The organism is Alphaproteobacteria bacterium LSUCC0719 (assembly GCA_040839025.1).
Classification (GTDB): domain Bacteria; phylum Pseudomonadota; class Alphaproteobacteria; order Puniceispirillales; family Puniceispirillaceae; genus UBA8309.
Map to the genome: position 1 here is coordinate 1 of JBFPJN010000007.1, position 57,342 is coordinate 57,342.

Below are 57,342 nucleotides of genomic sequence, written 5' to 3' on the forward strand. Positions count from 1 at the left end.
TGGTCTTGTCGATGAGATCACCTATGAGAAAGGGCTTTTTGAGATCAATCTGAACCGCTCAGATTTGCCATTTCCACATTTCCTTTACCACCTCTTTAGGAACGACCAACAGCTTTTCGTCGCGTGAACCGTTGAAGCATTCCTTTTCGACCATCCGTTTTACATTCCGAAAACAACCCGCCAGCAATCCCTCTCGGTCGTACCTGCACAAATATGGGGTACCCCGGACGGGCCTTGCGACCCGCGAACGAGCTGTGGCCGAAGGTGGCTATGTTTTACAGCTCATATGATAGCTACTGGAATACGGAACGGTAGGTCACAATCCGCAATTCACATACCGGAAGGACAGTGTGTTTTATGCCTTCTGTCACCATGTAAACCCATATCAACAACGGGGTTGCATGCTATCACGCATCTTGGGAGGTCTGCACCTATGGAATTCGGTGACACCATTCAATGGGCAAATGCGGACAAAAATATCAAGAAACCTAGACCTGATACTATATAAAGCTCATACAATCTGGCTTTGGTGGCTAATGGCTAGCGGTATGGCGTGCGCAAGATCGATGGTCAGACCATTGCAAACCGGGTCTTACAAGTATTTCATGGCGGCGTTGTGGTGGCACTCAGACAACAGGACATCTCGCAGCTTTTAAGCCTGTTTCAACAGGGTAAATACGGGCCAGTAATCAAGAAGGCCCTACCGTTGATCAGGAAACATCGCGGGGTGCCCGGACTACACGAGCTTGCGGGTGCAGCCCTTGCAGCGACAGGCGATTTCGCGCGAGCAGAACGTCACCTCGCCGAGGCTGTGCGACTGGATCCGAAGCGCGACATCGCACTACATAATCTTGCCAATCTCTATTACCAGTCGGGCCAATACGATGAGGCTATCAGGCAATTCAAAGCCTTGCTAAATCTACGGCCAGCTGACATCGACACAATCCGCAAGCTTGGTGAGTCATGTCTTAAAGCAGACATGGCGCAGGAGGCAGTCTCACATTTTCAGTTTTTGGTAGACCGGGACGACAGCAATATAGATTTCTGGTTTCTTCTCGGCAGTGCTTACCGGGCTCTGAAGGAGAATGTCCGCGCCGCTTCCTGCTTTGAAAGAATTCTTAGCCAAAATGCCGATCACTTCGAAGCTATCTATAGCCTTGGAAATATCTGCCGCGACACCAACCTGTCTGACGAAGCCATACAATTTTATGAACGGGCGCTTCATCTACGACCCAATCACATATCCACCATGTGCAATATTGGGCTGTGCCATATCAATCGCCACGCACTGGACATAGCCGCATCTTGGTTTCAAAGCGCAGTCGATCAGGATCCGCAGAACCCTGAGCCTCAATATCTGAAATCGCTTCCACATTTTCTTGATGGTAATGTGAAGGCTGGGTTTGAAGCTGCAGAATGGCGACTGCGGCTAAAGACACAATTCAAAGTCATGTATGATGGGCCGGAACCCGCTTGGGACGGTAAGGCCTCATTGGATGGCAAACGATTAATTGTTCATGCTGAACAGGGATTTGGCGACAGCATTATGATGCTGCGCTTCATAAATCTCCTCGACCCATCAACAACGCGAATTACGGTTCTGGTCCAACGCGGGCTGAAGAATCTGTTCGCTGAGAGCTTTGACTGCATAGAGTTCATCGAATTCACAGATGATCAGGCGATGCGATTGGTCAAACGGGACCGCGGCGACTATCAATGCTCATTGATGAGCCTGGCACATCTGATGGCCCCTTACTGGACTAGCCTGCCGGTTGCAAGAGAATACCTTCGCGCTCCTTCAGCAGTGAGCGCGAAGTGGGCCAAGCAGATTCCTCGCACAGAAACAAAGCGGATCGGTCTGGTATGGCGTGGCAATCCTAAACACGTCAACGATCATAACCGAAGCATTGCTTTGCAAAGCCTGGTGCCTCTTCTCCCCACCGAGCATGATTATGTGGCGTTACAAAAGGATATCAGCATTACAGAAAGGGCGCTTTTCAACGCGCCAACTTCACCAACCATAGAAATGCTGGAATTGGGAGATTTTGCCGATACAGCCGGGCTTTGCAGCACACTTGATGCCGTAGTGAGCGTCGATACGAGTGTCGCCCACTTGGCTGGTGCGTTGGGTCTTCCAACGATGGTTCTGCTGCCTCATGTTCCTGACTGGCGATGGGAGCTTTCCGGATCGACCACACCTTGGTATCCAAACATGACTCTCCATCGGCAACCTGCGGCAGGGGATTGGATGCCGGCTCTGGCTAGCCTGAAAAATCAGCTTGCCCAGTTATAGGCCTAAAGGTCGTTGTCTTGGGTGGATAAGTATCTAAGCCATGCAAAGCAATGCCCGAAACAAAATATTGGTCGCCACTTTCGGCCATGTCAGCTTCGGCGGCCGCCAAGCAAGAGGCCGGTCCTGGGGTGCTGCACCCCGATGACCTCGCCAGACTGGTCATAGATTGGCGTGGCACCGGTACGAAGCGCGCTGATCATGCTGTCCTCGGACAGATTGCTGATTGTCTTCAGCGCAAAGACCACACCGACGCCCGGATAGAATGTTGAGGGATATCGCCTTGCGGATCGGGATTCTTCCAATGCCGTGATCGCCAGATCGGCAACATTGGTTTCCGGAGTGGGATCGGTTCGGGGGACCACCGCGGCGTCCGCCATAAGCCGTCCTGATGCCATCTCTTTTTGCTGCGGCGGCCGCTGGCTGTCATTGCGGAACAGGGTGCGGAATTGATTGATGCGAGACAGATGTTTGGCCAGCTGCGGCTGGCCTTCAAGATGCGACAAAGGCCCGGACTCCGGGCCTGCCGGGGCAACGTTTGCGGGCAGGGTTGCCAGCCGCGTCGCCGAAACTCCGGTCTGGGTCGAAACTCCGGTCTGACCCCAGGCCGATGACGACAGACACAGCGCCATCAAACACCCACCGACAAGGGCGGGCCCGGATAATCTTGAAGTTTGTGATCTATCGCCAAACATACGTTTGGCCAGCAACATTCATGCCAATTCGCGCAGAATGCCGATGTTGGGACAATCCGGCATGATACAGGACCATCAGACGCGGAACAGCGTTTCCGTGACGTCGGTCAGATCTTCGTCCCAGAAGGCATGTTTCTTCATGAAATTGAAATCGATGTCAAAACAGGCGGCCATCGCAGCGCAGTAGATTGACCGCGCATCGACCGTGGCGTTCAGATCCTGGCCCTCGAACAGATCCTTTGATCGCAATCCCGGCCAGTCAGCATGGATATCGGCCTTTTTCACCAGACCGCCGGCCATCAGGATGGCTGTTCCGTACCCATGCTCGGTGCCATAACCACCATTCTGCTCGACCTTGCGCCCAAATTCGGTCAGCGTCAGGATCAGCGTGTTGTTGTAGGAATCGCCAAGATTGGCCTTCAGGACGGACAGTACCCTGTCATAATTGTTCAGCTGCTCGCCATGTTCGCCATCGCTTCCGCCCTGCGCCGCATGGGTGTCAAATCCGTCAAGATCGAACACCGCGATCCGGGGCCCGTCCTCACGCGCCAGCTCGTTTGCCGCCACCTTGGCAAGTTCATGGGCTTTGTTGCCACCACGCTGGACCATCATCGAGCCCGGGCGATGCCGGATTCTGTCCAGAGTCTGGGCCAGATCGGATCCAGGCGTGTAGGATGCCTGAATGTTCTCCAACGCGCTCTGTGACGGCATACGCATATAGGTCGGGAAGTAGTTGTCGAGACCTGTGCTGCCCCGAAGCAGAAGCGGCATCGGCAGCGACACCGCAAGACCGTCGAGTTCAGCGGCATCCATGCCGCGGCCAAGCCAACCCGTTTTTTCGGCATAGGCAATATGCGCGCCTGTTTCCATCAGGTTCTGGCCGTCGAAATGCGACCGCCCGGTATAGGGAATGGAAGTGGCGTGATAGACCGCTGCGGTTCCTTCCTGCCAGCATTCATGGAACGCCTTGAGACGGGGGTGAAGGTTGAAATCCGAGGTCAGCGTCTTTGTACCCTCGACCAGAATGTCGGGACGCGCCTTCTTCATCTGACCGTCGCGCGGCTGTACGGCGGTGAGGCCGTCCATGCCGCCGCGAAGCATGATAATCACCAGATTTCGTTTGGCCAGCGTCGCGGCGCGGGCATTGAACAGCGGTGACCCCACAAGTGTGAGAGAGCCGCATGCGGCGATGAATTCTCGTCTGTTCACTCTCATACCTTCAACATCCACTCGCTGGGAAACAGATAGATGCCATCGGTGCGCGCGGCGACATAGTCGCCCGCCCCATTACCCTTGCATGTGTTCAGATAGTCGATGACATCAGCGGCATTATCGAAATTCTTTGCGATGGAGCTGTCGAAGGCCGGCCGTATTCTGGTGTCGTCGGCAATCCGCTTGGCCAGCGCAAGCCGGCGGATCAGCAATTCAGGAGACAACCATTCGGCCTCGGTGTCAGGCCACCCGTTTGGCTGCGCCGGGCGGTAGGGATGATGCCCGATCTCCCACATCACGGATCGCGGCCTGTTCAGTATTCCCTTTGGTTTACTCTTGAAATCGTACTTCATGTCTTCGGGTTGCGGCGGCCAGGGGGCCTGACCCAGCTTGACGCTCTGCAGCATCCACACTTCCGGGTTCAGGAATTTCCGGTGCGTCCCGGTATGGTCATACACCACCCTGATCAGGGCCTTGTATACCGCCGGCAGGTGACCGTCTGTTTCCCGCCAGGCCTTGATAACCGGCGCCGCCATTTCCGGTGTGACATCGTCAGTCACAAAATGGCGAACAAGCTTTGTTGATACGAACTCCGCACACATCGGATGCGCGCACAGACCCTCGATGGCGTCAATCAGTTTGCTTTTTGGGCTGAGGCCGCGCTGCTTGTACCGCTTGCCAAGGACGATATGGTTGCCGGGCTCGTGCTTCTTGGCGTCAAACTCGACAGGGTTGCATTCCTCACGCGTTTCCGACCAGTCATGACCCCAGCCGGCCATGATATAGGACAGGGCCACCACATCCTGCTGCGAATAGCCGGCGGCAGGTGACACTGTATGCAGCTCCAGCAATTCCCGGGCATGGTTTTCATTCACCGTGGCAGGCTCGCCATTCTGCCTGCGCCACTTGCCTCGCTTCGAATTCGGGCCGACGGATTCGCTGTTGTCAAGATGGTGGATCATCGTCCAGGACATCGTCACCGCCTTTACCAGATCGGTGAAACTGCCACACATATGCGGACGGATCGTTTCGCGCGTATAGGCACCGGTATTCCAGGATGCCAGAAGGTCCTTTTCGGCGATGGCGAAATGATTGTGCCAGAAAAGCCACAGCCGCTCGAACACCGGTGCCTGTGATTTCAGCGCCGTGTTGTGCCGGATGGAAAGATCCAGATTCTCGTAATATTTTTCACCCGTTTCCCACCGAAGCTGGTCTTTGGCCTCGCGATAGGCCTTGCGGTCACCCTTGAACTCCTTGCGGATCACCCTGCGGTCGGTATAGACAAATTTTGCCCGCGCATCGAGAAGCTGATCGGCACTTGGAATATCCCCGTCCCAGACCAATGGGGGCACGGTGTCGACCTGCGCCTCGGCCCAGGCGACAGGGTCCTCTGGCACCGCCTCGTCAGGGCCAAGCCCGAACGCCATCTTTCGGAAAAAATCCTTTTTCATAAATCTAATATAACAGATTTATATGCTCTGTATAGAAAGGGTTGATTACCAGAGGATCGACAGATGATGGGCCGCCGCGCATCGCCCCTGGCTAGACTTCAATCAGCTTTTCAACAGCCAGTGTGATTACATGACCAAGCGCGATATGCGCCTCTTGAATATGCATTGTCACGCTGCTCGGCACCGCCAGAAGAATATCTGCGTGATCCGCCAGTTTGCCGCCCGTCTCGCCGGTCATGGCGATGGTCCTTATGTCCGCCTGGCGCGCCGCGATACAGGCCGCAAGCACATTTGCCGAATTGCCGCTGGTCGAAATGGCAATCAGTACATCTCCCGCATTGCCAAGTGTTTCAACCTGACGGCTGAACACGCCTTCATACCCGAAATCATTGGCATAGGCTGTCAGGAAAGACGTATCGGTCGTCAGCGCCAGCGCAGCAAGGCCAGCGCGCGGCCGACGATGATCCAGTGTGGCGACAAACTCGGCCGCCAGATGCTGGGAATCACCCGCTGACCCGCCATTGCCGCACAGCATCAGCTTGCCACCAGCCTGCAAGGAAGTGGCAATCATGTGTGCCGCCTCCATCGCCGCGGCGCTGCACCGATCCGCCGTCTGGCGTTTGACCTCGGCAGAGGTCAGCAGAAGATCACGAAGCGAGTCTGTTTTGAACTGTGACATGGCCTACCTTCATTGCAGGAACCTGTCCTGCTATCTTGACCGGCAATCCCTGCACGGTTATCCATGCCTACCAACACAGGCCTGCCACTGCAAGGATGACCTGATGATCAAAAAAGCCATCTTTCCAGTTGGTGGACTGGGAACCCGCTTTCTGCCGGCCACCAAGGCATTGCCAAAGGAAATGCTGCCCGTCGTCGACAAGCCGCTGATCCAGTATGCGGTGGAAGAAGCCGCCGCCGCAGGGATCGAGGAATTCATCTTCGTGACCGGGCGCAACAAGGCGGCCATCGAAGACCATTTCGACCATTCATTCGAACTTGAAGCCACCTTGCAGGCCAAGGGAAAGGACGAGGCGCTGCATCTCGTCAAGGCAATGATGCATGGCCCGGGTGCCGTGCAATATGTCAGGCAGCAGGAGCCTGCCGGCCTTGGCCATGCCGTCTGGTGCGCGCGTCACCTGATTGGGGACGGTCCGGTGGTGGTGCTTCTGGCAGACGATCTGATCCTTGGACAAAGCTGCGTCAAGGAAATGGTCGACGCCTATAGTGGCGGCAACATGGTGGCGGTGATGGATGTGCCGCGCGACCAGACCGGCGCCTATGGCATCGTGACGCCGGGTGATGATGATGGCCGGATTGTCGATGTTCGGGGTCTTGTGGAAAAGCCAAAACCCAGCGAGGCCCCATCAACCATCGGTGTTGTTGGCCGCTACATTGTTGCGCCGGAGGTCTTTGCAACATTGGATCGTCAGGAGCGCGGCGCCGGCGGCGAAATCCAGCTGACAGACGCCCTTGCCAAGCAGATCGGTGCCGCACCTTTCAAAGGCCTGCGGTTCTCTGGAGAACGGTTCGACTGTGGATCGAAGCTTGGCTTCCTGCAGGCGAATATCGCCTTCGGCCTTGCCAATGGCGTACTTGCAGATGATCTGCGCGACTGGATGGCGGAGCGGGTGAAATGACCCACCACACTTTCGATCCAACAATTCTGCGTGCCTATGACATTCGCGGCATCTATCAGCAGACGCTGCATGACGACGATGCCTTTGCCATCGGCCTGACATTTGCTGTCATGCAGCAGCAGCGCAATCTGGGATCGCGGATCGCCGTTGGTCGGGATGGCAGGCTGTCATCACCGGCGCTGGCAGCGCGGCTGATTGAAGGATTGCAGGCCGGCGGTGCCGAGGTCATTGATATTGGGTGCGGTCCGACGCCGATGCTGTATTTCGCCGCTGCCGAGCTTGACACAGGCGGTGCCATCCAGGTGACCGGCAGCCATAATCCGCCGACTCACAACGGTTTCAAGATGGTGATGGGTGGCCAGTCGTTTTTCGGTGATGACATCGTGGCGCTTGGCGCGGCAAGCCGTGATGGTGTGACCCGGCGAAGCGGTGGCACAGTCACCCGGCAGGACATCCAGCCTGCCTATATCGATCGCCTTGCCGCCAGCGCCCGGGCAACGGGACTGTCGGTCATATGGGACTGTGGCAATGGCGCCAGCGGCCCGGTGACCGAAGCGCTTGTTGGTCGGCTTGATGGCGTTCACAAGGTGCTGTTTCCCGACATCGACGGCACCTTTCCCAACCACCATCCAAATCCTGTTGATCCGGAAACGCTGGACCTGCTTCGCGCCGAAGTTGCCAGCGCCGGGGCCGACCTTGGAATCGGCTTTGACGGTGATGGGGATCGCATCGGCGTGATTGACGCCACCGGACGTCAGGTGCCGGGGGATTTTCTGACCGCCTATCTGGCACAGGAAATTGCACCCCGGCACAGGGGTGCGCCAATCATTCTGGATGTCAAATCATCGGAGGCGGCACTGCGTTTGATAACCGAGTCCGGCGGTGATGCACAAATCTGGAAGACCGGCCACAGCCATATGAAACAGCGGATGAAGGATATCGGCGCCCCGCTTGCCGGTGAAATGTCGGGCCATATCTTCATCAAGGACGGATATCTCGGATTTGACGATGCCATATATGCGGCCGTGCGCGTGATCACCCAGATGGTGGAAAGCGGCCAGTCGATCACCTCATTCATGGATTCACTGCCAGACCAGCATGCCACACCCGAACTTCGTATCGATTGTCCGGACACCCGGAAATTCGACACCATGCATAATATCCACAGCCACGTGCTGACCCGGCGGGACGAACAGGATGTCAACGCCATTGACGGTGTGCGGGTGCGCACCGCTGATGGCTGGTGGCTGGTCAGGGCGTCAAACACCGAGGCGGCGCTGGTGGCGCGGGCCGAGGCAGACAGCGCTGCCGGACTGGACCGGCTGATCGACGAAATTCAGACAGCGCTGAAGGCTGCCGGGCTTGACTGGCAGTACACATGAAAGGTTATCGCAGGTTAAGATCCTGTCATTACCCGTCCTGTTCAAATATCCCCGATGCAAAAATCAATTGCCGATTGGAAACCCCTACAAGGGAAACCATCAGGCAAAGGCCGGGATGAGGCTGGCGGAATGACGCAACTAACTTGGCAAGGTGACCGGCAGCATTTATATGTGGCGCTCTCTTGCCCCGGACAATCCATAGCTTGGAGACTGTAATGCCTAACTATGTCGCGCGTGCGAACCTTTCGGTTGCTGAAGAGCTTGCCGATTTTGTCGACACCACGCTGTTCGACGGAACCGGGGTCACGCCGGACCAGTTCTGGTCCGGGTTTGACGCGGCCGTGCATCGTCTGGCACCGCGCAATCGCGAATTGCTGGCCGAACGCGACAGAATGCAGACCCGGATTGACAGCTGGCTGCGGGACAATAGCGCAACAGCCATTGATGCCGCTGCCTATACAGACTTCCTGACAGATATTGGCTACCTTGTCGAGGAAGGCCCGGATTTCAGCGTTGAGACAAGCGGTGTCGATCCAGAGATCGCCAGCATTGCAGGGCCCCAGCTTGTCGTGCCGATTACCAATGCCCGCTATGCGCTGAATGCGGCCAATGCACGCTTTGGCAGCCTTTATGATGCGTTTTACGGCACCGACGCCGTTCCGTTTGACAATGATGCTGACGGGGCCGGATACAACCCTGTCCGCGGTGGCAAGGTGATTGCCCGCGTGCGCGCCTTCCTTGACGAAACCTTCCCTCTCGTCAATGGCAGCTGGACCGATGTGTCCGGACTGGACATTGCCGATGGCGGTCTGGTGCTGCGGCGCGGTGATGAAGCGGATTCACTGGCCGATGCCGGTGCCTTTGCCGGACATGGCGGCGCGGCCGGCGCACCGGAGATGGTGGTGCTTCGCAATAACGGGCTGCATATCATCATCAAGATCGACAGCAACGGCGCCATTGGGCGTGACGATGCGGCCGGGATCAATGATGTTGTTGCGGAATCAGCGCTGTCCAGCATCATGGATTGCGAGGATTCAGTGGCAACTGTCGATGCCGAGGACAAGCTTTGTGCCTATGCAAACTGGCTTGGTCTGATGCGCGGCACACTCGAGGAAAGCTTCACCAAAGCCGGGCGCACTGTCACCCGCAGGCTGGCCGATGATATCGCCTATACCGCCGCTGATGGCAGTGCGGCTCATCTGAAGGCGCGCGCCTTGATGCTTGTGCGCAATGTCGGTCATCTGATGACAAATCCGGCAATCAGGCTGGCGGATGGAAGCGACATTCCGGAAGGGATCATGGATGCGTTCATGACGGTTGCCGGGGCATTGGCGGATCTGAAGGCCGGGCGAAATTCCGCTGCCGGGTCCGTATATATCGTAAAGCCGAAAATGCATGGCCCGGTCGAGGTTGCCTTTGCAGACGAAATCTTCAGCGCGGTCGAAGATGTTCTCGGGCTGGCGGCCAATACCATCAAGATGGGAATCATGGATGAAGAGCGCCGGACAACAGTCAATCTGAAGGAATGTATCCGCGCCGCGAAATCGCGCGTTGTCTTCATCAATACCGGATTCCTCGACCGCACCGGCGACGAGATCCACACTTCGATGGAAGCTGGCCCGATGATCCGCAAGGCAGACATGAAAGGAGCCACCTGGATTGGCGCCTATGAGGACTGGAATGTCGATATCGGTCTTGCCTGCGGCCTTGCAGGACGCGCGCAGATCGGCAAGGGCATGTGGGCAATGCCGGACCGCATGGCTGACATGCTTGAGCAGAAAATCGGACACCCCTTGGCCGGCGCGAACTGCGCCTGGGTGCCGTCACCGACAGCCGCGACGCTTCACGCGCTGCATTATCACCAGGTCGATGTTGCCGCCCGCCAGGCGGAACTTGCCAGCCGCACCCCGGCACGGCGCGAGGATATTCTGTCGATCCCGGTGGCCAGCCGCCCAAACTGGTCACCACAGGATATCCGCGAGGAACTTCGCAACAATGCGCAGGGTATCCTTGGCTATGTCGTCAGATGGGTTGATCAGGGTGTCGGCTGTTCGAAAGTGCCGGATATCCATGATGTCGGATTGATGGAGGACCGGGCGACGCTTCGGATTTCATCCCAGCATATAGCCAACTGGCTGCATCACGGTGTCTGCGACGAGGCCACTGTCATGTCGGTCATGCAGGAAATGGCAGCCGTTGTCGATCGCCAGAACGAAGGTGACAGCGCCTATACCCCGATGGCGCCGGATTTCGATTCATCGGTGGCGTTTCAGGCGGCTTGCGATCTTGTCTTCCGTGGCAAGGAACAGCCTTCGGGCTATACCGAGCCGGTTCTTCATGCGCGGCGGCTTGAAAAGAAAGCGCAGAATGCCGTTTAACGCCGATCCGTTCATTTCCAAGACGCCGGGCTTTCCAAAGGAAGGCATCACCTTCTATGACATCAGCCCGATCCTCGAGGATGCGGCGGCGCTGCGCCAGTCGATGGCGGCGCTCAGTGACCTGGCCCGCCCGATGCGACCGGATATCATTGCCGGCGTCGATGCGCGGGGCTTTCTGTTTGCCCTGCCGCTGGCCTTGTCCATGGACTGCGGCATGGTCATGGTCCGCAAGGCCGGCAAGCTGCCCGGCGAGCTGATCGAACAGGCCTACGCGCTGGAATATGGCGAGGCGCGGCTGTCTATTCAGGCAAGCCGGCAGCTCCGCGACCGGCGTGTTGTGCTATGTGACGACCTGCTGGCCACGGGCGGCACTCTTGAGGCGGCAGCGCAGCTTGTCCGCCAGTGTGGCGGCATTCTGGCCGGCGCTGTCTGCGTGATCGAGCTGACCGGACTGAAGGGAAGACAGCGTCTTGACTGCCCGGTGGCAGCCCTGCAAACCTACGAGTCATAGCGCGGCGGCATGGTGCCGCCGCCATGGCCCTGTGGGAGGAAAGGCATGCGCCTCGGCCGCCGGCTGATCGCCTGGTCACTCTATGACTGGGCAAGTTCACCCGTTCCCACACTTCATGCCACCTTCATCTTTTCCGTCTTTTTCACCACCGCCGTGATGCCCGAGGGAGGCACCGCCGCCTGGGCGTGGATGACATCGGCAAGCGCCCTTGCCGTTGCCGTGGCCGCGCCGGTTCTTGGCCGGTTTGCCGACAGGCGCGGGGCGCTAAAATCATGCCTTGCCGTGGCCACGGCAACCGGCGCGCTGGCCACTGCCGGATTGTGGTTTGTCAAACCTGACGCCTCGTTCGCCGTGCTGGCGCTTGGCCTGTCGGCATTGTCGATCTTTGTCATGGAAATCAGCTTTGTCTTCTACAACGCAATGCTGCCTTCGGTCGCACGGACAGATGAATTCGGACGCGCGTCCGGGCTTGCCTGGGGGCTTGGCTATGCCGGCGCGATCATCGCGCTGGTGATCGTTCTGCTGCTGTTTGTTCTTCCCGATCATCCGGCTTTCGGGTTTGGCAAGGAAAATGCCGGCCATATCCGGATCACCATGTGTTTTGCGGCGCTGTGGCTATGCCTTTTTGCCCTGCCGCTATTCCTTGTCGTGCCGTCCCCGCCACCCACCGGTTCATCCACACCGTTTCTTGCCAGCCTGCACCAAAGCCTGCGGGTGGCGATGACGATTCCCGGCATGCCACGCTTTCTGCTGGCACGGATGCTGTTTGCCGACGGGCTGGTGACGTTGTTTGCCTTTGGCGGAATCTACGCCGCCACAGTGTTCGGGTTTTCCCAGACGATGGTGCTTGTCTTCGGGATTGTTCTCAACATCACCGCCGGAATCGGCGCGGCGCTTGGCGGCATGGCGGATGACAGGTTCGGGTCGGTCCGGGTGATGCGCGGATGTCTTGTGGCGCTGTCGGCACTTGGACTGATAGCCATTCTGGCCCCTGGCGAGGCTGTGTTCTGGGCCGCCGGGGCTACGCTTGGCCTGTTTATCGGCCCCCTTCAGTCATCCGCCCGCACCTATGTCGCGCGACATGCGCCGGCTGACCAGCGTGCCAGTCTGTTTGGATTGATGATGTTTTCGGGCAAGGCGACAAGCTTTGTCGGGCCGCTTCTTTACGGCGTGCTTGTCACCACCACCGGAAGCGATCGCGCCGGCATGGCAATCGTCATTCTGATGCTGCTGGCCGGTTGGCTGGTGATGCCACGGCGCTAGCAGGTCAAACGGACAGCAGGGTCAGGTGCCGGAATCGCCCGCCGGGTGATCTGCGGCACGAACCTCGTCACGAAAGCTGTCGATGGCCACATCCTTGCCACCCCGGCTGATATGCCAGAATGTCCAACCGTTACAGGATGGAAGCGACTGCAATTTCGCCCCGAGGCTGTGGATTGATCCGCTTTCCCTGCTGTCGGTGACAAGCGAGCCGTCGGCACGAACCCGTGCGGTAAATCTCTTCCTGGTATCAAACAACACATCACCGGGCTTGATCAGACCGCGTTCGATCAGACTGCCGAACGGCACCTTCGGCTTGGCCCGTTTCGGTTCTGTGGCAAGAAGATCGGGCGAGGCAATCGGCGTCACTGAATCGACGCGCGCGCGCGCCAGCGCCGCATAGGTCGGATCCTGCTCGATCCCGATGAAATGACGGTTCAGCCGTTTGGCGACGGCACCGGTGGTGCCACTGCCAAAAAACGGATCCAGAACGATGTCACCGCGATTGGTCGAGGCCAGAAGCACCCGTGCCAGAAGCGATTCGGGCTTTTGCGTCGGGTGCGCCTTGCGCCCCTCCGTCTTCAGCCTCTCGGCGCCGGTGCAGATCGGCAACTCCCAGTCAGAGCGCATCTGCACATCATCATTCAACGCCTTCATCGCTTCGTAATTGAAGGTGTGGCGCGTGCCCTGCGAGCGCGCTGCCCAGATCAGCGTTTCATGCGCGTTGGTAAACCTGCGCCCCCGGAAATTCGGCATCGGGTTGGTTTTGCGCCAGACGACATCATTCAGAATCCAGTAGTCGAGATCCTGAAGAATGCGGCCAAGCCGGTAGATGTTGTGATAACTGCCGATGACCCACAGCGCGCCATCGGGTTTCAGAACGCGCCGTGCCTCGGCAAGCCAGGCTGTCGAGAACTGGTCATAGGCGGCAAAGGAGTCAAATTTATCCCACGCATCCTCTACACCGTCGACCGCCGAATGGTCAGGCCGGGTCAGGTTGCCACCAAGCTGCAGATTATAGGGTGGATCGGCGAAGACAAGGTCGACACAGGCCGCTGGAAGCCGCTTCAGCTCCTCAAGGCAATTCCCCTCAATGACTATGTTCTTTTTTACGCCTGCCACCTGTTTTTCTCTTTCTTTCAGCGTGTTGACACCACAACAAGACGAGCAAAGCCCTTACAAGTCAACCGTCTGACGCCAACTTTTCACAGCATCACAATATCTGGTGTAAGGTGCCGCAAAGGACTGATTATCTAGTGGTGGCGATTGTGCAAATTCTGTGCCCAGCGCATGGGCAGCTGACGGTTTGTCATGAATTGTGCGGGTGTGTCGCGTCGTCGGTCGGGATTCATCCCGCCGTCAGTTGCTGTCCGACAGGGCGCGACGAACAGGCGCAAAGCTGCGCCGATGATGTGGTGTCACCCCAAGCGATGCCAGCCCCTGTTGATGGGTTCTGGTGCCATAACCCATATTGGTTTCCCAGCCATAGCCGGGCCAGCTGCCGGCAAGGTCCAGCATGATCCGGTCGCGCGCATGCTTGGCAATTACCGAAGCGGCAGCAATGCTGAGGCTTCGCGAATCTCCCTTTACCACTGTCTGCGCCGGCAATTCCAGATCCGGCATCTGGTTGCCGTCGATCAGCACCTGCGCCACCGTTCCAGGGCCGTTTTCCGCCAGTCTTGCGGCAAGCTCTAACGCCACCGCCACCATGCCGGCAAGCGTTGCTTTCAGGATGCCGTCACGGTCGATAATGTCGACCGGGATCGAGATCACGGCATGGCGGTGCGGCGGCGCTGTCAGAATGCTGTTGAAGGCAGCCCGCTGTGTGGCGGTCAGCTTTTTGGAGTCATCCAGTCCCGGAACAAGACCTGCAAGCGCCGTCTGGTCGAGCCAGCAGGCAGCGATTGTCACCGGGCCCGCCCAGGGGCCACGACCGGCCTCGTCAATGCCGATCACCGGGCCGGTAAAACCCGATTCAATCGACAGATCTGGCATCAGCCAGTGCGGCGGGTGGTCGAGGATTCGGTCAGGCGCGGCATGATCTCGACGAAATTGCAGGGCCGATGCCGGATATCAAGCTGATAGCGCAGAATGTCATCCCAACCATCACGGCACCCAGATGGCGACCCGGGAAGCGCAAACATGTAGGTGCCTCCCGCCACGCCGGCAAGCGCACGTGACTGCACGGTCGAGGTTCCAATCTTGGCAAAGGACAGATAGCGAAACAGCTCACCAAAGCCGGGTATGTCCTTTTCGACAACCCGCGCAAATGCCTCCGGCGTGCTGTCACGGCCGGTCAACCCGGTTCCACCGGTGGTGATCACGACATCAATTGCCGGATCGGCAATCCAGTCCTGAAGCTGGGAGATGATCTTCTCGACATCGTCGGTCACGATCATCCGCGCGGCCAGCGAATGGCCATCCTGCGCAATGCGCGAGGCTAGAAGATCGCCGGAGCGATCATCATCGGCGGTGCGGGAATCGGACACGGTCATCACCGCGATGTTGACCGGCTGAAACGGGATCGACATATCAAGACGATCTGTATTCTGTGCCATCAAGACCTCCCTTGCAGACGGGATCAGGACCCGTCGTCGGAGTTTACCACCGGCGGCACAAACAGCGACACAAATCGGCCCTGACCGCCCGCGGCCAGTTCGCGCAGCTCCGGTGCCGGCTCGCCAAGCTGCATTCGGTACAGGGCCAGATTGCTTATGACATTCTTGATGTAATGGCGTGTTTCGCGCGCCGGGATCGATTCAATCAGCAGAAACGGATCATCCTGATGATCGATGCGGGCAAGCCATTTGCGCAGATTGCCGGGACCACCGTTATAGGCCGCAAGAAGACGCACAATCGACTGGTCGATCAGCGGCTCGTTCAACAGCTTGTTGATATAGGCCTGACCGATTTCCAGATTGCGCTGCGGATTCAGCAACAGATGCTTGTCACGGCCCCGATAGGCACGGTTCTGGGTCACAAAAGACGCCGTCGAGGGCATGATCTGCATCAGCCCGGCGGCGCGGGCACGACTTTTCGCCCGCGGATTGAAGCCGGACTCCTGACGTGAAATCGCCCATACCAGTGCCTGATCAACCGAAAATTCAACATCGTAGCGCGGGATCGGATAGATCGCGCCCAGCCAGATCCGTCCCTTGTCGCGCCGCAGCAATTCACCGGCCCGATAGGCCAGACCGGCCATGCCATGATCGATGGCAAAGCGAAGCGCCGATTCCTGCATAGTTTCCGGCATGTCTGGCCAAAGATAGCGCAGCTCGCGTTCGGCGTCATTGACCCGCCCAATCTGCAACAGGGCAAACAGCCGCTGCCCGCCGGACCGCGCCGACAGCCAGTCGAGAAATCCGTCATCATAGCGTGGAAGGTCAAATTTCAGATCGAAATCCTGGCCAAGGATCTGCCGTGCCATGACGCCATAGAAGCTGTGGAGTTCGCGCGAGGCGATCTCCAGATAACGAACTGCCTGTTCCGGTCGGCTCTCGCGCATCTCGGCCCGATACGCCCAGAAGCCGGCCGCGCTGCGAAGCGAGGGAAATGTCCGGTCATCATCGGCCAATGTGCGGAAGAAGGCACCGGCAAGTTCGGTCTGGCCACTTCGCCAGGCGGCCAGACCGCCAGCCCAATAGGCCATGAAGGCATCTTCGCGGGCCGCGCCGATACCGTGGCGAGCCTGCCGGATGGCCTTTTCATCAACGCCGAAAATGAAATAGGCATGCGCAATCTCGCCGCGAAGCTGTCCTTCTTCCTGTTTGGTCAGATATCGGCGGTTGCGTTCATTCTCGATCACTTCGAGAGCGCCGCTCGGCCAGCCACGCCGAATGGCGCGCCGCACCTCGAGGGCCACCCGCCTTGTGGTCCGCGGCGAGGCCCGTCCAGCTGTCGATGTCGGTATGCGCGGACGATAGCTGCTGCCACTGCTCAGCCCATATCCATTCAGATATCCCGGCTTTGGCGACCGCGGGGCGGCAGCGCCCTTTGGCTGGCGTTTTTTCGCCAGCCAGAAGATACGGCTGGCATCCGGATGATCGTTATAAGCCTTCAGCCAGGATGACAGCTCCTTGTAGCTCGACCGCCAGGCTGTCGGGTGAAGGTAACGCTGTGACAGCAGGTGACCGCGCAGGAGGTCATTTTCCAGTCGGAACATCTCGCGCGTGGCCTGTTTCATCCGGCCAACTTCCTGAAGATGGAACAGTCGCTGATACTGCGCCACGTCGAAATCACTGAGCGGGGCGGGCACATCCTGCGTGGTGGGCACATCCTGCGTGGTGACCGCCTGTGCCGGCGCAGCCGACAACCAGATCAACACAGACAGAAAGCCCGACAGGCCTAGTTTCAGCATCCCGGTACGCATGGCGATCATCCGACCCTGTCCATCAAAGACGCCGCACCTTATCCGAGTTTGCCGGCAAGAGCCACCAGATCCGCAAAGGCCAGTCGCTTTTGCGCCGGCGAACGGCTCAGATAGGCTGGATGAAGAGTTGCCAGGGTTGGTCGTGGCCTGCCATCACCATAGTCGATATCATGCCAGCGCCCCCGCAACTTCAGAATGCCGCCGGCAGGTGGCAGGACAGCCTTTGCCGTAACGCCACCAAGAAGAAGAAGCCTTTCAGGCGCAGCCAGCTGGACATGCCTGTACAACCAGGGAAGAAGCAGCGCCATTTCCTCGGCTGTTGGCGTACGATTGCCCGGCGGGCGCCAGGGGATCAGCGGTACAAGATAGATATCGGCCCGCGACAGGCCGATGGATGACAGCATTCTGTCGAAAAGCTGACCGTCTGCGCCGACAAGTGGCAGCCCGACCCTGTCTTCATCCCGGCCGGGCACGTCACCGATCACCATCAGCCTTGCGCCGGGATTGCCATCAGCGAAAATCATGTTGCTTGCCGTATGTCTGAGGGCACAGCCATCCAGCATCTCAAGGGCGGCCCTGAGTGCGTCAAGATCGGTGATGCCGGCGAGCGTTGCCGACTGGTCCGGCGACTGCGCAGTTGGCGCAACCTGTGGGGCGGACGGTGGCGCAGAGACAGGCCTGTCGGCAACAGGCACCTGACCGGCGGTTGGGGTGCCGGGGCTATGGTCTGTCGACACCGCCGGAATTGCCGGTGATGGGACAGGTGACAGCAGCGCCGACATCGCCACCGACTGCTCGGGCGCCGGTATATCAAGCAGAATCTCGTCAATGCCCATGGCGTGCTGCCAGGCAAGCTGTTCGATCAGGGTGCTTCGGTCATGCGAATTCGCTACCATGCCATTTTCCGTCGAATTCCTGATTATCCGGTTGCGCCAAAAAGGCAACTATTGCTCTGTTACCTGGTAACATATAACCAGAAGTCGCGATAACAATGCCAGAAACCGCAATGACAATGAAGATCCCGGCAATGCCCACGGCCGGGAAGGGGTGGGAAAATGGAACGTGAAGCAATGGAATTCGATGTCGTGATCGTCGGTGGCGGCCCATCCGGCCTGTCAGCGGCGATCCGCCTGAAGCAGCTGGCAGCCGAAGCCGGGCGCGATCTCGAGGTCTGTCTGATCGAAAAGGGCAGCGAAGTGGGCGCGCATATTCTTTCCGGTGCGGTTCTGGAGCCACGCAGCCTGAATGAGCTTCTTCCAGACTGGCAGGACCGCGGCGCACCGTTGGACACACCGGTCACGGCCGACAAATTCATGTTCCTGACCGAAACCGGCGCGATCCGGATGCCGACCCCGCCGCAGATGAACAATCACGGCAACTACATCATTTCCCTTGGCAATTTCTGCCGCTGGCTTGGCGAGCAGGCCGAGGCGCTTGGCGTGGAAATCTATCCAGGCTTTGCCGCTGCGGAGGTTCTCTATGATGAGTCCGGCGCGGTGTGCGGTGTCGCCACGGGCGATATGGGCATCGGCAAGGATGGCGAGCCAACCGATATGTTCATGCGCGGTATGGAATTGCGCGCCAAACAGACGATTTTTGCCGAAGGGTGCCGCGGCCACCTGACAAAGACACTGTTTGACACATTCGATCTCCGCGAAGGCAAGGATCCGCAGACCTTTGCCATCGGCATCAAGGAACTGTGGGATATTGATCCCGAGAAATCCAAACCGGGCACAGCCTGGCACTCGGTTGGCTGGCCGCTGTCGACCGATACCTATGGCGGATCATTCCTCTATCATCTGAACGGAAATCAGGTTGCTGTCGGTTATGTTGTCGGGCTCGATTATTCAAACCCGCATTTGTCGCCTTTTGAAGAGTTCCAGAGGTTCAAGACACACCCGGCTGTTCGTGAAGTGTTCGAAGGCGGACGCCGTGTTGCCTATGGCGCGCGGGCGCTGAACGAGGGTGGTTTTCAGTCGATTCCAAAACTGACCTTCCCTGGTGGTTGTCTTGTCGGCTGTACGGCAGGGTTCCTGAATGTTCCCAAGATCAAGGGAACACATACAGCGATGAAGTCTGGCATGACGGCTGCCGAAGCCATCTTCGAGGCGCTTGCAGATATGCAGCCGGGCCATGAGCCGGCAAGCTATGCCGCCAAGCTTCAGGACAGCTGGCTGTGGGCGGAACTCTACAAGGTTCGCAACATCCGTCCGGGATTTGCCAAGGGGCTGTGGCTCGGTATGGCCAATGCCGCGCTCGACACCTATCTGTTCAGAGGCCACGCGCCCTGGACGCTGCATCATCACCCCGACCATGAATCGCTGAAACCGGCAGCCGACGCACCAAGGATCGAATATCCAAAACCGGATGGGGTTGTGAGTTTCGACCGTAACTCATCCGTCTATCTGTCAGGTACCAATCACGAGGAAAACCAGCCGGCGCACCTGACATTGAGGAACCCGGAAATACCGATTTCGCACAATCTGGCGCTTTATGATTCGCCCGAGCAGCGATACTGCCCTGCCGGCGTCTATGAAATCGTCCGTGATGATGGTGGTGGCAATGCCCGTCTTCAGATCAACGCGCAGAACTGTGTTCACTGCAAGACTTGCGATATCAAGGACCCAAGCCAAAATATAGTGTGGGTGACGCCGGAAGGTGGCGGCGGCCCTAACTATCCGAATATGTAACCAGGGAGGGGTCATGTCTGGCCCGCAGCCAGCATCACACATCGCAACGCGATCCTTGCAATTGGTTGCCGCAGGGCTGCTGACCAGTCTGGTGGCTGGCTGTGGCGGGGCTGTGCCCCAAAAGGTCGAGACAACTACGATCGAGACGGTGCCGGTCGAGACAACACCTGCTGTTACGGCGCCCGGCGTTGCAGCGCCGACCCCGGAGTCCGGGTCCGGCAATAATGACATGATCGTCAATGGCAGCGCTGTAACCCTCACCGCATCCGATTCCGGACGCCGCCATGACACGATTACCTCGGCAGGGCACTATCTTGCCGCGCGACAAGCACTCTATTTCAATGATGTTGGCACATCAGCGACCTTTTTTCTGGAGACACTGGAAGCAGAGGTCGACAGCATTCCGCTGCTTCGCCAGGCGTTTCTGACCCAATATTACTATGGCGATATCGAGCGCGCCGCAGCCCTTGGTCGCCAGCTGGAAAGCCTGAACATCGTCGTGCCACTTGGCGGGGAACCGGGGACCGCGCTGGCCATCAAAAAGGGCGACTGGCCAGCGACATTGGTGCTTGCCGACAAAATCGCCGAGGACGGAACCGCGCTGGTGATGGCGGGCATCATCAAGGGCTGGAGCCTTGTTGCCGACGGCCAGGGTGATGCCGGGATTTCAGCGCTTCTGAACACCGGGCGGCTTGCCATCGATCAGGATCGCGGCATGCCGTCCTATTTCAGGCTTCATGCCGCACTGATGACCGAATATCTGGGGCTGACGAGCGAGGCGCAGCAGCGTGTCGACGGGTTGGAAACCTCCCTTGAGGGCGCGCATCTGATGCTTCAGCTTGCCGCCTTTCATGCGCGGCGCGGCAATTGGGACGCCGTCGACAGGATCCTTGCCACACGGCTTTCCAGCCAATTCAATGTCGGCGTGGTGCGCGCGGCACTTGAACGTCAGGCCGGCAGCACGCCAGAACCTCGCCAGATGATCGCCAATGCCGTCATTGCGATGGCACTTGACCAGCGAGATACCGAACCAAGCCAGTCGATATCGGCGCGCCTTCGTTTCAGCCTGTTTATCGATCCCGGCAACCAGTTCACCAGACTGTTGATGGCGCAACAGATGGCCGATTTTGGCCAGCGGGACGACGCGCTGGTCGAACTGGCGCAAATCCCCTCGGACAATGAATTCGGCCAGCTGGCACGGCTGACCGAAGTGTCGGTTGTGGAAGAGCAGGGCAATTTCAGCCGCGCCATCGAAACGCTGAAGCAGGTTGTTGCCATGGATCCCCAGAATGCGGCGCTTCGCCAGCGGCTTGGGGACATTCATCGCCGGCACCGGCAATTCAGGCAATCGCGTGACGCCTACATGGCGGCGCTCGATCTCGGCAATGACAGTGGCAGCCTGCATCGAAGCCTTGGCGTGTCACTGGAACGGCTTGGCGAGACCAAGGCAGCGGAAACACATTTGCTGCGCGCCATCGAAATCGACCCATCCGATGCGTTTGCACTGAATTATCTCGGCTATTGGTGGGCCGATGAGGGCCGCAATCTCGATGAGGCGATAGCGATGATCGAGCAGGCCGTCATCCAGCGCCCCAATAGTGGATTTTTCGTCGATTCGCTTGGCTGGGTGCATTTTCGGCTGGGTGATGCGGCAACTGCCGTCGGGTATCTTGAACGGGCGACCGAACTCGAACCTGCCGATCCCGAGATTACAGGCCATCTTGGTGATGTCTATTGGGTTCTTGGTCGGTATGACGAGGCGCGCTTCAAATGGCGGCTTGCATTGTCACTGAGCACCGATGACGCCGAGCAGAAAAAGCTGTCTGACAGGCTGGCCAAGGGTCTGCCGGCATCTGAAATCCCCGGATCAAACTGACATATGGCGGTGGCGGCGGGCGGATATGAACGCATGCTGGCCCCCGCCAAGCTGAATCTGTGCCTTACGGTCACCGGTCGCCGCGACGATGGCTATCACCTGCTGGATTCGGTTGTTGTCTTCACCGGTTTTGGCGACAGGCTCACGATCCGCCCGGCCAATAGCTGTGATGGCGCGGATATTCTCGATATTGCTGGACCGTTCGCCGCCGACATCGAGAATGGGCCGGACAATATCTGCCTTCGGGCCATCAGGAAATATCGCGAGGCCGGCGGGGTGATCGGCGCCCTGTCGATGACACTGGACAAACAGATTCCAGTTGGTGCCGGGCTTGGCGGTGGCTCCAGCGATGCTGCGGCTGTGCTGCGGTATCTGGACCGCAACGCCCACCACCGACCCGACCGCGACAGCCTTGCCGCGCTGGCGCTGGCGCTGGGTGCTGATGTGCCGGTATGTCTGGGTGGGACAGCACAGCATATGACCGGCATTGGTGAACAGCTTCACCCCCTCGACCCCGCCCCGCATGGTCATGTCGTTCTTGCGCGCCCCGGCGTGTCGCTATCGACAATTGCCGTTTTCAGGGAATTCGCCAGGCGGGCCAAGATGGAAAACAGGGTGGATAAGGTGGCCCTGACAACCCATGAGTTGCATCGGATCATTCAGCGTGGCAACGATCTGACCAGCGCCGCGATCAGGCTTTGCCCGGAAATCGGCGACCTTATGGACAGGATGGCCCAGTGCGACGGTGCCAGCGCGGTACAGATGTCGGGAAGCGGTTCGGCATGCTTTGCGCTGTTTGATGATGTCGGTCTGGCCAGCGCCGCCGCCGCCCATCTGGCTGACCAGGGTTACTGGGCGGTCGCCACAGGCTTTTGAGACAAAATGGCAGCTGTCGCGTGCGATCAATTAAATCATCATCCGGCGCGTGATCGGGCTTGATCGCCCGTTCCTAGGTCGCTACATTGCGGCCACTTCGCGATTGGGGCGTAGCCAAGTGGTAAGGCATCGGTTTTTGGTACCGTGTATCGTAGGTTCGAATCCTACCGCCCCAGCCAGACTTTCAGCAAACAGCATGATGACGACCTACAGGATGGTATCTGTGTGGGCGTGGCTGTGACGTCAGTTGATGGAATCCAGCGCATATCCGGTTGTTGTGGTGATGATGACAGATTGTTTTGTCAGCCGCTTCACCTTCTGGCGCAGACGATAGATATGGGTTTCAACCGTATGTGTGCTGAGACCGTTCTGAAATCCCCATACCTCGGCAAGAAGCTCTTCCTTTGAAACGCAACTTGGATAGGCCCGGTACAGATATTTGAGAATGGTGGCTTCCTTTTCCGTCAGGATGACCTTGCGGGAATCATCGGCCATCTTCAGCAATTTGTTTGCCGGTATGAAACTGAGGCCGCTGATGGAAAACCGCGCTGTATCCGATGCCTTGTGCTGCCAGAGCTGTGATTTCACCCTCGCCAGAAGTTCTCCCATACGCATCGGCTTGACGACATAGTCATTGGCGCCCGCCTCGAGACTGGCAATGATATCTTCCTCGGCGTTCTGGCCGGTCAGCATGATGATCGGCTTTTCAAAACCCCGCTCGCGAAGCTTGCGGCAGATTTCAACACCATTGCCGTCAGGCAGGCGGATATCGAGAATGATCAGGTCGGGGATGATGTCTTCAACCGCGCCAAAGGCCTCGATCAAGGATCCGGCTTCAAAAATCTGGTCAAAGCCCTCGGCCTGAAACTGTTCCTTCAGCGTGGTTCGAAGAAACACGTCATCATCAACCACCAGAAGGCGACCCTTCGGCTCATTGTCCCAAACGGCGCTGCCGTCCAATCCTTGCAATTTCATCAGTCACTCCATACAAGGAGGCATCGCGTTGTCATCCTGTAGCAAATTAACCTAATTCTTATAGCTGGAAAAACCCCAACGGCCTGTCACTGGTCAAAAGGCGTCACGATGCGGGATCCGAATGCAAGACGAACCTATCTGAAGACCGACCGCGCAAGCCAGGAACTGCGCCGCGGCGGTCTCGTGATGCTGCGGTTGTCAAATGGCGCTGCCTGTCTGTTGCAGGCTGCCGAGCTGGCGAATAATGGCGCGCGCGACGAAATGCAGCGCCTTGCCGGTTCGGGGGCGGTACTCATTCTGACCGAAACCCGTATGGAAAGTCTTGGCCGCCGACTGGAGGCCGAATTCTGTGGTGCCAGCCTGCCAGCCCACAATCTTGATCATAGCAGAATTGGACAGCTTGCCGTCGAACAGCCGACCGTCGGCCTTCTTGAAGGGGTGACATCGGTGGTTGGCGAGCGACGCGGGTCGCTTGCCGATTATGCCACGAGGTTGCTTCGCATCGCCAAATTGCTGCCGGCCGCGCTGGTCACCAGACTGCCGACACGGGATTCAGCGTTTCAGAAACGCCTTCATGAAGACAATAATCTGATTGTCATCAATGATCGCGACATTGATGGATATATGGATGCCGCAGCACAGAGCCTGAGCATCGCGGCACGGGCCAGGGTGCCACTTCGTGTGGCACCAGAGGCCGAAGTTGTGATGTTCCGGGCCGAACTGGGCGGCGACGAACATTTCGCGGTGATCGTCGGACAGGTCGATCCGGCGGAAGCGCCGCTTGTGCGGCTGCATTCACAATGCATTACCGGCGATGTTCTCGGCAGTCTGAAATGTGACTGCGGTGACCAGCTCCAGGGGGCGCTGGCGCTGATGGCCGAGGCTGGTGCCGGCATTCTTGTCTATCTGGCGCAGGAAGGCCGTGATATCGGGCTTCTCAACAAGATGCGGGCCTATGCGCTGCAGGATAACGGGCTCGACACCGTCGATGCCAATCATGCCCTCGGGTTTGAAATGGATGAACGCCATTTCATGCCGGCTTGCCGGATCCTGGAAGAGCTTGGCGTGTCACAACTGCGGCTGATCACCAACAATCCCGAAAAGATAGCCCAGATCGAGGCAGGCGGCTTTACCGTTGTGGAACGCGTGCCGATGGCACCGCCAAGCAACGAGCATAATCACCGTTACATAGAAACGAAACGGACCCGCGCCGGCCATCTGAACGACTGATCAAAAGATCAGTAAGGCGGTGTCAGCTGCCGCGGGTGCCAAAAATGGCCGAGCCAACCCGCACCGATGTGGCACCGAACGTGACAGCCTCTTCATAATCGCCACTCATACCCATCGACAGGCCGGACAGGCCATTGCGCGCGGCAATGGTTCCGAGGAGCGCGAAATGCATCGCCGGTTCCTCATCCTGTGGCGGGATGCACATCAACCCCTCAATCACCAGACCACATTCATCCCTGCAAAAGGCGATAAACTCATCCGCCTCTTCGGGCATGACGCCCGATTTCTGGGGCTCCTCACCTGTGTTGACCTGAATGTAGCAGGCAAGCCGGCGAGCCTGCCTGTCCATTTCCGCGGCCAGCGCGCGGGCAAGCTTCGGCCGGTCGACACTTTCAATCACGTCGAACAGCGCCACCGCGTCAGCCGCCTTGTTGGTCTGTAACGGCCCGATGAGATGCAGTTTCAGATCCGGCAGAGCGATCCGCCGATCGGTCCATCTTTGCTGCGCCTCCTGAACGCGATTTTCACCGAAAACCCGGTGTCCGGCGGCAAGTGCGGCGTCAATCCTGTCATCCGGTTGCCGTTTGCTGACCGCCACTAGGGCGGGGCCATCCCCCCTGCCGGGCGTGCAGGCATCAGAGATTTTCTGCCTGACCGTCTGCAGATTGGCCGCAATATCGAGAGTGGTTGTCGGACTCGTCATGATCCTGTCCTTGCGATGGATGTGACAATCGGGGCGCTCACCTGCGCTCAGCCTGTCCGGGTGACATAGGCCTGTCACCTGCGAGACGCAAGCCATCATACCCATCAGCATATCCACGAGCATAGCGGGATGCCAGTTCCGACCCCGAAAACTGTCAGGCTTCGGGCGGGGCAGACGACATCCTGTTGCAAAAATACAACATAAATCGTTAAAGATGCACTAATCGCTCATAAAGGAATTGTTAATTAACCAAAAACTAATAACTTAGCCCTCGCGGCCAATGGTGGCCGTGTTTCTCTAGAGGGAGATTTCAACATGCGTAAGGTTCTTCTTGCGACAACCGCCATCGTTGCACTTGGCGGTGTATCAGCTGCTTCGGCTGACATCTCGGTATCCGGTGGTGCTGAGTTCGTATATGATTCATGGGGGGGTGCCAACAGCACGTCCGCCAACAACAACTCGATCACCAACAAGACCTTCTTCAAGATCAGCGCTTCGGCAGTTGCTGACAACGGCATGAGCTTGGCTGCTTACACCGCTCAAGACGGTACAACCAATGGCTCTTGGAACGACTTTGGTTTCAGCATCTCCGATGATTGGGGCACTCTTGGCTTCAAGGGTTCGGAGTCAGGCGACGCCTTCGAAACCAGCACAGACATCACCGCTGAAGAAGACTACAACGGTGCCACCAACACCTTGGCTTACCACCCAACGGACAGCCAGATCGCTGGTACCGATGTATCCTACCTTTCGCCAAACATGAGCGGTTTCCAGTTCTCAGTCGGTTACACAGACACTGGTGCAGCTGAAGACACTACCGCGATGGGTGCGCAGTATTCGATGAGCGCTGGCGATGCCGCAATCACTTTGAAGTACGCTGCTTCGTCAAAGGGTTCCGCCACCACAACCGGTCGTGACGGCACCGACGCCACCTCGATGGGTCTGGTTGTCGCCATGAGCGGCATAACGCTGACACTGGCCCAGAACGACACCGAAGTGAAAGACACTTCCGCTGCGTCTGACGCCGATTATGAAGCAAGCTCGATGTCGATTGCTTACACAATCAGCGACGCCATGTCTGTACAGGCTTACACTGGTGAAACCGACAACAAGAAGGACACCGACTTCAAATTCAAGGACACCGGTTATGGTCTGGTTTACACCATCACACCGGGCCTGTCCGCTTCGGTAACCCACAACAGCTGGGATCACACCAACAATGGCGGTACCAAGGACAGCGGCACCAACACTGCTGTTGGTCTGAACCTCTCTTTCTAATTCAGGTTAGTTAGAGTAATGTCGGAGGGTCGGGAAACCGGCCCTCCGTTTTTTTATGGGAACGCGCCATGAGAATAGCCTCCATCCTGCTGGTCACACTCCTGATCACCAGCTGTTCAAATATCCAACCAGCCCCTGTTCAGGAAGACGAGGGACCGGTATCCTTCCTCACTGGAAAGCCAGGCGGCATCAAATTGGGCGATCTTGGGGGCCTGTCTGGTGAAAAAGGCGACGGCATGCCGGTGAACGCCATTCTGTGGCGCGCCTCGCTGGAGATTATTTCGCTGATCCCGATTGCCGATGTCGATACCTTTGGCGGCACCATCGTGTCCGACTGGTACTCGCTTCCCGGCAAAACCGATGAACGGATCAAGATCACGATTTTTGTGTCCGGGCGTGAGCTTCGGTCCGACGCCATTCGTGTTACCGTTCATGTCCAGAAACGCGATGGCACCGATGGCACCTGGAGCAGCAGCGTCCGTGACGACGAATTCGCCTCGCGCCTTGAGGAGCTTGTTCTGAACCGGGCCCGTGAAATTCGCGCCGAGACAATTACCGAAATCGTCGAATAATTACACAATCACGCCGTCATGGCGCGCCGCCAGGGTGACATTCATGGATCAGTACAACGCGTCCGCCGTCGAGGCAAAATGGCAGGAACGCTGGGAAACCGACAAATGTTTTGTTGCGGAAACCGGGTCTGAAAAACCGAAATATTATGTTCTGGAGATGTTTCCCTATCCGTCGGGTCGCATCCATATGGGGCATGTCCGCAATTATACGCTTGGCGATGTCGTGGCGCGCTATCGCCGCGCACGCGGCTACAATGTGCTGCATCCGATGGGATGGGACGCCTTTGGTCTGCCTGCCGAGAATGCGGCAATGGAACGGGGGGTTCATCCTGGCGACTGGACAACGGAAAATATCGGTGCCATGCGATCCCAGCTTCGCGGCATGGGTCTGTCCTATGACTGGGACCGTGAGCTGGCGACCTGCACCCCGGACTATTACCGCCATGAACAGAGGATGTTCCTGAAATTCCTTGAAAAGGGTCTCGCCTATCGCAAGGAAAGCTGGGTCAACTGGGATCCTGTCGAAAATACCGTTCTTGCCAATGAACAGGTTGTCGATGGCTGTGGGTGGCGATCAGGCGCCCCGGTCGAGCGGCGTCTGCTGTCCCAATGGTTCCTGAAGATTACCGAATTTGCCGACGAGCTGCTTGGTGCCATCGAGGGGCTGGAGCGGTGGCCGGACCGGGTGCGGTTGATGCAGCAGAACTGGATCGGTCGGTCGGAAGGCGCGCGGGTACGGTTTGCGCTGAGCGCGCCGGGGCCGGATGCGACTGACGGCATTGATGTGTTCACCACCAGACCGGACACGCTGTTTGGTGCTTCTTTCCTTGCCATTGCCGCCAACCATCCGCTTGCAGTTGCCATTGGCCGGGACGATTCCGCCGCCGCTGATTTCATCGCTGAATGCGCCAAACTTGGCACCTCCGAGGCGGCCGTCGAAACAGCCGAGAAAAGGGGCTATGATACTGGACTCACCGTTCAGCATCCGCTGCTGGGCGACTGCCAGCTTCCTGTCTATATCGCCAATTTCGTGCTGATGGACTATGGAACCGGCGCGATCTTCGGATGTCCGGCGCATGACCAGCGCGATCTTGATTTTGCCAACACCTATGGTCTGCCGGTGATTCCCGTTGTTCTGCCAGACGATGTGGCGGCTGACAGTTTCACGGTTACCGACACCGCCTATACCGGACCTGGCAGGCTGTTCAATTCCGGGGAATGGGACGGGTTGAGCGTCGAGGATGGCAAACGCGCAGCGATCCGGGCGCTTGAAGCCGGTGATGCCGGCACAGGACAGACAACATACAGGCTTCGTGACTGGGGGGTGTCCCGGCAGCGCTACTGGGGATGCCCCATTCCCATTGTCCATTGTGAATCCTGTGGCATGGTTCCGGTGCCGGAGGCCGACCTTCCCGTCGAACTGCCACAGGATGTCGAATTCGATACGCCCGGCAACCCATTGTCGAATCATCCAACCTGGAAACACACCTCCTGCCCCAGCTGTGGCGGTGCGGCCATTCGAGAACAGGATACATTCGATACCTTCTTTGAAAGCTCCTGGTATTTCCTGCGCTATGCCGACCCGGATCATCCAGAGGGATTCAGCCGCGAGGCGGCCGCCTACTGGATGCCTGTCGATCAGTATATCGGCGGTGTCGAGCATGCCGTGCTGCACCTTCTCTATTCCCGTTTCTTCACCCGCGCGCTGCGCGAGACAGGCTATCTTGAACTTGACGAACCATTTGCCGGCCTGATGACGCAAGGTATGGTCTGCCACCAGACATTCCAGGACCAGAAGGGAAAATGGCTGTTTCCAACCGAAGTTGAACGCGACGGCGATGAATGGCGGGATATCGAGACCGGCGGGCCCGTGATTGCAGGCCGCATCGAAAAGATGAGCAAATCCAAGCGCAATGTCATCGATCCGGAATTGATCATTTCAACCTATGGTGCCGATACAGCGCGGCTGTTCATGCTTTCCGACTCACCGCCGGAACGGGATATGGAGTGGACCGAAGCCGGCGTTGAGGGGGCATCACGCTTCCTGAAGCGGCTCTATCGCCTGGCCGGCAGCACGGATCTTGCCGCAAAGGGCAGCGCCGTGCCGACCGCAGGAGCCCCGGCCGATCTGGTCCGCGCCACACACCGGGCCATTAAGGCCATTTCCGACGATATCGAGGCGTTCCGCTTCAACAAGGCAGTGGCGCAACTCTACACGCTTGCCAATGCCATTTCCGACCTGCAGGACCGCTCTGACGAGGCGAATGCGGCGCGGCGGTTTGGTATCGAAACGCTGACCAGGCTTCTGGCCCCCATGGCGCCGCATGTGGCTGAAGAAATGTGGCAGATGCTTGGCCATGACACCATGCTTGCATCCTCGCCCTGGCCGGAGGCAGATGCCTCTCTTATTACCGAGAGCAGTGTGGAAATCGGCGTTCAGGTCAATGGCAAGCTTCGTGACACGGTATCACTGCCGCGCGATGCGGATGATGACGAGGCGCGCGCCGCCGCACTGGCCTCGGCAGCTGTAATCCGATATCTTGAAGGTCAACAGCCGAAAAAGATCATCATTGTGAAGAACAGGATCATCAATGTTGTTGTCTAGGGCATTTGTCATCGCCGGGTTGTGCCTGTTGGCCGCCTGCGCTGACATGCGCGTCCAGACAGCCGGTGAGGTGCTTCGCCAGCAGGAAATCGGGATCAATGTCCTGCAAAGCGGCGGGCGCGACGGGCAGCTCTACAGTCGGCAGCTTCGCGAGCAACTCGGATCCGACGGGACCACGACGCACGACCTGTCATCCAGCCTCAGCCAATCCTCAAGTTCGGTGGTCGCGGTACGCGGCACGGGATCACAGCTGAAAAAAATGACCATGACAGCCAAGATAAAGTTGGTGGACAGCCGGTCCGGCGAAGTTGTGCTGACAGATTCGATTTCCTCTACCGCCACGCTTGGCGCTGTTTCGTCCTATTTTGCGCAAACCCGGTCCGATCGGCACGGCAGTGAGCGCCTTGCGATGCTTCTTGCCGACCGTGTCGCAGCCCGTGTCCAACTCTATTTCCTGAACAATAGCGGGTCCTGATGAAGGTCGCGCCGCGACAGATCCAGAGTTTCCTGTCAGCCATTCCCTCGCCCGTCCGTGCCACACTCCTGCATGGCAGTGATGTTGGGCTGATCAGTGAGCGCGCACGAAAAATAGCGTCCCATTTCAGCACCGATCTGGATGATGTGTTTTCGGTGACACGTCTCGATGGCGAGACCCTCTCCTCCGACCCGGCGGCGCTTGGCGATGCCGCCGAGGCGCTGGCCATGACAGCTGACTGCCGACTGGTGATGGTTCGCGGGCGCGGCAGTGAAATGCTGGACTCCTGCAAGCTTGCCCTGGCCTGTAATCTTGACAATGCCTTCATCATTGTTGAGGCCACCGAAACCACCACCCGACATGCGCTGGTAAAGCTGTTTGAAACAGCCGACCATGCGGCATCGATTGGCTGTTACCCGGATGAGGCACGTGACATCGGCGCGGTTCTGGGCGAAGTGCTGGCACAGGACAATATCACCATCACCGAGGACGCACGCGCCGCCGCCATCATGCGGCTTGGCGCTGATCGCGGTGCTACAAGACGGGAAATTGAAAAGCTGGCCCTTCTGGCCGGACCCGGCGGGACTCTGTCCTTTGAGGATGTCAGCATTGCTCTTGGAGACAGCGGAACACTGGTCATCTCCGATATCGCAATGGCCGCCGCCGATGGCAAGATCGACATGCTTGAGCGCGCCATCGACAAGGCATGGAGTGAGCAGCAGGCCAGCGTTACCGTGCTTCGTGGATCCCAGGCCTATTTCAGGCAGCTTCTTCAGGCCGCCCGTGCCATGCAGAAGGGCGGGTCTGCCCAGCAGGCTGTCAAATCACTTCGGCCGCCCGTGCATTTCCGACTACAGGACAAGCTGGCATCCCAGCTTCGCCATTGGTCACCGGACGCATTGATGGATGCCGTCAACCGGCTTCAGGATGCCGAGCTTGCTGTGAAAACAGGCGGGGCCAATGACACCGCGATGTGCGCTCAAACGTTGCTTGGTCTGTGTCTTCGGGCGCGCGCACTTCGTAGTTAGTCGATTCCCAGCTTTTCCATCACAGCCTCGAATTGCTCAAGGCTCTTGAAGGTGATCGCCATCCGGCCCTTGCCCGACTCTTCATTCCAGTCGATATCGATGCGCAGACCAAGACTGTTTTCGGCGCGTGTCTCAAGCGCCCTGATATCGGCAGACTTGCCAGACATCTTGCCGGTTTTGGATGTAGCCTTCTTGCCAGCGCCGGTCCTGTCACGCGCTGCCAGCGCCTCGACCTGACGCGCCGATAATCCCTTTGCCGCCACTTCACGGGCCAGAATCACGCAATCCTTGTGACCGATCAGCGGACGAACCTGCCCCATGGTCAATGTTCCGTCGACAACCATGTCCCTGACATCGGATGGCAATGACAGCAGACGCAGTAGATTGGCAATGTGGCTTCTTGATTTGCCAATGATTTCAGACAGTTGCTCTTGTGTATAGTGAAAATTGTCAATCAGCTGACGATAGCCTTCAGCTTCCTCGACAGCACTCAGATCAGCGCGCTGGATATTTTCGATCAGCGCCAGTTCATAGGCTTCCTCATCCTGCAGATTGCGAATGATTGCCGGCACCGTATGAAGCTGGGCCATCTGGGCGGCGCGCCAGCGCCGTTCACCGGCAATCAATTCATAGCGGTTTGACGCGCCGGCCTTTGGCCGCACCAGAATCGGCTGGACAAGACCCTTGCTGCGAATGGAGTCGGCCAATTCAGCCAGCGATGCCGTATCAAAGCGCCGGCGCGGCTGCCACGGGCCGGAGTTGATCCATTCGATTGGCAGATCTGTCAGCCCGCTCTGAACCGGCGCACCGGTCGATGTCCCGCTGGCACGGGTTGTTGCGGCAACACCGGCATCGCCAAGGAGCGACGAAAGCCCGCGACCAAGTCCACGTGCCTTGCCAGCTGTGGATGCGGTGGCTTTCTTCACGGCTGGCCTGGCATCGGCCTTGTCTGGTGCGCCAGCCTTTGCTGCCTTATCCTTTGCCATTGTCGACCCTTTGCGGGGTCCCGGTGTCTTTGCCATCTTTCGATGTCTCCATTTTCATCTGCCACCGAATACCGTTTCAGGCAGCTTTCGCCTCCTGGCGCAGAAGTTCAGCCGCCAGCGCGGCATAGGCCTGCGAGCCGGGGCATTTCAAATCATAGATCAGCACAGGTTGGCCGAAAGACGGCGCCTCGGACACGCGCACATTGCGCGGCACCACCGTCTTATAGACAAGATCACCAAAATGACTTCGCACATCATTCGCCACCATGGCGGAAAGCTTGTTCCGTGTATCGAACATTGTCAGCACGATGCCCTGCATCCGCAACTCACCATTCAGACCGGCCCGGACCGCCTCGACCGTTCGCATCAGCTGGGAAAGCCCTTCAAGGGCATAGAATTCACATTGCAATGGCACAAGAACCGACGTCGCCGCCGTCAGGGCGTTGACCGTCAGCATGCCAAGTGAGGGAGGACAATCTATGATAATATATTGATATTGTTTGGATATTTTCTTGAATGCCGTGTTCAGCCTGAATTCCCTGTCCGGCATGTCGGACAATTCGACCTCTGCGGCGGACAGATCCACAATGGTTGGTATGATATCCAGCCGCGGCACCTGTGTTGGCTGGATGGCGGCATTGACGTCACTGCTGCCGGCAATAACCCCATAGCTGTTATGCCTTCGGTCTTCTATGCCCAGGCCTGTGCTGGCATTGCCCTGCGGGTCAAAATCAACAAGCAGAACCGACCGGCCACAGGCGGCCAGCGCCGTGGCAAGATTGATGGAGGTTGTTGTCTTTCCCACACCGCCCTTTTGGTTGGCAATGGCGATGATACGCTGCGCTGCGGTCATGGTGTTGCACGGCTCCAGACTAGGACACCAACAGGTCTATCACAGAACCATCAGGGTTGGTAAGGCTTGGATGACGCCGCCAGGATAGATTTGGCTGCGCACCAAGCGTCGCCAGCTCACTTTCAGCCTGGGCGCCCTTCAGAAACAGACAGCGCGTCCCGGACCGCAGCTGGCTGGCAAGAAGCACCAGAAGCCGATCCAATGGTGCCAGCGCCCGCGCCGTGATGATGTCGGCATTAAGGCAAGACAGGGTTTCGATACGCTGGTTATGTACCGTTGCCTTCAGGCCACATTCGCGGATCACCGTCTGCAGGAAGATGGCCTTCTTCTGATCCGACTCAACCAGATGGCATTCCGCGTCCGTCAGGATCGCCAGCACCAGCCCGGGAAAGCCGGCGCCGCTTCCGACATCGAGAAGGCGCGTCGATCCAGCCGGAATATGCGGTGCCAGCTGCGCCGAATCCCAGATATGCCGGGGCCAGATGTCGGACAGACTCGCCGGGGATACCAGATTGACCCGCGGCTGCCATTTCTGGACAAGCGCGACATAGCTTTCCAGTCTGGCCATTGTTTCACGTGAAACATCAAGCTGCGCGGCAAGGCGCTCGGGGATCGTCATCCCTGCCCTGCTTTTGCCTGGTCACCCGCATCAACAGATGATTCCGAAGGGGGCTCGCAAGACCACGGAGTTTGTGCCTGCTGACGTTTCAGGTGCCGCAATACGGCCACCACCGCAGCCGGGGTCAGTCCGGGAAGCCGGTTGGCATGGCCAATTGTCTCGGGACGCAGGCGGCGCATCACATCGCGGGCTTCTGCCGACAATCCACCAACAAGCGAATAGTCGAAATCCCCTGGTATGGTGATGGCCTCATCCCGGTGCAGTGCATCAATATCCGCCTGCTGCCGGTCAATATAGCCAGCGTAACGGCAGTCAGCCTCGATCTGTGGGCGCAGCGCCTCGGGGACGGCACGCAACGCAGGCCACAAGCCGATGATCCGGTCAAACCCGACATCGTCCAGCGCCAGCAGGTCCGCCGCGCTTCGTACCGATCCATCGCGCGGTGTCGGCAGGCCAGCGGCGCGAAGCTCACCCGGACGCGCCTTGGCGGCTTTGACCACAAGGCGGGCGGCCTCAAGCGCCGTACGCTTTTTCTGCCAGGCGACGCGCCGGTCAGCCCCGACACATCCAATCTCGATACCGCGATCCGTCAGCCGCTGATCCGCATTGTCGGCCCGCAACAACAGCCGATATTCGGCCCGCGAGGTAAACATCCTGTAGGGTTCGGGCGCGCCGCGTGTGATCAGATCATCAATCATCACACCGGTATAGGAATCCGCCCGCCCCAGCGTAAAGCCGTCCGGTGAGCCGCCTGCGCGCAGAGCCGCATTGATACCAGCGACAAGCCCCTGCGCGGCGGCCTCTTCATAGCCTGTTGTGCCATTGATCTGACCCGCCAGATACAGGCCGGGCATGGCTTTCAACGCCAGTGTGCGCGACAGGGCCCGTGGATCGATGAAATCATATTCAATGGCATAGCCATATTGCATGATCCTGGCTGTTTCCAGCCCCGGAATGCTGGCAACAATCCGGTCCTGAACGTCACGCGGCAGACTTGTCGAAATGCCGTTTGGATAGACTGTATGGTCCTCGAGGCCTTCCGGCTCGAGGAATATCTGATGTGATTCCTTGTCGGCAAACCGCTTGACCTTGTCCTCTATCGAGGGGCAGTAACGCGGCCCCTGACCGGCAATCTGGCCGCTATAGACAGCCGACAGGTGAATCGATTCGGCAATGATCCTGTGGGTCTCGGCTGTCGTCCGCGTGATACCACAGGTGATCTGAGGGGCCGTGATACGGTCTGTCATCGTCGAAAACGGCACCGGCGGGTCATCCGCCGGCTGGCGCTCCAGCCTGTCCCAGTCAATGGTACGACCGTCAAGACGCGGCGGCGTGCCTGTTTTCAGCCGGCCAATCGGCAGATCAAGGGCCCGCAGACGGGATGAAAGCATGTTTGACGGCGCCTCTCCGATCCGGCCAGCCGGCGTGATTTCCTCGCCAAGATGGATCAGCCCCCCCAGAAAGGTGCCGGTGGTCAGAACCACCGCAGCGGCATGATGCGCGTTTCCGCCCTCATCAACAACGCCGCAACAGACACCGTCCCTGACCAGAAGATCGCCAACCGCCGCCTCGACCACCGTAACACCCGCCTCGGCAATCAGCCGCTGGATGGCGTCACGATAAAGGGCGCGGTCCGCCTGGGCACGCGGGCCATGGACGGCCGGTCCCCGCGATCTGTTCAGCATTCTGAACTGGATCCCGGATACATCTATAGCGCGCGCCATGAGACCATCAAGGGCGTCAATCTCGCGTACAAGATGACCCTTGCCAAGCCCGCCAATGGCCGGATTGCAGCTCATTTCGCCGATTCTGTCCGCACGCATGGTCACAAGGGCGACCGACGCACCCATGCGCGCGGCGGCAGCGGCTGCTTCGCAACCGGCATGCCCTCCACCAACAATGATGACGTCCCAGTTCATCAGATTATTCCGCATTTCCAAAAGGGCCCGCATTTCCAACGGGCCCAACATTTCCAACAGGGCGACTTATGCGCCCTTTCAGCCTATTTTCCAATGCAAAAGCTGGAAAAAATGCTGTCGAGAAGCTCTTCCACGTCAACCTGACCCGTCAGCCTGCCAAGGCTGTCGGCCGCCTGTCGATACTCTTCGGCAGCCAGCTCGGGTGCCGTTGCAAGATCAAGACCATCGACAGCACGAAGTGACGTCACAGCCCGCTGCAGCGCATGACGATGTCGTTCACGTGTAATGATACTCTGTGTTTCCGGCCTGTTCGCCGGCATCACGAGCCCCCGCAAAAGCGCAAGCAACTGTTCAAATTCATCCCTGTTGGCGTCATCTTCCAGGGATACGAGGCGCGCTGCCTCGCCATATGTCGCAATTTCTTCTGCGATGCCGGCTATCGCGGCATGATCAAGCCGGTCACGCTTTGTCAGAAGAAGGGCCTGACTGGGCCCGGCAAGGTCACGAAGTGTGGCGAGGTCGGCGCGCCAGTCTGCCGAAGAGGCATCGACGACAAGCAGCGCGGCGTCGGTGTCCCGCGCGGCATTTCTGGCCCTGCGCACACCTTCCGCCTCGATGACATCATCTGTCTCGCGAAGGCCTGCCGTATCCAGAATCGTTACCGGCACCCCGTCAAGATCAATCCTGACGCTGACAATATCGCGTGTCGTACCGGCCTGTGAGGACACAATGGCCACATCACGCCCGGCAAGCCTGTTCAGCAATGTGGATTTGCCGGCATTGACCGGTCCAACAAGGCTGATCGTGACCCCGCTTCGAACCCGCTCTCCTTCGTGATCGTCATCAAGTACATGCTCAATTGCGTCAGCCAGCGCACATGTATCCTCGCGAATACGAGTTTCGATGGTTGCCGGCAGGTCTTCATCGGCGAAATCGATCACCGCTTCAAGCTGTGCCGCCAACCTCACAAGTGCATCACGCCAGCTATCGACAGGCCGATGCAGTACCCCGTCGCGCTGACGCCATGCCTGAAGCCGCTGCCGATCGGTTTCGGCATCGATCAGATCCGCCAGAGCCTCGGCGCCAAGAAGGTCGATCTTGCCATTGGCAAACATCCTGTGGGTGAATTCGCCTGGTCCGGCGGGTCTGAACCCGTCCAGCCTGCCAAGCTGGCGCATGATGGCGGCTGTAACAGCCAGTGATCCATGCGCGTGAATCTCGACAACATCCTCACCCGTGCTGGACCGTGGGCCTTTCATCGCCAGGATCAACGCCTCATCAAGCTGGTTGCCACCATCATCGACAAGGCGCGCGACACGAAACCGGCCCGGCTCCGGCACATCACAGCCAAAGGCTGACGGCGCGGAAAACGCCCTGTCACCGCTGATCCGAATGACCGCGATGGCGGCACGCCCCGGTGGCGTTGCCTGGGCAAATATGGTGTCCGTATCATGACGCATGATTATGATGCCTTTCCTTGCAGGCTGATATAGCCTGATCAATGGCGGACGTCTTCATCAAGTTTCATATCATGTCCCGGCGGCGCCACACCAGATACGGGCATATTGGGAGCTGAAGATGATACCACATGACACCACGCTGACAGGACGGTTCCATATAACCTTCCATAACCGGTTCGGCCATATGCGCGCCGTCAGCGACGGCCACCATCTGATCCGTCTGGACTGGGACCAGAATCCCTTTGCCACGCCGGACAACCCGGACGATGTTTCACGTGAAACATGCCGCCAGATCACCGCCTATCTTGCTGGAAGCAGACAGCATTTCACCCTGCCCCTGATGGCTGAAGGAACATCTCAGACCGGCAGAGCATGGCTGACGGCGATGGCCCTCATCCCCTACGGGACGACCATCAGCTATGCTGAATATGCCGCGCTTGCCGGCAAGCCGCAGGCACCGCGCGCCGCCGGAACGGCCTGTTCCACCAATCCCATACCCATCATCTATCCCTGCCACCGTGTGGTGCGAAAAGATGGTGCGCTTGGACATTATGGTGGAGGCAGCACCCTTTCGCCGCGACATCCAGACAATCTGGACCGCAAGCAGGCGCTGATAGATCTTGAAAGGGCCTTCGCCTAGCTGTTCATCTGCTCGAAGAAATCGTCATTAGTCTTCGAGTGTTTCAGCTTGTCGACAAGGAACTCCATCGCATCGACAGGGCCCATCTGCATCAGGATGCGACGCAGTACCCACATCTTGGCAAGCGTGCCCTTGTCGACAAGAAGCTCTTCCTTACGGGTGCCCGATCTGGTGATATCGATGGCAGGGAAGGTCCGCTTGTCGGACAATTTGCGATCGAGGATGACCTCGCTGTTGCCGGTGCCCTTGAATTCTTCAAAGATCACCTCGTCCATCCGCGATCCGGTCTCGATCAGCGCCGTAGCGATAATCGTCAGCGATCCGCCTTCCTCGATATTCCGTGCGGCACCAAAGAACCGCTTTGGTCGCTGCAGCGCGTTCGCATCGACACCGCCCGTCAGAACCTTGCCGGATGAAGGCACCACGGTGTTGTAGGCCCGTGCCAACCGCGTGATGGAATCAAGAAGGATCACCACATCACGCTTGTGTTCAACAAGCCGTTTGGCTTTTTCTATAACCATTTCAGTGACTTGCACATGCCGGGCAGCTGGTTCGTCAAAAGTCGAGGAGATCACCTCGCCACGAACAGACCGTTGCATGTCGGTCACTTCTTCGGGACGCTCATCAATCAGCAGAACGATCAGATAGACTTCAGGATGGTTTTCCGAAATCGCGTGCGCGATGCTCTGCAGCATCATCGTCTTACCGGTACGTGGCGGTGCCACAATCAACCCGCGCTGACCTTTGCCCATCGGTGCGACAAGATCGATTACACGCGGTGTATTGTCCTTCTTGTCAGGGTCGAAGGGCAGCTCAAGCGTCAGCTTGTTTTCCGGATAGAGCGGCGTCAGATTGTCGAAATTGATCCGGTGCCGAACCGCACCAGGCTCTTCAAAATTGATTGTTTCGACTTTCAGCAGTGCGAAATACCGCTCACCTTCCTTCGGTGCCCGGATTTCACCCTCAACTGTGTCGCCTGTCCGCAGACCGAACCGTCTGACCTGGCTTGGCGACACGTAAATATCGTCAGGCCCGGGAAGATAGTTCGATTCCGGCGCACGAAGGAACCCGAACCCATCGGACAGAACTTCAAGAACGCCGCTTCCATAGATAGCGACATCGTTCTGCGCCAGCTGCTTGAGTATCGCAAACATCATATCCTGCTTGCGCAGAGTGCTTGCGTTCTCGATTTCGAGCTCCTCGGCATAGGCAAGGAGGTCGGCAGGTGATTTCTGTTTTAGTTCCTGAAGATGCATGATCTCGACACGCTGGTAACGGCGGGGAAAACGGGTTGGCCCGTTGATATTGGGGAAATTCCAGGGTCTATTCGTAATCTATGACAGATTTTGCAGGCTCCCGTCAATCGCAATGTCAACGGTGCCTAATATTCACCTGTCTGTTCACAGCGGCTTTACCACAGCCATAACAACGATGATGATCATCAAAACAGTCGGAACTTCGTTCCAGATCCGATACACGCGGCCCGGACGTGGCGGTTCGTCATTTTCGAGCTGGCGGCGCATCTTCGAAAAAACACCGTGACACCCCGCCATCGCCACCACGCAGACCACCTTGATCTGCATCCAAGTCTCGAACAGCAACTCCGGTGCCAGCGCCAGCATCCAGATGCCGAACAGGAAGCTGGCGATCATCGCCGGATTCATGATTGCTTTCAGCAGCCGGCGTTCCATGACCTTGAAGGTTTCGGCACGCACTGAACCTATTGTGGTTTCCGAATGGTACACATAAAGCCGGGGCAGATAGAGAAGCCCTGCCATCCACGCAATGATCGAGATGACATGAAGTGCTTTGATGATCTCGTAACTCATGACATCTGTCCTCTTACATGTGCCACCAGTTCATGCACATGCGGTTCCGGCGTTTCAGGTGTTATGCCGTGTCCGAGATTGAAAATATGTGGCCGGTCGGCGAAGGCTGACAGGATCCGATCGATGGAGTGACGCATTGAGTTGCCACCGTCGATCAGGCTGAGTGGATCAAGATTACCCTGAAGCGTCACATGGCGCGGCAGTGTTTCTGCTGCCCAGCCGACATCGACCCCATGGTCAAGACCTACCCCATCGACAGGGGTTTCATCGCAATAGGCGACAAGACCTTCACCAATACCCTTTGGAAATCCGATGACTGGCTGGGTAATTCCCTGATCCCGCAATGATTCTATGATGCGTCTGGCCGGATCAATCACCACCCGTTTGCGGAAATGCGACGGTACCGCGCTGGCCCAGCTGTCAAAAAGCATCAATGCGTCGGCACCGGCCTTTGCCTGAAGGCTAAGAAATTCAATCGTCGCCACTGTCACAATGTCGAGGAGCTGGTCGAATTGCCTGTCATTGTCCCACATCCATTTCCGGGCCGTTGCAAAATCTTTCGATGATTGACCTTCAAGCATGTAGGTGATGATCGTCCAGGGCGCTCCGGCAAATCCGATCAGCGCCTTGTCATCGGGTAATCTTGACCGGCACAGTGACAGGGCCTTGGCAACGGGTGCCAGCTTTGTCGCAAATCCGTCGAGATCGCGTTCCTGTATGTCCCGCATGTCCGCAACCGGGTCCAGAACCGGTCCCTGACCGGTAATAAATCGGACATTCCGGTTCATGGCCCAGGGAACAAGGAGAATATCAGAAAAAATGATGGCAGCGTCGAAACCGAATTTGTCGATCGGTTGCAGCGTAACCTCGACTGCTTTTTCGGGATTCAGGCAAAATGAGATGAAATCGGGTTCGGAGGCACGGACCTTTCTGTATTCGGGAAGATACCGCCCTGCCTGGCGCATGAGCCAGATCGGCGGCACCGTCTGGCGGTTACCGGATAATGTATTCAGGAAGAGGTTTGTCATGTTGGTACTCTCTATACAATAGATAGATATATATAAAGAGAATGATGATTAGGTAGGGCCTGTGGAAAATAGTTGATTCAAGGTTATCCACATGAAATCCACAATTCTGTAAACAGTCATGATAGGCCAACTGCACCTTACAGATTGGTAAAAGCAACCTATCCCCATTATCCATCAGCCTGCCAACCGACCTTATCCGGATGGGGACCATAACGTGGCCAATCAGCGGTTTTTCACATCACCTTGCTGTCTGTGATCATTCATCCCCAGATCGCAGACCCGGCGCACAGGAAATCCCCAGCCTGGCATATGTCCAATATGGGCATTGTCCCTGTCCTGCATCCCCGTCCTGCGTCCCTGTCCGGTTTCGGGCGGCTTTGTGAAAATCCGTGACAGTCATCATCTGACAATTTAATTTCACCCCATGAGCGAAGAGACCCTGCACATCCATCTCGTATCCGATTCCACCGGCGAGACGGTGCATCAGATCACCCGTGCCTGTGTGGCCCAGTTTTCCAATGTGCAGACAACCGAACATGTGTGGACGCTCGTGCGAAGCCACAACCATGTCGATGCTGTGTTTGCCGGTGTTGACCGCAATCCCGGCATTCTGCTGATGAGTGTGGTGGACGAGGATCTGCGCAGCGAATTCGAAAGCCGCTGTGCCAAACGTGGTATTCCTCATGTGTCGGTTCTTGACCCTGTGGTTGAGCTTCTTGGGCGCACCCTTGGCAAGCCAACCCGCAATCGTCCCGGCGGCCAACGCCAGCTTGATACCGCCTATTTCAACAGGATGGCGGCCGTCGATTTCGCCGTGCGCCATGATGACGGGCTGAACATGAGCGAACTTCACGATGCCGACATCCTTCTTGTCGGCGTGTCGCGAACCTCAAAGACCCCGACATCGATGTATCTGGCGCATCGCGGTTACAAGGTGGCGAACTACGCGCTTGTCCCGAATGTGCCCTTTCCCGCGCATTATATTGACAGCCTCAAGCTTTTTATTGTCGGTCTCACCAATGATCCAAAGCGGTTGAGTGTGGTGCGCAAGACACGGCAGATCGTGCAATCTGATGAAAGCAACGTTGTCTATACCGACCTCGAGCGGATTACCGAGGAGGTGCGTGACGCACGGCGGCTGTTTTCACAGAACCAGTGGCCGGTGATCGATGTAACACGCAGATCGGTGGAAGAAACCGCTGCCGCGGTCATCCAGCTTTATACAAATTGGCAGGAACAGACATCGTGACGGTGGCCAACCCTGTCGTCAGACTTCCAGCCGGGCCGTTGCTGCTGGCATCGACAAGCCGGACTCGCCGCCACCTTCTGGAACGCGCCGGATTCGACGTTGCCACCTGTGGTGCCAGCATCGATGAACAGGCCATTCGCCACAGCTGTGCCGGGGACGGCATCGCGCCGGGGGATGTCGCTGTCATTCTGGCTGAAATGAAGGCACAGGCCGCGCATGCACGTTGTGGTGCTGCGCCTGGTCAACTTCTTCTCGCGGCTGATCAGATACTCGAAATCGATGGTGAGATGCTGGGCAAGCCGGCCAATCGTGACGCCGCGACAACGCAGCTGATGCGCCTCCAGGGACAGACCCACCGGCTTCACACGGCCGCCGTGATCATGCGTGACGGGATGCGGATCTGGCACCATCTTGGTGTGAACGACATGTCGATGCGTGCCCTGTCGAAGGCTGAAATTGAAACCTACCTGACGGCCCTTGGTGACGCCGCTCTATGGAGTCCGGGAAGTTACCAGATTGAATCCATCGGCATGCATCTGTTTACCCATATGGACGGCTGTCATTATACGATCCTCGGATTACCGCTTCTCGACATCACAGCCTTTCTTCGTGAACATGGTTTGCAGATGTTGCAGCAAAACGCGCCGGAGACTGGCGGATCATGATCATCATTGGTCTGACAGGGGGGATTGCATCTGGAAAATCGACCATGGCCGGCATTTTCCGCGATCTGGCAATCCCGGTTCATGACGCAGATGCGACCGTCCATGAGATGATGGCACCCGGCGGCGCGGCCGTTGATGCCGTGGTTGACTGTTTTGGTGAACAGGTTCTGGCCCAAGACAGGTCAATCGACAGGCAACGGCTTGGCGCAGAAGTGTTTGGCGCCGCAGACCGCCGAAAAGAACTGGAATCCATCATTCATCCACTGGTTGCCAGTTCGCGGGACAGCTTCCTGATGGCCAATCGTCAGGCTGGTGTGCCGCTTGTGGTTCTTGATATCCCGCTTCTGTTCGAGACAGGCGGCGAGGCGCTGTGTGACTTTGTCATTCTGTGCAGTGTCGATATTGATACCCAGCGGCAACGCGCCTTGAACCGCCTGGGGATGACAGCTGAAAAATTCGAGGCCATTGTGCAAAACCAGATGCCCCTTGCAGCAAAACAGGCCAAGGCCGACGCGGTGATCAGAACAGACAGGGGTGTCGAGGCGGCCCGTGCAGACCTTCAGGCCATTCTGGATGGTCCGGTTGATCAGCTTCGCCGCAGGCAAACCGGAGGTGGGCGTGATGCGTGAAATTGTTCTTGATACCGAAACAACGGGGATCGACCCGACCGACGGGCACCGCATCATCGAGATCGGCGCGATGGAGATGCTCAACCAGACCCCTACCGGCGCACAGCTTCACCTTTATATCAACCCTGAACGCGACATTGATGCCGGCGCGGTGGCTGTTCACGGGCTGACCCAGGAATTTCTTGCCGACAAGCCGGTGTTTGCCGATATTGTTGCCGAATTCCTGACCTTCATCGGCGATTCCCAGCTTGTCATCCATAACGCCCCGTTTGACATGGGGTTCATCAATGCCGAACTGGCGCGTCTTGGTCTGCCGACCCTGCCAAAGGACCGGGCCATTGATACGCTGATGATGGCCCGCCGCAAATTTCCCGGCGCACAGGCCAGTCTGGATGCGCTGTGCCGGCGGTTCGAAATTGATAACAGCCATCGCGACCTTCACGGCGCGCTTGTCGATGCCGATCTTCTGGCTGCTGTCTATATCGAGCTTCTCGGCGGGCGGCAGCGTGATCTGTCGCTGGAACCAGACACCAGCAAGACGACCGCCACCACGCAGGACGCAGATTCCGCGCCGCTGACCTTCACAATCAATGATGATCCATCGAAATTCGATCGGCCACATGGACCGAGCGATGCCGAAACAGCGGCGCATAAAGCGCTTCTGGAACGGTTCGAAGACCCGATCTGGAACCGCTGATATTCAGGGCCAACAGTTTGGCAAGCCGTCTGATCAGGCCTCGCCGTCGGCCTTGCTTGCCGCCAGCGCCTCTTGCTGCCGCTCAATGTTGGATTGATAGACCGCGACAAAATCGATTGGCTGGATACTCAGCGGCATGAAGCCGCCATCGCGTGTCATGTCGGAGATGATGGCACGGGCGAACGGAAACATCAGGCGCGGTGCCTCGATCATGATCAACGGGTTCAGATCGTCCCGCGACGCCCCCGGCGCCGACACAATGGCGGCATAGGTAAGTTCGGCAAGAAACAGCGCCTTGTCTTCAGTCTTGGCATTTGCCGAGAGTGACAGGACGACCTCATACTGCTCGCTATTCAAGCCGCGCGCCCCGACATTCACACCAATCTGCACATCCGGCTGCTGTGGCGGATCGATCAGAATGTCCGGCGCGTTCGGATTTTCAAAGGAAAGATCCTTGATATATTGCGCATGAACGACGATCTGCCGCGGCGACGCTTCGGCCGTACCGGCAGTGCCCTGTGTTTCGGTGCTGTTATCCGTCATGCTTTTGTCCCTCTGTCATGTTTTGGCCGTCATATCCGGACTGACCTATCCGGTTTCGGCTCTGTTTTCAGGCAAGCTGCGCCCTGGCGTGATGACATCTGACTGGCGTTAATTCCAAGCGCCGCGATAGCACGGTTTGGATCGGCGCGACTAGTCTTTCTTGTCGATTGGCGTGGTGTTGGCCGGACGTTCCTCGAAATCCCCCTCGATAATATCCGTTGCGGTGTTTCTGCCGGGTGGTGGTGGTGACGGGTTGCCTGGTGGATCGCCAAAGGGGCCCCTGCCACCAAATGGCATTCGTGCGCCCATTGTAAAGCTGCCTCTAGCGGTGATCCGTTTCAGGATCAGCGCCCCGACAATCGTGCGGATAACCGGCAGAAACAGCACCAGCCCGGCGGCATCTGTCAGATATCCCGGTATCAGCATCAACACCGCCCCGACAAGAACCGACACCCCGGCTGCAAGCGAGGCAACAGGCGCCTCGCCCCGTGCCAGCTGCGCCTGCAGCGATCCGGTGATACGCCGCCCCTGTGATCGCAGAAGCGAAATGCCAATCATGCCGGTGACAAATATGCCAATCAGCGTCAACAGCACACCGGCGGCGCTGCCAAGAGCGACGAAAACCTCGATTTCGGCCCAAATCCACAGGATGAACCCGATTAGATAGACAATTGGCACTGTTATTCCGCCCAATTCAGGAAAAAAATACCTTCAGCAGCTTGCTGGATTCTTAATGCAACATATGTATCCTATGACACTGCATTGTAAGAGGCTTTGCAGACAAGACCAAATCATCCCGCTGGGGGATCCTGTGCCATTCATTGATATCATCATTTTTGCCGTGATTGCCGTCCTGCTGGTCCTGCGTCTCAGATCTGTTCTGGGACAGCGGACAGGCTATGACGAACAGCCACCGCGTGGCGAGCAGCCCAACAACGGGTCTGCAGACGTCATTTCCATTGACGCTGGTCGACGGTCGGACGCCGGCGACGGTCATGGGCTTGCCGCCCTGAAAAAGGCGGACCGGCAGTTTTCCGAAAAACAATTCCTCAATGGGGCCGCCGGTGCCTTTGAGATGATTCTGTCGGCCTACGCTGATGGTGATCTTGCGAAACTGAAGCGCCTGTTGAGCTATGATCTGCTGCAGAGCTTCACCCAGTCGATCCAGCAACGCTCTTCAGACGGTGAAGTGCTGAGCATCGCGCTTGACGAACTTCGCGACCTGCGAATCCTCGATGCCAAGGTGTTTGACAATGTCGCCTCGGTAACGGTTGAGTTCCAGAGTACCCAAACCCGCACCCTGACCGATAGTGATGGTAATGTGATCGAGGATGAGGATACAGGGACGCGTGATCTGATCGATATATGGACCTTCGAACGTGATCTGACGCTTGATGATCCGAACTGGAAACTGGCTGAAACCGAAACACCGGACGGAGAGTGATTTCCCGGCCGGGATGTGGCGACTGGTGATATGACCAAGCATCGTGACAATCGGGGCGATGATGACGCCACTGTCTGGAAACGTCTGACAGATGGTGTAAAGGCCTATCGCGCCGATCCGCCAGCGCCAATCCGCCCAAAACCATCCCCGCCACTGCCGCGTCGTGCTGTCAGGCCGACCCCGCCTCCGGCAGGAACGGCGCCATCCGCTCCGGCAATGAAGCAACCCGATCCGGTGGATCTTCGGGCTGGCGAACATGCCGGCATCGACAAATCGACCCGCCGCCGTCTTGCACAGGGGCAGCTGGCGATTGAATCGCGGCTTGATCTTCACGGCATGACGGCCGCACAGGCCGAACGCCGTCTGGCAGGGTTCATTGACAGCGCCGCAAGGCAGGATCAGCGATGTGTCCTCGTGATCACCGGCAAGGGAACCGGTGGAACAGGTGTGCTGCGCCGGCTCGTTCCGGAATGGCTGAAATCACCGCCACTGGCCCAGCGTGTTCTTGCCATTTCTTCAGCCCGTCCCGGCGATGGGGGCGATGGCGCGCTTTATGTTCTGCTGCGCCGACGGCGCCAGCCATCATGACCCCGTTTGGTGAAAGAATGCGCGTATTGCGCGCCGCCCGTGGTCTGACCCAGCAACAGCAGGCCGATCAGCTTGGTGTGTCGAAAGCCTATATCTCGGCACTTGAGAATGGTGCCCGCGGCCGCCCGTCTGCGCCGTTTGTCGACCAGATTTGCGCCTGGCTTGGCCTGATCTGGGATGATGCCGAGGATCTGAAGGCCCTTGCTGCGCGTTCGCACCCGAAACCGACAATCGATGCCAGCAGGTCGCACGCCGGTGCCGTCGAATTGGCCAATCTGATGGCCACCCATATCGGCTCGCTTGACAGGGCCGCATGTCAACGTCTGATCGAGGCGCTGCGGGATGAGGTGCGGCGCTCCGGCTGACAGGGGCCGTCCGTCACGCTGACGGATCAGAACAGATGGCTTTTGTAGGCCTGTAACTTGTGTTACCACAACGCCGGCGAGGCTTCCGGCCCACCGCCAATCCTTCAGTCCACCTGTCGAGGTTGCTGGTTCAGATGACACCGAAGAAACTGTCCACACATGTTCCCCGCATTTCGGTGGAAAGCCCGTCCCGGCTCAGCGGTGTCGATATCGACGAGCTGTGTGACGCTGCCGAGGGCGCGATCCGTTCCGGTGGTGGTTTTGGCTGGCTGACACCACCACCACGCTCGGTAATGGAGGATTATTGGCGCGGCGTGCAGATGATTCCCGAACGCCACCTCATCATTGCCAGGCTGGACAAGGTTGTCGCCGGGTCATGCCAGATTGTCCGCCCGCCACGCAACAATGAAGCCCAGGCTTTTAATTGTCAGCTGACAACATTTTTCGTGGCACCCTGGGCGCGTGGTCACGGGCTGGCGCAGATGATTGTCGCCGAGGCCGAGGCACTGGCGAAATCAAAGGGCTTTACGATGATCAGTCTGGATGTTCGCTCGACCCAGGACCGCGCCATCCAGTCCTTCGAGGCCCGTGGTTTTGTGCGTTACGCGGTGAATGACTATTATGCGCGCGTGGATAATGATTACGTGTCCGGTTTCTATTACCACAAGGAGCTGACGTGATGAGCTATGACGACCAGAACATCTTTGCCAAGATCCTTCGTGGTGAAATTCCCTGCACCAAGATAGCCGAGGATGAACACACTCTTGCCTTTGCGGATATCAACCCGGCCCGCGCCGTGCATGTGCTTGTCATTCCCAAAGGTGCCTATATCGACTGGCGGGATTTCGCCGCCACGGCCACGGCCGATGAACAGGCGGCCTTCACCCGTATGATTGGTCATGTTGCCGAGGTGACCGGCATTGCCGAGACAGGGTTTCGGGTGGTTTCAAACATCGGCTCCGATGGCCATCAGGAAGTGCCGCACCTTCATATGCATGTGCTTGGCGGTGAACCTGTGGGGCCGATGGTAACCCGTGGATAGTCTGTCCACCACCAGCTAAATATCAGAAAAGTCTAATAATCTTGCAGGGCAGGCTGTCGCTGGCCATCATGGATGATCCATTGGTATGGGGTCGCATATCATGCATGCAAGCATCAGGACAGTTGCCTTTCGAGGCATCGACACGATTCCCGTCGACGTTCAGGTTCATGTGGCAAACGGTCTTCCGTCAATGGCGATCGTCGGGCTGGCTGACAAGGCGGTTGCCGAATCAAAGGAACGGGTTCGGGCGGCGCTGGCGTCAATCGGTCTGGCATTGCCGCCAAAACGGATCGCCATCAATCTCGCACCGGCCGATGTTGTCAAGGAAGGGGCGCATTTCGACCTGCCGATCGCACTTGGCCTTCTGGTCGCCATCGGAAGCATCCCCCGTGATGCGGTCGATGGTCATATGGTGCTTGGCGAGCTGTCATTGCATGGTGCCATTGAACCGGTGTCCGGGGTTCTGCCAGCGGCTATGGCGGCGGTGGCGGGCGGTCTTGATCTGATCTGTCCTGCCGGCTGTGGCCCGGAGGCAGCCTGGGCAAACGAGCTGGCGATCGTCGCGGCACCGGATCTGATGGCCCTGCTCAACCACCTTCGTGGTGTCCAGCATTTGCCCCAACCGCAGGCCGAATTGCTGCCACCGGCCCGGAATGCACCGGACCTTTCGGATCTTCGCGGGCAGGAAACGGCACGCCGCGTTCTGGAAATTGCCGCTACCGGGCGTCACAACCTGTTGATGATTGGCCCCCCTGGGGCCGGCAAATCAATGCTTGCCGCCAGATTGCCGGGGCTGTTGCCGCCTTTGTCACCGCGCGAGGCGCTCGATGTCACGATGCTGCATTCCATTGCCGGTCAGCTTCCGGCAGGCGGGCTGGTGCAAAGCCGTCCTTTTCGTGATCCGCATCATTCGGTTTCAATGGCAGCGCTTGTCGGAGGCGGTGCCCGGGCCAGGCCGGGTGAGATTTCACTGGCGCATGGCGGGGTGTTGTTTCTGGATGAACTTGCCGAATTCGCCAAGACCGTTCTCGATGCCTTGCGACAGCCCCTGGAAACCGGTCAGGTTGTGGTGGCGCGGGCCAATCACCACGTCACCTATCCGGCAAGATTTCAACTGATTGCCGCGATGAATCCCTGCCGGTGCGGGTATCTTGGAGATCCGGCACGGGCCTGTACACGGGCACCGGACTGCGGACGCATCTATTGTGCCCGTGTGTCCGGACCGATGCTGGACAGGTTCGACATGGTGATCGAGGTTCCCGAGGTCAGTGGTCAGCTTCTTCTTGACCGAACACCAGGCGAGGCAAGTGCTGTCGTTGCAGGACGGGTCGCCGCGGCGCATGAGTTTGCCGCCCGGAGACCAGCCACGACAGATGACGCGCCCGATGCGGCGCTTCAGGGGGTCAGTCGGGATGCGACATCCCTGCTGGAACTTGCGATCGAGAAGAAATCATTGTCAGCGCGCGGCTTTCACCGTGTCCTGAAGGTGGCGAGAACCATTGCCGATCTGCAGCATCAGCCGGTCATTGACCGGTCGCATCTTGCCGAGGCGCTTGCCTATCGTGCCATGCCGTTGCTGGCGTGACTGGATTTCCTGCGTTCGATGGCATCCCATGTCATGGCAGCGATATTGAGCCCCGTCAGGCGCTGGATTTCGCGGATTCCGGTTGGCGAGGTGACATTGATTTCGGTCAGATAGTCGCCGATCACATCAATGCCGACAAACAACAATCCGCGTCGGCGAAGCTCCGGGCCGATGGTGGCGCAGATTTCGAGGTCGCGCGGCGTAAGCTCGGACGCTTCCGCGGTGCCGCCAACATGCAGATTTGATCTGGCTTCACCATCCGCCGGCACCCGATTTACCGCACCGACGGCCTCGCCATCAACAAGAATGATCCGTTTGTCGCCCTGTCGCACTTCCGGCAGATACCGTTGCACCATCACCGGTTCGCGCGAGGTGGTCAGAAACATCTCCAGCAACGAATTCAGGTTCTGATCGCCGGGTGGAAGCCGGAACACGCCGGCCCCACCATTGCCGAAAAGCGGCTTGACGATGATATCCTGATGACGATCCCGAAATTCCCGTATCATCTCGATATCGCGGGAAATAAGTGTTGGCGGCATCAGGTCGGTGAACATTGTCACCAGCAGTTTTTCGGGCGCGTTGCGCACTTCGGCTGGATTGTTCACCACCATGGTCGAGGCCGGCAGCATCTCCAGAAGGTGCGTCAACGTGATATAGGCCATGTCGAAAGGCGGGTCCTGACGCATCAGGATGACATCAAACCCGTCGAGGCTGCGTCGTTCCGGCGTTCCGGCGGTAAAATGATCCCCGACCTTGTCACGAAGCTCGAGAGTCTGGCCGACAGCTTCGACGCGGCCTTCATTCAGCGACAGGCTGTCCGGCAAATAATACCATAGAGAATGGCCACGCGACTGGGCTTCCAGTGCCAGCGCAAATGATGTGTCACCGGATATGTCGATGGACCCGATCGGGTCCATCTGAAGGGCTATGGATAGCGGCACCGCCTGCTCCTAGTCGCGCAGATCGTCGCGAAGCACGATATAATTGACCACCGTCTGTGCAAACCGCAGTTCACGGGCATGGCTGACGACGCGGTTCATCTCTTCGGCATCGGCGGCAACGCCGGACAGGAACACTGTGCCATTTACCACATCAATACTGAAATTCAGCGATGATACATCCGGGTCGGCAATCAGTTTGCCGCGAAGCTGGGCACCGGCGGCCAGATCCTTGGCCACATCCTTCAGCGAACTGCGGTCGACCACCTGAATTTCGTTTACCACTTCACGGACGCCGCGAACCTCCCAGGCAAGCTTGGTGGCAAGTACCTTTTCTTCCGGTGTTTTGACCTTGCCGGTCATCAGAATGGCGGCGTTGTTCACCGATACATCAATGTCGATGAACAGGCTGGCATCCGTCTGAATGAATTTGTCATTCAGTTTTGTTGCGATCAGATTATCCGATACCGACGTCGACAGCCCCTTGTCGGTCGACGAGGCGGCAACCGCCGCGGTGCCGGCACCAATCACCGCCGGCGCGCAGCTGGCGGCAACAAGACCGGTGAGAACGATGATGGCGATCGGCAGGGCAAGGCCTGTGCGAAGACGGGGCGCGACGCTGGCGGCCTCACCTTTCTTGGCTGCTGACATTCTTGGCGTTTCCCTGACTTGTGAGTGATGATGTGTGGTCAATGTGCCGCCTACCATATCGGTGGTCAAGAGGCGGCGTCATGGTCCTGACCGGCCATCACACCGCCACGCATCCCTCAGATGGCGAACGGGCAGTATGTTGCCACGAAAAGGTGGCGAAATCTGGACAAGGTCAAACCGCCATCCAATTTTGTCTGACAGATGGTGGCGTGACATGAATTCCTCGGCGGCGCGGCATATTCGCCGTCGCTGTTGCGGCGAGGGTAAGCCCCCGTCCTCCGCCTGACGGCGGAACTTCACCTCGCAGAAAATGACCACCTTCCAGCGCCGCGCCACCAGATCGATCTCGCCTGCATGGCCGCGCCAACGGCGGGCCAGTATATGATGGCCGGTTAACCGGAAATACATCATTGCCAGCGCCTCGGCGGTTCTGCCATGGCGCTCCGACTGTTGACGGCTAGTCATTCTGTTCCGGCGTCATGTCTTTGTCGGCTGCCAGTTCGAGGGCCATCCGGTAGATTTGATTGCGCGGCATTCCGGTTGTCTCGACGACCGATTTAACCGCGTCACGAAGCCGCTGGCCGTCAAGTTCCGCACGCAGCATGGCCGTCAGCTGATCATTGTCAAATTCGGACGCTTCGGGCTGTTTTCCGGCCACCAGCACCACGATTTCACCCTTCAGGCGCGCCATGCGGGCAATCCGGGATGCCAGATCTGCAAGGTCACCGCGGATCACCTCTTCATGCATCTTGGTCAGCTCGCGCGCGATAACGGCCTGGCGCCGACCCATGATCTCGGCCATGTCGGCCAGGCTCTGCGCCAACCGCGCCGGTGTATCAAACCAGATGGTTGTTGCCGCCAGATCCGCCAGCTCGGCAATCTGCGTTCGCCGGGCGCTGGCGGCGCTGGCAAGAAAACCGGCAAACATGAACCTGTCGCTTGGCAGACCGGATACGGCCAGGGCCGCAAGCACCGCACTTGGACCAGGCACAGACTGCACTGGAATGCCATGTTCATGGCAGGCGGCTACGAGCTTGTATCCGGGATCTGAAATCAGCGGGGTGCCGGCATCGCTGACCAGGACGACGCGCCGTCCGTTCGCCAGTTGTTCGATAATCCAGGGCCGCATCTCTGCCCCATTATGGTCATGATAGGGCACCATCCTTGCAGATGTAGTGGTACCCGTCAGCCGCAGCAGCTTGCGGGTGACGCGTGTATCCTCGCAGGCAATCACCTCGGCGCTGGCCAGCGTTTCAGCAGCGCGGGACGAGAAATCACCGAGATTTCCAATCGGGGTTGCGACAAGGGTAAGGGTGCCGGCGGCGGTCATGTCGTATCCGTCATGGCGATGATGCAGAACGGAAGATATAGCCGATTAATGACTTGGACGCAAAAACAGGTCATCATGAAATATGGCTGACGGGAGGGTATGGATGACGAGGTTGTGGCAGCTTGGTATGGCGGTGGTCCTGATGACAGGGCTGGCGGGATGCGGTGTAGCTGTCGATCAGCGAACGTTGCAAACGACGACCGCCGCCTCGCCTCCGGTGACAGGTGCGGAAACACCATCGGACCTGCCTTCGGGATCAACGCCAAAAACATCGGCGGAAACATCGGCGGAAACATCGCCAGAAACGCCCCCCGAAGCGCCATCCGCCACGCTGGCCGCCACGCCATCTGCAACGCCATCCGCCACGATTGTCAGAAACCCTGGGAAATCCGCTGATGTCGAGACAGATCAGGCCGAGGTTTCCGTTCAAACCGAAAATGCCACAACAGAGGATGAGGTTGCTGTTGCCAGCCTTACTCCGTCGGCACCGGCAAGCATTGACGATCTTCTGAACACCGCCAGACCGGCGGGGGGAACCAGGCCGACCGCTATAGAGCCGCCTGCCCCTGCGGCATCGGACACAACATCAGGATCGGCGACGGGAGATGGTGCCACGATTGCCAGAATCGTGCCGCCAGCGCCGAAGGTTACGGCTGAAGCTCCAGCCCCCGAGGAGACCACCAAGACAAAGGACGATGTTGTCGGTGACATCATCTGGAATCTGGAATCGGCCAAGCGGGCAGGGCCAGCCCCGCCGGCGGAACCCAAGATACCTGTCGGCCCAGACCCGTCGCTTGCCAGCGACGCGCTGGAGGCGGCTTTCGCGCAGATTGCGCGGCGTGAACCTGCGCTGCCGGATGATGTGTTCGTACTGCCCCCAAAGGCCCCGAATGTGACCCGGATTGCCTTGTTGATCCCTGTCACCGGGCCGAACGCCGCACTTGGCGCCGAGCTTCAGAACGGCGCCGAACTGGCGCTGTTCTCGGTACGCAACCAGAATATCGAGCTTCTGGTCTTTGATACGCATGGCGAGGGCGCTGACATGGCTGCAAGACAGGCCGTTGTTGCGAAGGCGGATATCATGGTTGGCCCGCTTTTTTCCGAGGCTGTGGTCAGCGCCCGAAAGGTTGCCAGACAGGCCAACATTCCGATGCTGGCCCTGTCGAACAATTTGAAAATTGCCGATCGGGGAAGCTGGCTTCTTGGTTATGTTCCCGAACAGCAGGTTGATGCGCTTCTTGGCTATGCGCTGACAAATGGCCACAACCGGGTCGGGATCATCGCCGAAGATGCCCCGTTTGGTCGGATTCTGGCGCGCCACGCGGTGGACCGGCTGGCGCAGTTCGGGTTGCGACCGGAAGATACACTGACCTTGACAGGCGCCATGCTTGCTGACGAGGACCAGCTGAAATCGGCAATTCGCAGATTTACCGGCTACAGGGCACCGGCCAAGGATGAAAAGGCACCTGCCTTCTCCGACCTGCCACCATCGCGGTTTGATGCGCTGATATTTGCGGGAAGCGCCGATTTTGCGCTCCGCACCGCACCGGTTCTGGCCTATTACGACGCCGATTCAGAGCGCGTCCTCTATCTTGGCAACGCACAATGGAACCAACAGCGGATTCTGACCGAACCGTCCCTTCAGGGCGGCGTGTTCGCCTCGCGCCCGACCGGGCGTGACGATATTTTCAATGGATTGTGGTCAGAGGTATGGCCAACGCGTCCCGGTGTGCTGGCACGGCTCAGCTTTGATGCGATGGCGATGGCGACCGTATTGACCGGACAACAGCGCCAGCTCTGGCAGGCGGCGCTTGAGTCGGAGTCGGGCTTCAGTGGCTTCAGCGGTGCCTATCGTCTGCTTCCCGGTGGGGGCAACCAGCGGGCCTTTGAGCTGCGCCAGATCGAGGGCGGTGTTTCGGCCATATTGCAACCGGCACCAGACAAGATCTGAGGCGGGATCCGGTTGCTGTATCGATGTGGTGGCAGTCAGTCGGCGATCAGAAGATCGGCCAGAAGTCTGTTCAAAAGCAGCCGCCCGGATTTTGTGGCGCGAAGACGATCGGCAACGATTTCCAGCATTCCGGTATCGACATGTCCAGCAAGCGCGGATTCATCCAGCCTCGAGGTGCGGGAGGGAAACAGCGATTGCATGGCGGCAAGTGAAACGCCCTCGCCAAGACGCAACCCCATCATCAGCCATTCGGCAAAGGCCTCGCCAACATCATCTTCCGTGATGGTATCAATGCCATGCCCGTTGAGATGGACGGCATCAAGCCAGCCTGCGGGGTTTCGACGGGTGGCAATCCCGACTCTGCCGTCCGGCACCGTTACCCGGCCATGCGCGCCGGGACCGATGCCGATCCAGTCCTGGGCCCGCCAATAGACCAGATTATGCCGGCAGGCCTCGCCATCAGTTGCATGATTGGAGATTTCATAGGCTGGAAGTCCGGCTCCGGTCATGATCTCGTCCGTTGCCTCATACATGTCCGCCGCCAGATCGTCCGGCGGGACCAGCTGTTCGCCGCGGCGGCTTCGGGTGTGGAATATGGTCCCCTGTTCAATTGTCAGCTGATAGAGCGACATATGGGTCAGGCCAAGTTCCAGCATCTCCCGTAATTCGCTCGTCCAGCTGTCGAGTGTCTGGTCGCGCCGGGCATAGATAAGATCACCCGAAACGCGCTTGAAACTCCGCTGTGCTGCGGCGATGGCGTTGCGGGCATCATTGGCGGAATGTTCGCGGCCAAGAAAGGCAAGGCCATCATCGCGAAGCGATTGAATGCCAAGCGAGACCCTGTTGACCCCGGCAGCACGGAACCCTTCGAACATGGCTGTCTCGCTCGATGTCGGGTTGGCTTCGGCGGTGATTTCCACAGCATCGGCAAAGCCAAAAATCCGCTCCGCATCGCCAAGAATACCGGCGACAAGCGAGACCGGCATCAGGCTTGGCGTGCCACCACCAAGGAACACAGAGACCAGCTTTCGTCCGGCTCCGTAATGGGCCGCCATATGTGTCATTTCACGACGATAGGCGGCGGCAAAGCGTTGATGATCAATATCCTGCGCAACATGCGAGTTGAAATCGCAATAGGGGCATTTGGCGCGGCAGAACGGCCAGTGTACATAGAGCGCCAGCGGATTTTCGGTTTGTGGCCTCATGGAAAACAGGCGGCGACAAGCCCGGCAAAGGCTCTGGCACGATGCCCCATGGCAAGTTTCTCCGCCGGTTCCATCTCGCCAAAGGTCAGCCCATGCCCTTCGGCAACAAAGATCGGATCATATCCAAAACCCCTGTCGCCGCGTGGCGGCCAGACAAGGGTGCCGTCGATGCGACCTTCAAACCCCTCTTCATGACCGTCTGGCCAGCACAGCACAAGCGCGCAGATGAAATGCGCCCGCCTGTCCTTGCCGCCGGTGGCGGCAAGCGATGTTTCTACCTTCTGCATTGCCAGGATGAAATCCTTGTCCGGGCCGGCCCACCGCGCCGAATAGATGCCCGGCGCGCCATTGAGCGCCGGCACCACAAGCCCGGAATCATCGGCAAGCGCAGCTTTGCCCGTTGCCGCTGCCGTTGCCCGCGCCTTCAGAGCCGCATTGCCGAGAAAACTGTCTTCGGTTTCCTCCGGTTCGGGAAGATCATAGGTCTTTGCCGAAGTGACAAGGAAGGGTCTGTTGGCAAACAACGCCGCGATCTCGCGAAGCTTGCCATCATTATGCGATGCGATGACCAACTCGTCCCCGGTGAACATACGTGCCATTTGTCAGCCTGCCGATAAGTAACCGTTGGTTCAGAAAGCGCCACGCACAGCGGCGGCCTGCAGGGTGAACAGCTGCCGGCAGCCGGCCTGTGCAAGATCAAGAATCTGATCAAGCTCGGCGCGGCTGAAGGGCCGTTCCTCGCCAGTTGCCTGAATCTCAACCAACCCGCCATCCGCGCTCAGGACGAAATTGGCATCAACCTCGGCCGCGCTGTCTTCGCCATAATCAAGATCGGCGACTGGCTGGCCCTGCCAGACACCACAGGAAATGGCCGCGACATGATCTGTCATCGGTTGGCGCGTGATGGCCCCTGACAGCAGCATCTTTTCGCAGGCGATCCGCAGGGCCACCCAGGCCCCGGTAATGGCAGCTGTCCGTGTGCCGCCATCGGCCTGGATGACATCACAGTCAAGCTTGATCTGATGCTCGCCAAGCGCTTCAAGGTCGGTGACCGACCGAAGCGCCCGCCCGATCAGCCTCTGGATTTCAAGTGTTCTTCCCCCCTGTTTGCCCCGTGCCGCCTCGCGATCGGTACGGCTATGCGTTGCACGAGGCAGCATGCCATATTCGGCTGTTACCCAGCCCCGTCCGGTATTGCGCAGGAAATGTGGGACACGATCCTCGACCGAGGCTGTGCACAACACATGCGTATTGCCGAATTTGGCAAGGCACGAGCCTTCGGCATGAAGCGACACGCCAGCTTCAAGTGTGACAGCACGCAGATCGGCAGCCGCGCGACCAGAGGAACGTTGCAAGGAGTGATTCATCAAAGCCTCATCAGAATATGTCGGTCCGGCACCGCCGCCTTGTCCCCTTATGCCAATGGTCCGGCCGACCGCGACAACATTGGCGACAGGCAAGGGGCACAGGGTGATTGACCCGTTAACAGCCGTTACCCTAAGCTGGAAAGATGAACGACGCCACCCTTCTCGGCCTGAAACCACGGGCTATTGAAATATTTAACGCGCTTGTCGCCGCCTATCTTGAATCCGGCCAGCCAATCGGGTCCAAGACGCTGGCACAGCGCCTGCGG

Annotated in this window: 56 protein-coding genes and 1 tRNA gene (1 of these 57 only partly in view); 29 read left to right on the plus strand and 28 right to left on the minus strand. The window is 58.3% G+C overall.

Annotated elements, in window-relative coordinates; all coding sequences use genetic code 11:
• Positions 1-553: 553 nt before the first annotated feature.
• Complete coding sequence (locus AB3X55_11920) at positions 554-2,293, plus strand: tetratricopeptide repeat protein (GenBank protein MEX0504295.1); 1,740 nt, start codon at positions 554-556, stop codon at positions 2,291-2,293.
• Positions 2,294-2,382: 89 nt separating this feature from the next.
• On the opposite strand, the gene AB3X55_11925 is transcribed toward AB3X55_11920, so the two are convergent.
• From AB3X55_11925 to AB3X55_11940, 4 genes are all read right to left on the minus strand, one after another.
• Positions 2,383-2,922, minus strand: coding sequence for a hypothetical protein (locus tag AB3X55_11925; protein MEX0504296.1), 540 nt, complete (start codon positions 2,920-2,922; stop codon positions 2,383-2,385).
• Positions 2,923-3,060: 138 nt separating this feature from the next.
• Positions 3,061-4,200: a DUF1501 domain-containing protein gene (locus tag AB3X55_11930; protein ID MEX0504297.1), complete on the minus strand. Its 1,140-nt coding sequence runs from the start codon at positions 4,198-4,200 to the stop codon at positions 3,061-3,063.
• Complete coding sequence (locus tag AB3X55_11935) at positions 4,197-5,648, minus strand: DUF1800 family protein (protein ID MEX0504298.1); 1,452 nt, start codon at positions 5,646-5,648, stop codon at positions 4,197-4,199. Before AB3X55_11935 ends, AB3X55_11930 begins: the two co-directional genes overlap by 4 nt.
• A gap of 91 nt (positions 5,649-5,739) precedes the next feature.
• On the minus strand, positions 5,740-6,327 hold the full coding sequence (locus AB3X55_11940) for an SIS domain-containing protein (GenBank protein MEX0504299.1): 588 nt from the start codon (positions 6,325-6,327) through the stop codon (positions 5,740-5,742).
• Positions 6,328-6,430: 103 nt separating this feature from the next.
• On the opposite strand from AB3X55_11940, the gene galU reads away from it, so the two are divergent.
• The 5 genes from galU to AB3X55_11965 all read left to right on the plus strand — a co-directional run bounded on the left by galU (position 6,431) and on the right by AB3X55_11965 (position 12,819).
• On the plus strand, positions 6,431-7,285 hold the full coding sequence (gene galU, locus AB3X55_11945) for a UTP--glucose-1-phosphate uridylyltransferase GalU (GenBank protein ID MEX0504300.1): 855 nt from the start codon (positions 6,431-6,433) through the stop codon (positions 7,283-7,285).
• Positions 7,282-8,667, plus strand: coding sequence for a phosphomannomutase/phosphoglucomutase (locus AB3X55_11950; protein MEX0504301.1), 1,386 nt, complete (start codon positions 7,282-7,284; stop codon positions 8,665-8,667). The genes galU and AB3X55_11950 overlap by 4 nt, the downstream gene beginning before the upstream one ends.
• Positions 8,668-8,882: 215 nt before the next feature.
• Entirely contained in the window at positions 8,883-11,045 is a 2,163-nt protein-coding gene (locus AB3X55_11955) for a malate synthase G (protein MEX0504302.1), read from the plus strand.
• Positions 11,035-11,556: an adenine phosphoribosyltransferase gene (locus AB3X55_11960; protein MEX0504303.1), complete on the plus strand. Its 522-nt coding sequence runs from the start codon at positions 11,035-11,037 to the stop codon at positions 11,554-11,556. Before AB3X55_11955 ends, AB3X55_11960 begins: the two co-directional genes overlap by 11 nt.
• Before the next feature lie 45 nt (positions 11,557-11,601).
• Entirely contained in the window at positions 11,602-12,819 is a 1,218-nt protein-coding gene (locus AB3X55_11965) for an MFS transporter (protein ID MEX0504304.1), read from the plus strand.
• Positions 12,820-12,840: 21 nt separating this feature from the next.
• Here the strand turns inward: AB3X55_11965 and AB3X55_11970 are convergent, their stop codons facing one another.
• The 5 genes from AB3X55_11970 to AB3X55_11990 all read right to left on the minus strand — a co-directional run bounded on the left by AB3X55_11970 (position 12,841) and on the right by AB3X55_11990 (position 18,081).
• Positions 12,841-13,938 carry a site-specific DNA-methyltransferase gene (locus tag AB3X55_11970; GenBank protein ID MEX0504305.1) on the minus strand — a complete coding sequence of 366 codons (1,098 nt, stop codon included), beginning with the start codon at positions 13,936-13,938 and terminating at the stop codon, positions 12,841-12,843.
• Positions 13,939-14,175: 237 nt separating this feature from the next.
• The gene (locus AB3X55_11975) at positions 14,176-14,811 is read right to left on the minus strand and encodes a ribonuclease HII (GenBank protein MEX0504306.1); all 636 of its coding nucleotides are present in this window, start codon (positions 14,809-14,811) and stop codon (positions 14,176-14,178) included.
• Complete coding sequence (gene moaB / locus AB3X55_11980) at positions 14,811-15,374, minus strand: molybdenum cofactor biosynthesis protein B (GenBank protein MEX0504307.1); 564 nt, start codon at positions 15,372-15,374, stop codon at positions 14,811-14,813. Before moaB ends, AB3X55_11975 begins: the two co-directional genes overlap by 1 nt.
• A gap of 23 nt (positions 15,375-15,397) precedes the next feature.
• Positions 15,398-17,194, minus strand: a complete 1,797-nt coding sequence (locus AB3X55_11985) for a lytic transglycosylase domain-containing protein (protein ID MEX0504308.1) — start codon at positions 17,192-17,194, stop codon at positions 15,398-15,400.
• 29 nt (positions 17,195-17,223) lie between these two features.
• Positions 17,224-18,081 carry a uracil-DNA glycosylase family protein gene (locus AB3X55_11990; GenBank protein ID MEX0504309.1) on the minus strand — a complete coding sequence of 286 codons (858 nt, stop codon included), beginning with the start codon at positions 18,079-18,081 and terminating at the stop codon, positions 17,224-17,226.
• A 159-nt stretch (positions 18,082-18,240) separates the two neighbouring features.
• On the opposite strand from AB3X55_11990, the gene AB3X55_11995 reads away from it, so the two are divergent.
• From AB3X55_11995 to AB3X55_12010, 4 genes are all read left to right on the plus strand, one after another.
• A complete protein-coding gene (locus AB3X55_11995) occupies positions 18,241-19,875 on the plus strand; it encodes an electron transfer flavoprotein-ubiquinone oxidoreductase (GenBank protein ID MEX0504310.1) in 1,635 nt (544 codons plus the stop codon).
• 13 nt (positions 19,876-19,888) lie between these two features.
• Positions 19,889-21,751, plus strand: a complete 1,863-nt coding sequence (locus AB3X55_12000) for a tetratricopeptide repeat protein (GenBank protein ID MEX0504311.1) — start codon at positions 19,889-19,891, stop codon at positions 21,749-21,751.
• A gap of 3 nt (positions 21,752-21,754) precedes the next feature.
• Entirely contained in the window at positions 21,755-22,627 is an 873-nt protein-coding gene (locus tag AB3X55_12005) for a 4-(cytidine 5'-diphospho)-2-C-methyl-D-erythritol kinase (GenBank protein ID MEX0504312.1), read from the plus strand.
• A gap of 104 nt (positions 22,628-22,731) precedes the next feature.
• A tRNA-Gln gene (locus tag AB3X55_12010) sits at positions 22,732-22,806 on the plus strand.
• A 64-nt stretch (positions 22,807-22,870) separates the two neighbouring features.
• Here AB3X55_12010 and AB3X55_12015 read toward each other — a convergent pair.
• Complete coding sequence (locus tag AB3X55_12015; GenBank protein ID MEX0504313.1) at positions 22,871-23,602, minus strand: response regulator transcription factor; 732 nt, start codon at positions 23,600-23,602, stop codon at positions 22,871-22,873.
• Between the two features lie 108 nt (positions 23,603-23,710).
• Here AB3X55_12015 and ribA point away from each other — a divergent pair, with 108 nt between their 5' ends.
• Positions 23,711-24,832: a GTP cyclohydrolase II gene (gene ribA / locus AB3X55_12020; GenBank protein MEX0504314.1), complete on the plus strand. Its 1,122-nt coding sequence runs from the start codon at positions 23,711-23,713 to the stop codon at positions 24,830-24,832.
• A 22-nt stretch (positions 24,833-24,854) separates the two neighbouring features.
• Here ribA and AB3X55_12025 read toward each other — a convergent pair whose 3' ends face one another.
• Positions 24,855-25,535, minus strand: coding sequence for a YggS family pyridoxal phosphate-dependent enzyme (locus AB3X55_12025; GenBank protein MEX0504315.1), 681 nt, complete (start codon positions 25,533-25,535; stop codon positions 24,855-24,857).
• Positions 25,536-25,850: 315 nt separating this feature from the next.
• On the opposite strand from AB3X55_12025, the gene AB3X55_12030 reads away from it, so the two are divergent.
• The 5 genes from AB3X55_12030 to holA all read left to right on the plus strand — a co-directional run bounded on the left by AB3X55_12030 (position 25,851) and on the right by holA (position 31,493).
• On the plus strand, positions 25,851-26,813 hold the full coding sequence (locus tag AB3X55_12030; GenBank protein MEX0504316.1) for a porin: 963 nt from the start codon (positions 25,851-25,853) through the stop codon (positions 26,811-26,813).
• 68 nt (positions 26,814-26,881) lie between these two features.
• Positions 26,882-27,385 (plus strand): DUF3576 domain-containing protein, encoded by a 504-nt coding sequence (locus AB3X55_12035; GenBank protein MEX0504317.1) that lies wholly within the window; start codon positions 26,882-26,884, stop codon positions 27,383-27,385.
• Between the two features lie 43 nt (positions 27,386-27,428).
• A complete protein-coding gene (leuS, locus tag AB3X55_12040) occupies positions 27,429-29,990 on the plus strand; it encodes a leucine--tRNA ligase (GenBank protein MEX0504318.1) in 2,562 nt (853 codons plus the stop codon).
• Positions 29,977-30,465, plus strand: coding sequence for a hypothetical protein (locus AB3X55_12045; GenBank protein ID MEX0504319.1), 489 nt, complete (start codon positions 29,977-29,979; stop codon positions 30,463-30,465). Before leuS ends, AB3X55_12045 begins: the two co-directional genes overlap by 14 nt.
• Positions 30,465-31,493 (plus strand): DNA polymerase III subunit delta, encoded by a 1,029-nt coding sequence (gene holA / locus AB3X55_12050; GenBank protein ID MEX0504320.1) that lies wholly within the window; start codon positions 30,465-30,467, stop codon positions 31,491-31,493. The genes AB3X55_12045 and holA overlap by 1 nt, the downstream gene beginning before the upstream one ends.
• Here the strand turns inward: holA and AB3X55_12055 are convergent.
• The 5 genes from AB3X55_12055 to mnmE form a co-directional block, all read right to left on the minus strand.
• Positions 31,490-32,515: a ParB/RepB/Spo0J family partition protein gene (locus tag AB3X55_12055; GenBank protein ID MEX0504321.1), complete on the minus strand. Its 1,026-nt coding sequence runs from the start codon at positions 32,513-32,515 to the stop codon at positions 31,490-31,492. The two genes, holA and AB3X55_12055, sit on opposite strands and share 4 nt — an antisense overlap.
• 40 nt (positions 32,516-32,555) lie before the next feature.
• Positions 32,556-33,332 (minus strand): ParA family protein, encoded by a 777-nt coding sequence (locus tag AB3X55_12060; protein MEX0504322.1) that lies wholly within the window; start codon positions 33,330-33,332, stop codon positions 32,556-32,558.
• 19 nt (positions 33,333-33,351) lie between these two features.
• A complete protein-coding gene (gene rsmG, locus AB3X55_12065) occupies positions 33,352-33,951 on the minus strand; it encodes a 16S rRNA (guanine(527)-N(7))-methyltransferase RsmG (protein MEX0504323.1) in 600 nt (199 codons plus the stop codon).
• The gene (mnmG, locus tag AB3X55_12070; protein MEX0504324.1) at positions 33,948-35,870 is read right to left on the minus strand and encodes a tRNA uridine-5-carboxymethylaminomethyl(34) synthesis enzyme MnmG; all 1,923 of its coding nucleotides are present in this window, start codon (positions 35,868-35,870) and stop codon (positions 33,948-33,950) included. Before mnmG ends, rsmG begins: the two co-directional genes overlap by 4 nt.
• Positions 35,871-35,953: 83 nt before the next feature.
• The gene (gene mnmE / locus AB3X55_12075) at positions 35,954-37,330 is read right to left on the minus strand and encodes a tRNA uridine-5-carboxymethylaminomethyl(34) synthesis GTPase MnmE (GenBank protein MEX0504325.1); all 1,377 of its coding nucleotides are present in this window, start codon (positions 37,328-37,330) and stop codon (positions 35,954-35,956) included.
• A gap of 118 nt (positions 37,331-37,448) precedes the next feature.
• Between mnmE and AB3X55_12080 the strand changes: the two genes are divergently transcribed.
• Positions 37,449-37,970: a methylated-DNA--[protein]-cysteine S-methyltransferase gene (locus tag AB3X55_12080; protein MEX0504326.1), complete on the plus strand. Its 522-nt coding sequence runs from the start codon at positions 37,449-37,451 to the stop codon at positions 37,968-37,970.
• On the opposite strand, the gene rho is transcribed toward AB3X55_12080, so the two are convergent.
• The 3 genes from rho to hemE form a co-directional block, all read right to left on the minus strand.
• Positions 37,967-39,226, minus strand: coding sequence for a transcription termination factor Rho (gene rho / locus AB3X55_12085; GenBank protein MEX0504327.1), 1,260 nt, complete (start codon positions 39,224-39,226; stop codon positions 37,967-37,969). The two genes, AB3X55_12080 and rho, sit on opposite strands and share 4 nt — an antisense overlap.
• A gap of 144 nt (positions 39,227-39,370) precedes the next feature.
• A complete protein-coding gene (gene hemJ, locus AB3X55_12090; GenBank protein ID MEX0504328.1) occupies positions 39,371-39,799 on the minus strand; it encodes a protoporphyrinogen oxidase HemJ in 429 nt (142 codons plus the stop codon).
• Positions 39,796-40,827, minus strand: coding sequence for a uroporphyrinogen decarboxylase (hemE, locus tag AB3X55_12095; protein MEX0504329.1), 1,032 nt, complete (start codon positions 40,825-40,827; stop codon positions 39,796-39,798). The genes hemJ and hemE overlap by 4 nt, the downstream gene beginning before the upstream one ends.
• 424 nt (positions 40,828-41,251) lie before the next feature.
• Here hemE and AB3X55_12100 point away from each other — a divergent pair, with 424 nt between their 5' ends.
• The 4 genes from AB3X55_12100 to dnaQ are packed head-to-tail and all read left to right on the plus strand — an operon-like array spanning position 41,252 to position 44,067.
• Positions 41,252-42,076, plus strand: a complete 825-nt coding sequence (locus AB3X55_12100) for a pyruvate, water dikinase regulatory protein (GenBank protein MEX0504330.1) — start codon at positions 41,252-41,254, stop codon at positions 42,074-42,076.
• Entirely contained in the window at positions 42,073-42,741 is a 669-nt protein-coding gene (locus AB3X55_12105) for a nucleoside triphosphate pyrophosphatase (protein ID MEX0504331.1), read from the plus strand. The genes AB3X55_12100 and AB3X55_12105 overlap by 4 nt, the downstream gene beginning before the upstream one ends.
• A complete protein-coding gene (coaE, locus tag AB3X55_12110; GenBank protein MEX0504332.1) occupies positions 42,738-43,370 on the plus strand; it encodes a dephospho-CoA kinase in 633 nt (210 codons plus the stop codon). The genes AB3X55_12105 and coaE overlap by 4 nt, the downstream gene beginning before the upstream one ends.
• On the plus strand, positions 43,363-44,067 hold the full coding sequence (dnaQ, locus tag AB3X55_12115) for a DNA polymerase III subunit epsilon (GenBank protein ID MEX0504333.1): 705 nt from the start codon (positions 43,363-43,365) through the stop codon (positions 44,065-44,067). Before coaE ends, dnaQ begins: the two co-directional genes overlap by 8 nt.
• A 33-nt stretch (positions 44,068-44,100) precedes the next feature.
• Here dnaQ and secB read toward each other — a convergent pair whose 3' ends face one another.
• A complete protein-coding gene (gene secB / locus AB3X55_12120; GenBank protein MEX0504334.1) occupies positions 44,101-44,610 on the minus strand; it encodes a protein-export chaperone SecB in 510 nt (169 codons plus the stop codon).
• 150 nt (positions 44,611-44,760) lie between these two features.
• Complete coding sequence (locus AB3X55_12125; GenBank protein MEX0504335.1) at positions 44,761-45,288, minus strand: FxsA family protein; 528 nt, start codon at positions 45,286-45,288, stop codon at positions 44,761-44,763.
• Between the two features lie 133 nt (positions 45,289-45,421).
• Between AB3X55_12125 and AB3X55_12130 the strand changes: the two genes are divergently transcribed.
• The 6 genes from AB3X55_12130 to AB3X55_12155 all read left to right on the plus strand — a co-directional run bounded on the left by AB3X55_12130 (position 45,422) and on the right by AB3X55_12155 (position 49,634).
• Complete coding sequence (locus AB3X55_12130; protein MEX0504336.1) at positions 45,422-46,054, plus strand: Tim44/TimA family putative adaptor protein; 633 nt, start codon at positions 45,422-45,424, stop codon at positions 46,052-46,054.
• A 30-nt stretch (positions 46,055-46,084) separates the two neighbouring features.
• The gene (locus AB3X55_12135; GenBank protein MEX0504337.1) at positions 46,085-46,642 is read left to right on the plus strand and encodes a Smr/MutS family protein; all 558 of its coding nucleotides are present in this window, start codon (positions 46,085-46,087) and stop codon (positions 46,640-46,642) included.
• A complete protein-coding gene (locus tag AB3X55_12140; GenBank protein MEX0504338.1) occupies positions 46,639-47,007 on the plus strand; it encodes a helix-turn-helix domain-containing protein in 369 nt (122 codons plus the stop codon). Before AB3X55_12135 ends, AB3X55_12140 begins: the two co-directional genes overlap by 4 nt.
• 134 nt (positions 47,008-47,141) lie before the next feature.
• On the plus strand, positions 47,142-47,687 hold the full coding sequence (locus AB3X55_12145; protein ID MEX0504339.1) for an N-acetyltransferase family protein: 546 nt from the start codon (positions 47,142-47,144) through the stop codon (positions 47,685-47,687).
• The gene (locus AB3X55_12150) at positions 47,687-48,049 is read left to right on the plus strand and encodes an HIT domain-containing protein (GenBank protein ID MEX0504340.1); all 363 of its coding nucleotides are present in this window, start codon (positions 47,687-47,689) and stop codon (positions 48,047-48,049) included. Before AB3X55_12145 ends, AB3X55_12150 begins: the two co-directional genes overlap by 1 nt.
• 100 nt (positions 48,050-48,149) lie before the next feature.
• On the plus strand, positions 48,150-49,634 hold the full coding sequence (locus AB3X55_12155) for a YifB family Mg chelatase-like AAA ATPase (protein MEX0504341.1): 1,485 nt from the start codon (positions 48,150-48,152) through the stop codon (positions 49,632-49,634).
• Here the strand turns inward: AB3X55_12155 and gshB are convergent.
• From gshB to rsmI, 4 genes are all read right to left on the minus strand, one after another.
• On the minus strand, positions 49,607-50,575 hold the full coding sequence (gene gshB / locus AB3X55_12160; protein MEX0504342.1) for a glutathione synthase: 969 nt from the start codon (positions 50,573-50,575) through the stop codon (positions 49,607-49,609). The genes AB3X55_12155 and gshB overlap by 28 nt on opposite strands.
• Positions 50,576-50,584: 9 nt before the next feature.
• Entirely contained in the window at positions 50,585-51,223 is a 639-nt protein-coding gene (locus AB3X55_12165; protein MEX0504343.1) for a BON domain-containing protein, read from the minus strand.
• Positions 51,224-51,301: 78 nt separating this feature from the next.
• On the minus strand, positions 51,302-51,688 hold the full coding sequence (locus AB3X55_12170) for a YraN family protein (protein ID MEX0504344.1): 387 nt from the start codon (positions 51,686-51,688) through the stop codon (positions 51,302-51,304).
• Positions 51,681-52,553 carry a 16S rRNA (cytidine(1402)-2'-O)-methyltransferase gene (gene rsmI, locus AB3X55_12175; protein ID MEX0504345.1) on the minus strand — a complete coding sequence of 291 codons (873 nt, stop codon included), beginning with the start codon at positions 52,551-52,553 and terminating at the stop codon, positions 51,681-51,683. The genes AB3X55_12170 and rsmI overlap by 8 nt, the downstream gene beginning before the upstream one ends.
• 103 nt (positions 52,554-52,656) lie before the next feature.
• Between rsmI and AB3X55_12180 the strand changes: the two genes are divergently transcribed.
• Positions 52,657-54,504, plus strand: a complete 1,848-nt coding sequence (locus tag AB3X55_12180; GenBank protein ID MEX0504346.1) for a penicillin-binding protein activator — start codon at positions 52,657-52,659, stop codon at positions 54,502-54,504.
• Between the two features lie 35 nt (positions 54,505-54,539).
• Here the strand turns inward: AB3X55_12180 and hemW are convergent, their stop codons facing one another.
• From hemW to rph, 3 genes are read right to left on the minus strand one after another with little or no spacing between them, the layout of a single operon-like run.
• Positions 54,540-55,709, minus strand: a complete 1,170-nt coding sequence (hemW, locus tag AB3X55_12185) for a radical SAM family heme chaperone HemW (GenBank protein MEX0504347.1) — start codon at positions 55,707-55,709, stop codon at positions 54,540-54,542.
• Positions 55,706-56,308, minus strand: a complete 603-nt coding sequence (rdgB, locus tag AB3X55_12190) for an RdgB/HAM1 family non-canonical purine NTP pyrophosphatase (protein ID MEX0504348.1) — start codon at positions 56,306-56,308, stop codon at positions 55,706-55,708. The genes hemW and rdgB overlap by 4 nt, the downstream gene beginning before the upstream one ends.
• Before the next feature lie 30 nt (positions 56,309-56,338).
• Positions 56,339-57,064, minus strand: a complete 726-nt coding sequence (gene rph, locus AB3X55_12195; protein MEX0504349.1) for a ribonuclease PH — start codon at positions 57,062-57,064, stop codon at positions 56,339-56,341.
• Between the two features lie 155 nt (positions 57,065-57,219).
• On the opposite strand from rph, the gene hrcA reads away from it, so the two are divergent.
• On the plus strand, positions 57,220-57,342 hold the start of the coding sequence (hrcA, locus tag AB3X55_12200) for a heat-inducible transcriptional repressor HrcA (protein MEX0504350.1). Its footprint extends 933 nt past the window's final position; only the first 123 of its 1,056 coding nucleotides appear in the window; it begins with the start codon at positions 57,220-57,222; its stop codon lies beyond the right edge, outside the window.

Coding starts and splice junctions, on each gene's coding strand:
- AB3X55_11925 (MEX0504296.1), bottom strand. CDS start 2,922: ATGGCGCTGTGTCTGTCGTCATCGGCCTGGGGTCAGACCGGAGTTTCG.
- AB3X55_11930 (MEX0504297.1), bottom strand. CDS start 4,200: ATGAGAGTGAACAGACGAGAATTCATCGCCGCATGCGGCTCTCTCACA.
- AB3X55_11935 (MEX0504298.1), bottom strand. CDS start 5,648: ATGAAAAAGGATTTTTTCCGAAAGATGGCGTTCGGGCTTGGCCCTGAC.
- AB3X55_11940 (MEX0504299.1), bottom strand. CDS start 6,327: ATGTCACAGTTCAAAACAGACTCGCTTCGTGATCTTCTGCTGACCTCT.
- galU (MEX0504300.1), top strand. CDS start 6,431: ATGATCAAAAAAGCCATCTTTCCAGTTGGTGGACTGGGAACCCGCTTT.
- AB3X55_11950 (MEX0504301.1), top strand. CDS start 7,282: ATGACCCACCACACTTTCGATCCAACAATTCTGCGTGCCTATGACATT.
- AB3X55_11955 (MEX0504302.1), top strand. CDS start 8,883: ATGCCTAACTATGTCGCGCGTGCGAACCTTTCGGTTGCTGAAGAGCTT.
- AB3X55_11960 (MEX0504303.1), top strand. CDS start 11,035: ATGCCGTTTAACGCCGATCCGTTCATTTCCAAGACGCCGGGCTTTCCA.
- AB3X55_11965 (MEX0504304.1), top strand. CDS start 11,602: ATGCGCCTCGGCCGCCGGCTGATCGCCTGGTCACTCTATGACTGGGCA.
- AB3X55_11975 (MEX0504306.1), bottom strand. CDS start 14,811: ATGCCAGATCTGTCGATTGAATCGGGTTTTACCGGCCCGGTGATCGGC.
- moaB (MEX0504307.1), bottom strand. CDS start 15,374: ATGGCACAGAATACAGATCGTCTTGATATGTCGATCCCGTTTCAGCCG.
- AB3X55_11985 (MEX0504308.1), bottom strand. CDS start 17,194: ATGATCGCCATGCGTACCGGGATGCTGAAACTAGGCCTGTCGGGCTTT.
- AB3X55_11990 (MEX0504309.1), bottom strand. CDS start 18,081: ATGGTAGCGAATTCGCATGACCGAAGCACCCTGATCGAACAGCTTGCC.
- AB3X55_11995 (MEX0504310.1), top strand. CDS start 18,241: ATGGAACGTGAAGCAATGGAATTCGATGTCGTGATCGTCGGTGGCGGC.
- AB3X55_12000 (MEX0504311.1), top strand. CDS start 19,889: ATGTCTGGCCCGCAGCCAGCATCACACATCGCAACGCGATCCTTGCAA.
- AB3X55_12005 (MEX0504312.1), top strand. CDS start 21,755: ATGGCGGTGGCGGCGGGCGGATATGAACGCATGCTGGCCCCCGCCAAG.
- AB3X55_12015 (MEX0504313.1), bottom strand. CDS start 23,602: ATGAAATTGCAAGGATTGGACGGCAGCGCCGTTTGGGACAATGAGCCG.
- ribA (MEX0504314.1), top strand. CDS start 23,711: ATGCGGGATCCGAATGCAAGACGAACCTATCTGAAGACCGACCGCGCA.
- AB3X55_12025 (MEX0504315.1), bottom strand. CDS start 25,535: ATGACGAGTCCGACAACCACTCTCGATATTGCGGCCAATCTGCAGACG.
- AB3X55_12030 (MEX0504316.1), top strand. CDS start 25,851: ATGCGTAAGGTTCTTCTTGCGACAACCGCCATCGTTGCACTTGGCGGT.
- AB3X55_12035 (MEX0504317.1), top strand. CDS start 26,882: ATGAGAATAGCCTCCATCCTGCTGGTCACACTCCTGATCACCAGCTGT.
- leuS (MEX0504318.1), top strand. CDS start 27,429: ATGGATCAGTACAACGCGTCCGCCGTCGAGGCAAAATGGCAGGAACGC.
- AB3X55_12045 (MEX0504319.1), top strand. CDS start 29,977: ATGTTGTTGTCTAGGGCATTTGTCATCGCCGGGTTGTGCCTGTTGGCC.
- holA (MEX0504320.1), top strand. CDS start 30,465: ATGAAGGTCGCGCCGCGACAGATCCAGAGTTTCCTGTCAGCCATTCCC.
- AB3X55_12055 (MEX0504321.1), bottom strand. CDS start 32,515: ATGGCAAAGACACCGGGACCCCGCAAAGGGTCGACAATGGCAAAGGAT.
- AB3X55_12060 (MEX0504322.1), bottom strand. CDS start 33,332: ATGACCGCAGCGCAGCGTATCATCGCCATTGCCAACCAAAAGGGCGGT.
- rsmG (MEX0504323.1), bottom strand. CDS start 33,951: ATGACGATCCCCGAGCGCCTTGCCGCGCAGCTTGATGTTTCACGTGAA.
- mnmG (MEX0504324.1), bottom strand. CDS start 35,870: ATGAACTGGGACGTCATCATTGTTGGTGGAGGGCATGCCGGTTGCGAA.
- mnmE (MEX0504325.1), bottom strand. CDS start 37,330: ATGCGTCATGATACGGACACCATATTTGCCCAGGCAACGCCACCGGGG.
- AB3X55_12080 (MEX0504326.1), top strand. CDS start 37,449: ATGATACCACATGACACCACGCTGACAGGACGGTTCCATATAACCTTC.
- rho (MEX0504327.1), bottom strand. CDS start 39,226: ATGCATCTTCAGGAACTAAAACAGAAATCACCTGCCGACCTCCTTGCC.
- hemJ (MEX0504328.1), bottom strand. CDS start 39,799: ATGAGTTACGAGATCATCAAAGCACTTCATGTCATCTCGATCATTGCG.
- hemE (MEX0504329.1), bottom strand. CDS start 40,827: ATGACAAACCTCTTCCTGAATACATTATCCGGTAACCGCCAGACGGTG.
- AB3X55_12100 (MEX0504330.1), top strand. CDS start 41,252: ATGAGCGAAGAGACCCTGCACATCCATCTCGTATCCGATTCCACCGGC.
- coaE (MEX0504332.1), top strand. CDS start 42,738: ATGATCATCATTGGTCTGACAGGGGGGATTGCATCTGGAAAATCGACC.
- dnaQ (MEX0504333.1), top strand. CDS start 43,363: ATGCGTGAAATTGTTCTTGATACCGAAACAACGGGGATCGACCCGACC.
- secB (MEX0504334.1), bottom strand. CDS start 44,610: ATGACGGATAACAGCACCGAAACACAGGGCACTGCCGGTACGGCCGAA.
- AB3X55_12135 (MEX0504337.1), top strand. CDS start 46,085: ATGACCAAGCATCGTGACAATCGGGGCGATGATGACGCCACTGTCTGG.
- AB3X55_12140 (MEX0504338.1), top strand. CDS start 46,639: ATGACCCCGTTTGGTGAAAGAATGCGCGTATTGCGCGCCGCCCGTGGT.
- AB3X55_12145 (MEX0504339.1), top strand. CDS start 47,142: ATGACACCGAAGAAACTGTCCACACATGTTCCCCGCATTTCGGTGGAA.
- AB3X55_12150 (MEX0504340.1), top strand. CDS start 47,687: ATGAGCTATGACGACCAGAACATCTTTGCCAAGATCCTTCGTGGTGAA.
- AB3X55_12155 (MEX0504341.1), top strand. CDS start 48,150: ATGCATGCAAGCATCAGGACAGTTGCCTTTCGAGGCATCGACACGATT.
- AB3X55_12165 (MEX0504343.1), bottom strand. CDS start 51,223: ATGTCAGCAGCCAAGAAAGGTGAGGCCGCCAGCGTCGCGCCCCGTCTT.
- AB3X55_12170 (MEX0504344.1), bottom strand. CDS start 51,688: ATGACTAGCCGTCAACAGTCGGAGCGCCATGGCAGAACCGCCGAGGCG.
- rsmI (MEX0504345.1), bottom strand. CDS start 52,553: ATGACCGCCGCCGGCACCCTTACCCTTGTCGCAACCCCGATTGGAAAT.
- AB3X55_12180 (MEX0504346.1), top strand. CDS start 52,657: ATGACGAGGTTGTGGCAGCTTGGTATGGCGGTGGTCCTGATGACAGGG.
- hemW (MEX0504347.1), bottom strand. CDS start 55,709: ATGAGGCCACAAACCGAAAATCCGCTGGCGCTCTATGTACACTGGCCG.
- rdgB (MEX0504348.1), bottom strand. CDS start 56,308: ATGGCACGTATGTTCACCGGGGACGAGTTGGTCATCGCATCGCATAAT.